Origin of the sequence: Empedobacter sp. GD03739, from assembly GCF_029843245.1 — a bacterium.
Lineage (GTDB): Bacteria > Bacteroidota > Bacteroidia > Flavobacteriales > Weeksellaceae > Empedobacter > Empedobacter falsenii_B.
In genome coordinates, this window is the sequence record NZ_JAOCHX010000003.1 from 57,672 (window position 1) to 115,342 (window position 57,671).

53 protein-coding genes (2 of these 53 cut by a window edge) are annotated in these 57,671 nt (G+C 31.9%); 28 read left to right on the forward strand and 25 right to left on the reverse strand.

Going from position 1 to position 57,671, the window contains the following annotated elements:
* Nucleotides 1–193 carry the 3' end of a prolipoprotein diacylglyceryl transferase gene (lgt, locus tag N5E64_RS01905; RefSeq protein ID WP_219034371.1) on the forward strand. 701 nt of this gene lie to the left of the window's left edge, so 193 of the gene's 894 nt are visible here — the last part of the coding sequence; the start codon falls outside the window, past its left edge; the stop codon is at nucleotides 191–193.
* 34 nt (nucleotides 194–227) lie between these two features.
* Entirely contained in the window at nucleotides 228–611 is a 384-nt protein-coding gene (mscL, locus tag N5E64_RS01910; protein ID WP_125349655.1) for a large conductance mechanosensitive channel protein MscL, read from the forward strand.
* A 74-nt stretch (nucleotides 612–685) separates the two neighbouring features.
* On the opposite strand, the gene N5E64_RS01915 is transcribed toward mscL, so the two are convergent.
* Nucleotides 686–3,214: an outer membrane beta-barrel family protein gene (locus N5E64_RS01915; RefSeq protein WP_280035439.1), complete on the reverse strand. Its 2,529-nt coding sequence runs from the start codon at nucleotides 3,212–3,214 to the stop codon at nucleotides 686–688.
* A gap of 236 nt (nucleotides 3,215–3,450) precedes the next feature.
* Between N5E64_RS01915 and N5E64_RS01920 the strand changes: the two genes are divergently transcribed.
* Complete coding sequence (locus tag N5E64_RS01920) at nucleotides 3,451–3,777, forward strand: Spy/CpxP family protein refolding chaperone (protein ID WP_038332782.1); 327 nt, start codon at nucleotides 3,451–3,453, stop codon at nucleotides 3,775–3,777.
* Nucleotides 3,778–3,810: 33 nt separating this feature from the next.
* Here the strand turns inward: N5E64_RS01920 and proS are convergent, their stop codons facing one another.
* Nucleotides 3,811–5,289: a proline--tRNA ligase gene (gene proS / locus N5E64_RS01925; protein WP_280035440.1), complete on the reverse strand. Its 1,479-nt coding sequence runs from the start codon at nucleotides 5,287–5,289 to the stop codon at nucleotides 3,811–3,813.
* A 103-nt stretch (nucleotides 5,290–5,392) separates the two neighbouring features.
* Here proS and N5E64_RS01930 point away from each other — a divergent pair, with 103 nt between their 5' ends.
* Together N5E64_RS01930 and N5E64_RS01935 are read left to right on the forward strand one after the other, a co-directional pair.
* The gene (locus tag N5E64_RS01930) at nucleotides 5,393–6,586 is read left to right on the forward strand and encodes a hypothetical protein (protein WP_280035442.1); all 1,194 of its coding nucleotides are present in this window, start codon (nucleotides 5,393–5,395) and stop codon (nucleotides 6,584–6,586) included.
* 21 nt (nucleotides 6,587–6,607) lie between these two features.
* A complete protein-coding gene (locus N5E64_RS01935; protein ID WP_280035443.1) occupies nucleotides 6,608–8,002 on the forward strand; it encodes a hypothetical protein in 1,395 nt (464 codons plus the stop codon).
* Nucleotides 8,003–8,093: 91 nt separating this feature from the next.
* Here the strand turns inward: N5E64_RS01935 and N5E64_RS01940 are convergent, their stop codons facing one another.
* Nucleotides 8,094–8,849: a head GIN domain-containing protein gene (locus N5E64_RS01940; RefSeq protein ID WP_125349660.1), complete on the reverse strand. Its 756-nt coding sequence runs from the start codon at nucleotides 8,847–8,849 to the stop codon at nucleotides 8,094–8,096.
* A gap of 113 nt (nucleotides 8,850–8,962) precedes the next feature.
* Between N5E64_RS01940 and N5E64_RS01945 the strand changes: the two genes are divergently transcribed.
* The 3 genes from N5E64_RS01945 (at nucleotide 8,963) to N5E64_RS01955 (ending at nucleotide 10,825) form a co-directional block, all read left to right on the forward strand.
* Nucleotides 8,963–9,727, forward strand: a complete 765-nt coding sequence (locus N5E64_RS01945; protein WP_115001807.1) for an exodeoxyribonuclease III — start codon at nucleotides 8,963–8,965, stop codon at nucleotides 9,725–9,727.
* A 10-nt stretch (nucleotides 9,728–9,737) separates the two neighbouring features.
* A complete protein-coding gene (locus N5E64_RS01950; RefSeq protein WP_280035444.1) occupies nucleotides 9,738–10,271 on the forward strand; it encodes a hypothetical protein in 534 nt (177 codons plus the stop codon).
* Between the two features lie 80 nt (nucleotides 10,272–10,351).
* Nucleotides 10,352–10,825 (forward strand): GNAT family N-acetyltransferase, encoded by a 474-nt coding sequence (locus tag N5E64_RS01955; protein ID WP_125349662.1) that lies wholly within the window; start codon nucleotides 10,352–10,354, stop codon nucleotides 10,823–10,825.
* A gap of 46 nt (nucleotides 10,826–10,871) precedes the next feature.
* On the opposite strand, the gene N5E64_RS01960 is transcribed toward N5E64_RS01955, so the two are convergent.
* The 12 genes from N5E64_RS01960 to kdsB form a co-directional block, all read right to left on the reverse strand.
* Nucleotides 10,872–11,243: a hypothetical protein gene (locus N5E64_RS01960; protein ID WP_280035445.1), complete on the reverse strand. Its 372-nt coding sequence runs from the start codon at nucleotides 11,241–11,243 to the stop codon at nucleotides 10,872–10,874.
* A 31-nt stretch (nucleotides 11,244–11,274) separates the two neighbouring features.
* On the reverse strand, nucleotides 11,275–11,847 hold the full coding sequence (locus N5E64_RS01965) for a DUF6705 family protein (protein WP_280035446.1): 573 nt from the start codon (nucleotides 11,845–11,847) through the stop codon (nucleotides 11,275–11,277).
* A 16-nt stretch (nucleotides 11,848–11,863) separates the two neighbouring features.
* Nucleotides 11,864–13,285 (reverse strand): hypothetical protein, encoded by a 1,422-nt coding sequence (locus N5E64_RS01970; RefSeq protein WP_280035447.1) that lies wholly within the window; start codon nucleotides 13,283–13,285, stop codon nucleotides 11,864–11,866.
* 254 nt (nucleotides 13,286–13,539) lie between these two features.
* A complete protein-coding gene (locus tag N5E64_RS01975) occupies nucleotides 13,540–14,064 on the reverse strand; it encodes a DUF4136 domain-containing protein (RefSeq protein WP_280035448.1) in 525 nt (174 codons plus the stop codon).
* A gap of 88 nt (nucleotides 14,065–14,152) precedes the next feature.
* A complete protein-coding gene (locus N5E64_RS01980) occupies nucleotides 14,153–14,668 on the reverse strand; it encodes an NUDIX domain-containing protein (RefSeq protein WP_280035449.1) in 516 nt (171 codons plus the stop codon).
* Between the two features lie 49 nt (nucleotides 14,669–14,717).
* On the reverse strand, nucleotides 14,718–15,605 hold the full coding sequence (gene xerD / locus N5E64_RS01985; protein WP_038332712.1) for a site-specific tyrosine recombinase XerD: 888 nt from the start codon (nucleotides 15,603–15,605) through the stop codon (nucleotides 14,718–14,720).
* On the reverse strand, nucleotides 15,606–17,189 hold the full coding sequence (locus N5E64_RS01990) for a S41 family peptidase (RefSeq protein ID WP_280035451.1): 1,584 nt from the start codon (nucleotides 17,187–17,189) through the stop codon (nucleotides 15,606–15,608). It abuts the gene before it with no gap.
* A gap of 7 nt (nucleotides 17,190–17,196) precedes the next feature.
* A complete protein-coding gene (locus N5E64_RS01995) occupies nucleotides 17,197–17,640 on the reverse strand; it encodes a dCMP deaminase family protein (protein WP_125349767.1) in 444 nt (147 codons plus the stop codon).
* Between the two features lie 6 nt (nucleotides 17,641–17,646).
* Nucleotides 17,647–19,608, reverse strand: coding sequence for a site-specific recombinase Gcr (locus tag N5E64_RS02000; RefSeq protein ID WP_280035452.1), 1,962 nt, complete (start codon nucleotides 19,606–19,608; stop codon nucleotides 17,647–17,649).
* A 108-nt stretch (nucleotides 19,609–19,716) separates the two neighbouring features.
* Nucleotides 19,717–20,385 (reverse strand): outer membrane lipoprotein-sorting protein, encoded by a 669-nt coding sequence (locus N5E64_RS02005; RefSeq protein ID WP_221627915.1) that lies wholly within the window; start codon nucleotides 20,383–20,385, stop codon nucleotides 19,717–19,719.
* Between the two features lie 79 nt (nucleotides 20,386–20,464).
* Entirely contained in the window at nucleotides 20,465–21,016 is a 552-nt protein-coding gene (locus tag N5E64_RS02010; protein ID WP_038332702.1) for an HNH endonuclease, read from the reverse strand.
* Nucleotides 21,017–21,160: 144 nt separating this feature from the next.
* Nucleotides 21,161–21,904: a 3-deoxy-manno-octulosonate cytidylyltransferase gene (kdsB, locus tag N5E64_RS02015; RefSeq protein WP_125349769.1), complete on the reverse strand. Its 744-nt coding sequence runs from the start codon at nucleotides 21,902–21,904 to the stop codon at nucleotides 21,161–21,163.
* Between the two features lie 200 nt (nucleotides 21,905–22,104).
* On the opposite strand from kdsB, the gene N5E64_RS02020 reads away from it, so the two are divergent.
* The 4 genes from N5E64_RS02020 to N5E64_RS02035 all read left to right on the forward strand — a co-directional run bounded on the left by N5E64_RS02020 (nucleotide 22,105) and on the right by N5E64_RS02035 (nucleotide 26,325).
* On the forward strand, nucleotides 22,105–22,896 hold the full coding sequence (locus tag N5E64_RS02020) for a DUF3822 family protein (protein WP_280035455.1): 792 nt from the start codon (nucleotides 22,105–22,107) through the stop codon (nucleotides 22,894–22,896).
* Nucleotides 22,872–23,414 (forward strand): RsmD family RNA methyltransferase, encoded by a 543-nt coding sequence (locus N5E64_RS02025; RefSeq protein ID WP_219034397.1) that lies wholly within the window; start codon nucleotides 22,872–22,874, stop codon nucleotides 23,412–23,414. The genes N5E64_RS02020 and N5E64_RS02025 overlap by 25 nt, the downstream gene beginning before the upstream one ends.
* A 134-nt stretch (nucleotides 23,415–23,548) precedes the next feature.
* Complete coding sequence (locus N5E64_RS02030) at nucleotides 23,549–25,717, forward strand: TonB-dependent siderophore receptor (protein ID WP_125349772.1); 2,169 nt, start codon at nucleotides 23,549–23,551, stop codon at nucleotides 25,715–25,717.
* Nucleotides 25,718–25,836: 119 nt separating this feature from the next.
* The gene (locus tag N5E64_RS02035; protein ID WP_125349773.1) at nucleotides 25,837–26,325 is read left to right on the forward strand and encodes a thioredoxin fold domain-containing protein; all 489 of its coding nucleotides are present in this window, start codon (nucleotides 25,837–25,839) and stop codon (nucleotides 26,323–26,325) included.
* A gap of 68 nt (nucleotides 26,326–26,393) precedes the next feature.
* Here the strand turns inward: N5E64_RS02035 and N5E64_RS02040 are convergent, their stop codons facing one another.
* From N5E64_RS02040 to dnaX, 3 genes are all read right to left on the reverse strand, one after another.
* On the reverse strand, nucleotides 26,394–27,344 hold the full coding sequence (locus N5E64_RS02040; protein WP_125349774.1) for an FKBP-type peptidyl-prolyl cis-trans isomerase: 951 nt from the start codon (nucleotides 27,342–27,344) through the stop codon (nucleotides 26,394–26,396).
* Between the two features lie 41 nt (nucleotides 27,345–27,385).
* Nucleotides 27,386–27,817 (reverse strand): hypothetical protein, encoded by a 432-nt coding sequence (locus tag N5E64_RS02045; protein ID WP_115001825.1) that lies wholly within the window; start codon nucleotides 27,815–27,817, stop codon nucleotides 27,386–27,388.
* 209 nt (nucleotides 27,818–28,026) lie between these two features.
* Nucleotides 28,027–29,115, reverse strand: coding sequence for a DNA polymerase III subunit gamma/tau (gene dnaX / locus N5E64_RS02050; RefSeq protein WP_280035458.1), 1,089 nt, complete (start codon nucleotides 29,113–29,115; stop codon nucleotides 28,027–28,029).
* Nucleotides 29,116–29,261: 146 nt separating this feature from the next.
* Here dnaX and N5E64_RS02055 point away from each other — a divergent pair, with 146 nt between their 5' ends.
* From N5E64_RS02055 to N5E64_RS02100, 10 genes are all read left to right on the forward strand, one after another.
* The gene (locus N5E64_RS02055; RefSeq protein WP_280035460.1) at nucleotides 29,262–30,119 is read left to right on the forward strand and encodes a helix-turn-helix transcriptional regulator; all 858 of its coding nucleotides are present in this window, start codon (nucleotides 29,262–29,264) and stop codon (nucleotides 30,117–30,119) included.
* An 89-nt stretch (nucleotides 30,120–30,208) separates the two neighbouring features.
* Nucleotides 30,209–31,537, forward strand: coding sequence for an amidohydrolase (locus N5E64_RS02060; RefSeq protein ID WP_280035462.1), 1,329 nt, complete (start codon nucleotides 30,209–30,211; stop codon nucleotides 31,535–31,537).
* A gap of 44 nt (nucleotides 31,538–31,581) precedes the next feature.
* Nucleotides 31,582–32,253 (forward strand): ankyrin repeat domain-containing protein, encoded by a 672-nt coding sequence (locus N5E64_RS02065; protein ID WP_280035464.1) that lies wholly within the window; start codon nucleotides 31,582–31,584, stop codon nucleotides 32,251–32,253.
* A gap of 6 nt (nucleotides 32,254–32,259) precedes the next feature.
* The gene (locus N5E64_RS02070) at nucleotides 32,260–33,504 is read left to right on the forward strand and encodes an amidohydrolase (RefSeq protein ID WP_280035466.1); all 1,245 of its coding nucleotides are present in this window, start codon (nucleotides 32,260–32,262) and stop codon (nucleotides 33,502–33,504) included.
* A 64-nt stretch (nucleotides 33,505–33,568) separates the two neighbouring features.
* On the forward strand, nucleotides 33,569–34,033 hold the full coding sequence (locus N5E64_RS02075; protein WP_280035468.1) for a hypothetical protein: 465 nt from the start codon (nucleotides 33,569–33,571) through the stop codon (nucleotides 34,031–34,033).
* Nucleotides 34,034–34,250: 217 nt separating this feature from the next.
* Entirely contained in the window at nucleotides 34,251–36,815 is a 2,565-nt protein-coding gene (locus tag N5E64_RS02080) for a DNA translocase FtsK (RefSeq protein ID WP_280035470.1), read from the forward strand.
* A 32-nt stretch (nucleotides 36,816–36,847) separates the two neighbouring features.
* Nucleotides 36,848–37,477, forward strand: a complete 630-nt coding sequence (locus N5E64_RS02085) for an outer membrane lipoprotein carrier protein LolA (RefSeq protein WP_280035471.1) — start codon at nucleotides 36,848–36,850, stop codon at nucleotides 37,475–37,477.
* Between the two features lie 3 nt (nucleotides 37,478–37,480).
* Complete coding sequence (locus N5E64_RS02090; protein WP_280035472.1) at nucleotides 37,481–38,941, forward strand: LptF/LptG family permease; 1,461 nt, start codon at nucleotides 37,481–37,483, stop codon at nucleotides 38,939–38,941.
* Between the two features lie 9 nt (nucleotides 38,942–38,950).
* Nucleotides 38,951–40,075 carry a 3,4-dihydroxy-2-butanone-4-phosphate synthase gene (gene ribB, locus N5E64_RS02095; RefSeq protein WP_280035473.1) on the forward strand — a complete coding sequence of 375 codons (1,125 nt, stop codon included), beginning with the start codon at nucleotides 38,951–38,953 and terminating at the stop codon, nucleotides 40,073–40,075.
* A gap of 108 nt (nucleotides 40,076–40,183) precedes the next feature.
* Nucleotides 40,184–41,494, forward strand: coding sequence for an Ig-like domain-containing protein (locus N5E64_RS02100; RefSeq protein ID WP_125349781.1), 1,311 nt, complete (start codon nucleotides 40,184–40,186; stop codon nucleotides 41,492–41,494).
* Nucleotides 41,495–41,553: 59 nt separating this feature from the next.
* Here the strand turns inward: N5E64_RS02100 and N5E64_RS02105 are convergent, their stop codons facing one another.
* From N5E64_RS02105 to rpsA, 3 genes are all read right to left on the reverse strand, one after another.
* Nucleotides 41,554–42,561, reverse strand: a complete 1,008-nt coding sequence (locus N5E64_RS02105; RefSeq protein WP_125349782.1) for an EamA family transporter — start codon at nucleotides 42,559–42,561, stop codon at nucleotides 41,554–41,556.
* Between the two features lie 15 nt (nucleotides 42,562–42,576).
* Complete coding sequence (locus tag N5E64_RS02110; protein ID WP_038332665.1) at nucleotides 42,577–43,053, reverse strand: Lrp/AsnC family transcriptional regulator; 477 nt, start codon at nucleotides 43,051–43,053, stop codon at nucleotides 42,577–42,579.
* A gap of 194 nt (nucleotides 43,054–43,247) precedes the next feature.
* The gene (rpsA, locus tag N5E64_RS02115; RefSeq protein WP_115001847.1) at nucleotides 43,248–45,074 is read right to left on the reverse strand and encodes a 30S ribosomal protein S1; all 1,827 of its coding nucleotides are present in this window, start codon (nucleotides 45,072–45,074) and stop codon (nucleotides 43,248–43,250) included.
* A 241-nt stretch (nucleotides 45,075–45,315) separates the two neighbouring features.
* Here rpsA and N5E64_RS02120 point away from each other — a divergent pair, with 241 nt between their 5' ends.
* A complete protein-coding gene (locus N5E64_RS02120; RefSeq protein ID WP_280035477.1) occupies nucleotides 45,316–46,947 on the forward strand; it encodes an AarF/ABC1/UbiB kinase family protein in 1,632 nt (543 codons plus the stop codon).
* Nucleotides 46,948–47,024: 77 nt separating this feature from the next.
* Here N5E64_RS02120 and N5E64_RS02125 read toward each other — a convergent pair whose 3' ends face one another.
* Both N5E64_RS02125 and smpB read right to left on the reverse strand, forming a co-directional pair.
* Entirely contained in the window at nucleotides 47,025–48,515 is a 1,491-nt protein-coding gene (locus tag N5E64_RS02125; protein WP_125349784.1) for an OmpA family protein, read from the reverse strand.
* Nucleotides 48,516–48,581: 66 nt separating this feature from the next.
* The gene (gene smpB / locus N5E64_RS02130) at nucleotides 48,582–49,034 is read right to left on the reverse strand and encodes an SsrA-binding protein SmpB (RefSeq protein WP_038332657.1); all 453 of its coding nucleotides are present in this window, start codon (nucleotides 49,032–49,034) and stop codon (nucleotides 48,582–48,584) included.
* Nucleotides 49,035–49,100: 66 nt separating this feature from the next.
* Here smpB and N5E64_RS02135 point away from each other — a divergent pair, with 66 nt between their 5' ends.
* From N5E64_RS02135 to N5E64_RS02155, 5 genes are all read left to right on the forward strand, one after another.
* Nucleotides 49,101–50,723, forward strand: a complete 1,623-nt coding sequence (locus N5E64_RS02135) for an ABC-F family ATP-binding cassette domain-containing protein (RefSeq protein ID WP_038332655.1) — start codon at nucleotides 49,101–49,103, stop codon at nucleotides 50,721–50,723.
* A 96-nt stretch (nucleotides 50,724–50,819) separates the two neighbouring features.
* Nucleotides 50,820–51,578, forward strand: a complete 759-nt coding sequence (locus N5E64_RS02140) for a sensor histidine kinase (RefSeq protein WP_038332654.1) — start codon at nucleotides 50,820–50,822, stop codon at nucleotides 51,576–51,578.
* Between the two features lie 31 nt (nucleotides 51,579–51,609).
* On the forward strand, nucleotides 51,610–52,269 hold the full coding sequence (locus N5E64_RS02145; protein ID WP_257468105.1) for a LytTR family DNA-binding domain-containing protein: 660 nt from the start codon (nucleotides 51,610–51,612) through the stop codon (nucleotides 52,267–52,269).
* Nucleotides 52,270–52,427: 158 nt separating this feature from the next.
* Nucleotides 52,428–54,644: a cation:proton antiporter gene (locus N5E64_RS02150; protein WP_115001855.1), complete on the forward strand. Its 2,217-nt coding sequence runs from the start codon at nucleotides 52,428–52,430 to the stop codon at nucleotides 54,642–54,644.
* A gap of 110 nt (nucleotides 54,645–54,754) precedes the next feature.
* Nucleotides 54,755–55,294, forward strand: a complete 540-nt coding sequence (locus tag N5E64_RS02155; RefSeq protein ID WP_280035481.1) for a DUF922 domain-containing protein — start codon at nucleotides 54,755–54,757, stop codon at nucleotides 55,292–55,294.
* A gap of 79 nt (nucleotides 55,295–55,373) precedes the next feature.
* Here N5E64_RS02155 and gyrB read toward each other — a convergent pair whose 3' ends face one another.
* On the reverse strand, nucleotides 55,374–57,317 hold the full coding sequence (gyrB, locus tag N5E64_RS02160; protein ID WP_038332647.1) for a DNA topoisomerase (ATP-hydrolyzing) subunit B: 1,944 nt from the start codon (nucleotides 57,315–57,317) through the stop codon (nucleotides 55,374–55,376).
* A 188-nt stretch (nucleotides 57,318–57,505) separates the two neighbouring features.
* Nucleotides 57,506–57,671, reverse strand: partial view of a 16S rRNA (guanine(527)-N(7))-methyltransferase RsmG gene (gene rsmG, locus N5E64_RS02165; protein ID WP_125349806.1) — the 3' end only. Its footprint extends 461 nt past the window's final position; 166 of the gene's 627 nt are visible here — the last part of the coding sequence; its start codon lies beyond the right edge, outside the window; its stop codon occupies nucleotides 57,506–57,508.

A 57,671-nucleotide genomic window follows, 5' to 3' on the forward strand; every position in this document is an offset into this window, starting at 1 on the left:
CATATTCTTATTTTTATTATTTTTAATACGATTTGTTGTTGAGTTCTATAAAGAAAATCAAGGAGAAGAAGCAGTTGCTCAAATGTTGAATATAGGATTAAACAATGGTCAAATCTTAAGTATTCCTTTTATGTTAATCGGTTTATACTTATTTATCTCTTCTAAAAATAGATTAGATATCAATCAACCTTAGAATTATTATAAACTTAGAAATAAATTATAGACTTATGGGATTTTTTAAAGAATTTAAAGAGTTTGCAGTAAAAGGTAACGTAGTAGATTTAGCTGTCGGTGTAGTTATCGGTGGTGCCTTTGGTAAAATTGTTACTTCTTTAGTTGAAGATATCATTACGCCAGCCATTTTAAATCCAGCCTTGAAAGCTATTGACGCTGAAAATTTAGCTGCATTAGTAATACCAGGGACTGCAATTAAATATGGTAGCTTTTTAGCTGCTGCTATTTCTTTTATAGTTGTTGCATTTGCTTTATTCGTAATGATTAAAGGAATTAACAAATTGAAAAAAGAAGCCCCTGCTGAAGAACCAGCTCCTGCAGGACCAACACAAGAAGAATTATTGGCTGAAATTCGTGATTTGTTAAAAAACAAATAATTCGTTTTCATTCAAAATGATAAAAAAATGGATCGCAATTGCGATCCATTTTTTTATCGATTATTTTCAAACTCTTAAGAAGCTGCTTGCATTTGCATTTCTTCTCCACCTCCCATTTCTTCTCCATCTGGGCGTTGTTGTTTATTCTTTTCTCTTTCGTTTGTTTTCTTAAAACGATATGTAAACGATAAGTTAATTGAACGTTTCATCCAACGCATACTTTCGTAATTAGTGTAATCTGCTCCATAAGTAGTGGATTCTCTTTTTCTTGAGTTGAACACGTCACGAATATTTAAAGATAATGTAGCTTGTTTGTTGAATAAATCTTTTGATAAAGAAAAATCCATTGACAAATTATCTTCAATTTTTTGTTGAGCCGTTTTCATGCTTCCCATGTAATTTCCAGCAACCTGAATTTTGAAATCTGCAGGTAATATAAAGTTAGAAGACAAACGTCCACGAGAACTAAATCCGTCTCCAGAGAAATCTTGCGTATCTACTTTTGTACTTTCTACTCCTGTTACAGGATCTTTTACAACGTTTGTTTCTTCGTAGAAACCTGTTCTATTGTATCCAAATAAATTTACATTGAACATCAAACTCCACCATTTAGCTGGTTTGTAAGTCGCTGTTAAATCTAAACCATAACGATCTTCATCACCAATGTTGATTGGTTTTGTAATAAATACTTCATCTCCGTTATCGTTATAATTTTTACGTTGAAACTGATTAATCATATCAGTTGTTCTTTGGTAAAATAAACTTGGCGTTACCATCAACTTTCCTACAGTTGTGATATAAGCTAACTCGTATGAATTTGTATAAGTAGGATTAAGATCTGGATTACCATTTCTTACATTTCTATCATCTGTTGCAGAAAAGAAAGGCATTAACATGAATCCCATTGGACGACGAACACGACGAGAATAACTTAATTGTAATTCGTTTTTCTCAGTAAACTTATAATTCAACGTTAATGTTGGGAATAAATCTGTATATTTTTTTGAAATATTTTCTCCGCTTGTGTAGTTTTTGATTTTCATATCAGAACTCTCTAAACGTAAACCTGCGAAGTATTGAAATTTTTCTCCAATTGCATTTCCATATTGTGCATAAGCCGCTAATACATTTTGTTGATTATCTACATTTGCAAAAAATCTACTATCAGCTTCGTAATCTCCAGCGTCAGTTAAAAAGAATGTTCTGTTATTAGTTTTCGTATCGCTAAAATCTGCACGAGCACCTAATTCAAATTTTCCTTTTTCTCCAATTGGACGAACATAATCTGCTGTTAAAACTACATTTTTCTGATCTTCTAAATTATCAGTAATACGATTTGTAATTTCATCTACATAGTTACCTGTAGTTTTGTCTAATACTTTTGTTAAACCATTAACAAAACCATCTTCGTCTTCTTTTTGAGACGAAAAACGTCCTGTGAATGCAAATTCATGACCTTTTTTATCAAACTCGTGTTTATAATTAAAATCTAAATCAAAGTTATTTTCAATTTCTTTCTCATTCTGAAGATTATATTCATTCTTCAAGAAAGTCATTGCATTATCAAAGTAATTATAATCAACTAAAGCATTGTTATTTCCATTATTGTAACGATAACCTGCAGATAAACCTATTGTATTTTTATCATCTAAATAATATTCTCCACCCAAACGAATGTTGTAATTTCTACGAATTCTATTATTATCTCGGTTTGTAGATCTATATTGTTTTACAACATCTGTTCCTTCATTATAACTTGTCATAAAAGCAGAACCTTCACCTTCTCTATCCATATAACGAGAACCTAAAGTTGTAAAAATGTTATATTTTTTTGTTTTATAATTCAAGTTTACATTTCCTCCAACCATTTTAGGAATTCCTCCATTCAAGGTTACAGAACCATTAAAACCTGTATTAGAACCTTTTTTCAATACAATATTGATGATCCCCGCAGAACCTGAAGCTTCGTAACGAGCAGAAGGGTTTGTTACCAATTCAATACGTTCTACATTTTCGGCTGGAATATTTTTTAAAGCTTCCGCTACATCAGAAACACCCAACATTCCCGAAGGTTTTCCATCAATCAAGAATTTTACATTATCATTTCCTCTCAACGAAACATTTCCTTCTGCATCAACAGAAACCGATGGTACATTTGCTAAAGCATCAGACAATGTTTGACCTTGCGACATTGGATCATTCGCCATATCATACACTTTTTTGTCCAATTCTACTTTATAAATTGGCTTTTCCGCTGTTACAACTGCTGCTCCTAACGAAACTGTTTGCGTCGTTTTTACAGTAAAAGTACCTAGATCTAATGCAGATTCTAAATTAATCTGTTTTTCTATTACATCGTATCCCAATGGCTCAATCACAAGAACATATTGCCCAGCCTTTGCTTCTACTGTAAATTCTCCTTTTGCATCCGTTGCCGCTTCTGCCACAACTCCATCTTCCGAGCTTTCAAGCGATATTGTAGTGTATTCTACAGGTTTGTTTTCACTTGATAAGACTTTCCCTTTAATTTTTAAAAGCTCTTGCGCATTCAATCCTGCACAAACACAAATAAAAATCAAAGCAAATAAACTTCTTAACCTCATTTGTTTAATTTTTCGTTTTGTAGTTTTATAATTTTACAACTTGTTTGACAATCCTTTTTGGAAAAGGTTTAATCGATTTCAAAAATAATTTAAAAAATATTGGTCGATTATTCATCACAAATGTTACATCTTTTAAAAGATTTCATCATAACCGAAAAATTTTAACATTTATCGTTTTAAACCTTTTTAATTTTTTGAAGTCTTAAGAATAAATAAAACAAAAAAAGTTGATAATTATGAGAACAGCATTTTATAAATATGTAGGATTAGGATTAATTGCTTTCACTTTAACAACTGCTTCAGCGCAAGACAGAAATGAAGGATCGAGAGAGCAGAAATTACAACAATTAAAAAAAGATTTGAACTTGACAGATGCGCAAGTCATCAAAATCAAACAAATTGAGGACAGCTACAAAGACGAAAAAATTGAATTGAAAAAGAAAATGAAAGAAGTTCGTCAAAAGGAGTTTAATGAAATCAATGCTGTTTTTACGCCAGAACAAAAAGCAACATTGAAGGAATTGCACGCCAAAAAACATCAAAATAAAAAAGGAGCTAATTAATAGCTCCTTTTCCTTTTTGATATATTTTAAAATTTAGTACGCTTTTGCATATAAAACTCTGTATTTTGCAGGTTTTCCAGAGAAAACATCTACTCCTTCTGTAGGTGTTTCAAAAGCTTGAGGAATACAACGAATTGTTGCTTTCGTCGCATTTTTCACCGCTTCTTCTGTTTCTTCTGTTCCGTCCCATAAAGCTGAAACAAAACCACCTTTATTCTCGATAATATCTTTGAATTCTTCAAAAGTTGTTGTCTCTGTTGTGTGAGTATCTCTAAAATCTGACGCTTTTTGGAATAAATTAGTTTGAATATCTTCTAACAATTTTTCCACTTCAGTTGACACATCATCCAATGCAATAAATTGCTTTTCTAATGTATCGCGGCGAGCAACCTCAACATGACCTTTTTCTAAATCTTTTGGTCCAATTGCAATACGAACAGGAACACCTTTCAATTCGTATTCAGCAAATTTCCAACCTGGTTTCGTTTTATCATCATCATCAAATTTGATCGAAATTCCTTTCGCTTTCAATTCAGACGAAAATTTATCCACCACTTGACGAATTTCTTCTAATTGTTCTTCTGTTTTATAAATTGGAACAACAACAACCTGAATTGGTGCTAATTTTGGAGGTAATACTAATCCTAAATCGTCAGAATGCGTCATAATTAATGCACCCATCAAACGAGTAGAAACTCCCCAAGAAGTTGCCCAAACATATTCTTGTTTTCCTTCTTTACTTGCGAATTTTACATCAAAAGCTTTTGCGAAGTTTTGCCCTAAAAAGTGAGAAGTTCCCGCTTGTAAAGCTTTACCATCTTGCATCAACGCTTCAATTGTGTACGTATCATCTGCACCTGCAAAACGCTCAGAATCTGACTTTCTTCCTTTTACAACTGGAATTGCCATAAAATTCTCTACAACATCCGCATATACTTCTTGCATTTGTTGCGCTTCCGCAATTGCTTCTTCTTTTGTTTCATGTGCAGTGTGTCCTTCTTGCCATAAAAACTCGGCAGTTCTCAAAAACAAACGCGTACGCATTTCCCAACGCACAACATTTGCCCATTGATTAATCAGAATTGGTAAATCGCGATAAGATTGTATCCAACCTTTGTATGTACTCCAAATAATTGCTTCTGAAGTAGGACGAACAATTAATTCTTCTTCCAATTTTGCTTCTGGATCTACAATTAATTTTCCTTTGTTATCAGGATCATTTTTCAATCGATAATGCGTTACAACCGCACATTCTTTCGCAAAACCTTCTGCGTTTTTTTCTTCGGCTTCGAATAAACTTTTAGGAACAAATAAGGGGAAATAAGCATTTTGATGACCTGTTTCTTTAAATCTTTTGTCTAATTCTGCTTGTAGTTTTTCCCAAATAGCATAGCCATATGGTTTGATCACCATACACCCTCTAACCTTCGAATTCTCAGCTAAATTTGCTTTTACAACAAGCTCATTGTACCACTTAGAATAATCCTCAGCACGAGTTGTTAATTTTGCCATAATCTTTTATATTTGTTGATAAGTTTCGTATCTTTACTTGGCATAAAAATTGCCTTTAAATTTATGCAAATTTAATTATTACAAACGATGTAAATTTATAATTATGAACAAAGTTTATAAAATTTCTGCAACTACATTAATTCTTGTGGCTGCATTAGGAATTTCATCTTGTTCGACTTATCAACCAAGTGGTTACGAAAGCGACGGAGTTTACTATAATCCGAAAACAGATAAAACCTATCAACAAGCTCAACTACAACATGGTAACGAGCAAGGAGAACAAGAAAATAAAGGGGAAATAAAAATTGGTAGTCCATACTTCGATGCAGAAGGAAATGGTGCTGAACAATTTTATTACCAAGATGATGTTGATAGCACAAATGATAATACTCAATCTAAATCAGCAACCAAAGTTAAAATTAACGGATATGGTTTAGGTGGTTACAATTATTTTGGAAACAACGACTATACATTAACTTATAACGGATCGAGTAATTATAACTGGGGACGTAATGATGGTGTAGAAATTAATATCTGGAACAACTATCCTTGGTACAGCTACGGATGGGGAGGTTTCTATAATCCATATCGTTGGGGATATTACAATCCTTACTACGGTGGATATTACGGAGGTTACTACGGATGGAACAATTGGTACGGATATCCTGGTTATTATGGATATTATGGTTGGGGATATTACAATCCTTACTACGGTGGATATTACGGAGGTTACTACGGATGGAACAATTGGTACGGATATCCTGGTTATTATGGATATTATGGTTGGGGTTGGAATAGACCTTACTACGGTGGATATTACGGAGGTTACTACGGATGGAACAATTGGTACGGATATCCTGGTTATTATGGATATGGATATGGATACAATCGTCCAAGAGGAATTTATTCTCAACCAGGTTACAGAAATGGTGGTCGTTTAAATAACACGATTAATTCTACTCGTCCTGTTGGAAGTTTAAATGGTAGAAACAACCAAATCTCTACAGGTTTAAGACCAACTCGTGATAATACAATTAACAATACAACACGTCCAACTCGTGAAGTAAGACCGACACAAACACAACAGCCTACTTACAACACAAGACCGACTCGCGAAGCTCAACAATACCAACAACCAACGAGAAGCTATGAAAGAACAAATAGCATGAACAATTCTCGCCCATCATATTCTACACCTTCTCCAAGTAGAGGTAGTAGTATGAGTAGCGGAAGCATGGGAGGTGGTTCTCGCGGAAGTAGCACAGGAGGAGGCTCTCGTGGTGGAGGAAGAAGATAACTAGATTTAGATCATATAAAAATGAAAAAAATATTATTAAGCCTTTGTACCTTAGCTGGTACATTGGCTTTTGCACAACAGAACAAAGGATACGAAACTCAGTATTCTACAAATGCTATAAATTTATATTCGCAAGATATTAACAGCGGAAATGCTAAATATATTGGTGTTGGTGGAGCTGTTGGTGCATTAGGAAGTGACATTACTTCTGTCGAGCAAAACCCTGCTGGATTAGGAGTAGCAATTAACTCTGATGTCCAAGTAACAGCTGGTGTTTCTACTTTTAGCAACAAAACTAATTTCGGAACAAATATCAAAGAATCTGAAAGCAATTTTGATTTCCAACAATTTGGAGGAACATTTGTTTTTGCAAATGAAGCTTCAAAATGGAATCGTTTTACAGTTGGTGTCGCTTATCTTAATCAGCGTTTAGACAATTATTCATCAATTGGAACAAATGAAGGTATTAAATTTGCTGATCCAGACGGAACTTTCAATGGTTACATCAAAGATATTGATGGATATAAATCTAAATTCTCTGTTAATTTAGGAACAAGTTATGATGACAAAATTTATTTGGGGTTTGGATTAAACTTCCACGAAACTAACTATTCGGGTTACGAACAATATGCAGAGCGTGATGACGAGAATGGAAAAACCTACGTATACAATGCAGATGGAGCTCCATATAGTGAAATTGGGCAAGGATTTTCTTTCTCTTTAGGTGCTATTTACAAAGTGAATCACAATGTACGTTTAGGAGCGGCTTATCATTCTCCTGTTTGGTACAATGTTTCGGAAGATTATTATGCAGCAAACTTCATCAATAACGGAACTGCTGTAGTTTCTTATTATATGTATTCTTCTGATTACGATATGACACGTGGTGGTCGCCTTGTAGGAAGTTTAGGTTTTGTTGTTGGTAAAAATTTATCTCTGGGTGCTGATTATACCTATCACATGAACAATGATACAAAATTAAAACCATCACAATATTTTAATTCTTCTAATAATTTTATCAATGATTTTGTAAAAAATTCAAGTGAAGTTAGAGTTGGTGCAGAATACCGTGTAGATCGTTTCAAAGTAAGAGCGGGTTATAATTATGTAACTTCTCCTTACAAAGATTTTACGATGGATATTGCGAACGAAAACAATGTTGTGACAAATGCAGCTGTTTTATCGAAAGCATTTCAAGGAGATATCAATCGTGCAAGTTTTGGTTTAGGATATGATTTTGGTGGATTCTATATAGATGCAGCTTATCAATATCAAACGCAAAAATATCAACAATTGATTGGTGGAACAGATTATATTAATATTAATAATGAATTTGTTTCTTTACCTAATACTTATGCTCCAAAAGTTAAATTAGACAACAATTTATTCTTATTGACATTAGGTTGGCAATTCTAATAAAGAAAATAGATATAAAAAATCGGATGAAATTCATCCGATTTTTTTGTAGTACTAAATATTAACTTATCATAGTTTTAAACAAAAACTATTAGTTTATTCTTTTGATAGAAGACATTCCAGAAGTGCTCACTTTCGTTTTCAAACTATTTTCGTCTACATAACGAACAGAACTCGCTCCAGAACTATCAGCAGTCAAATTATTCACAGCCCAAACTGTTGTAGAACTTGCTCCTGAACAATCAACAACTACATTCGCAGCTTTCAATTCTTTTCCAACAAATGAAGAAGCTCCCGAAACTGAAATGTTTAAATCCTGTACATTTCCAGAAATTTTCATACTTGATGCACCAGAATTATCAACCGAAATAGAATTAGAAACTACATCTAATTTCAAATTACTTGCTCCTGATAAATCAACCGCCATTTTTTCTACTTTTTGTGTTGGTAAAACGGTTACATTCGTTGCACCAGAAAGATTAAATGAACGTAATTTTTGATGAGGGAATTTAATTTTAATAGAAGAATTTTTCAAGTTTATGGTTCCATTAATTTTCATCACCAAAACACCATTTTTCACTTCAGTCGTGATTCTATTCATAATATTATCTGGCGCTTCAACCGAAATTTGACCATTATAATTACCATCCTCGACTGTAACACTTATTGCGCTACTTACGTCAATTCCTTCAAAAGAAGCAACTTTACGCGTTTCCGTAACTGTATTACTACTCGCTTCTACTCGATCTAAATAATTAGAAGCTGGTGATTTAGAATTTAAATCAACCGAACAACTCGCAAATCCTAACGAACTGAATATTAAAATTGGAAGAAAAATGTATTTCATATAGATGTCTTTTATTATATAGACGCATTAACTTCTAAAAAGTTACAAAAAATATTCACTTTATTTATCATTCTAAATCAATCCGTCATAAATATTTAGTAATTTCGCTAACTATGAAAATCATCAGTTACAATGTAAATGGAATTCGCGCTGCGATGACGAAAGGTTTGGTTGAATGGTTAGAAGCTGCACAACCAGATGTTTTATGTATTCAAGAAACAAAAGCAATGCAAGAACAAGTGGACACAAAACCGTTTGAGGAATTGGGTTATCACATTTATTGGCATGCAGCAGAGAAAAAAGGATACAGCGGAGTGGCTATTTTCTCGAAAATAAAACCAAATCATGTACAAATAGGAACTGGAATAGATTATATTGACAGAGAAGGTCGCGTTTTGCGACTTGATTTTGACAATGTTTCGGTAATTAGTTTGTATTTGCCAAGTGGAACAAATATTGATCGATTAGACTTTAAATTACAATTTTGCGAAGATTTTAAAGATTATATCAAAGAACTTAAAATCTCTCATCCAAACATTGTAATTTGTGGCGATTATAACATTTGTCACGAAGCAATTGATATTCACGATCCTGTTCGTAATGCAAAAGTTTCTGGTTTTTTACCTGTCGAAAGAGAATGGATGACTGCTTTTCTTGATGAATGTAATATGATTGATTCTTTCCGTTATTTTGTAAAAGAACCTCATCATTACTCATGGTGGTCTTATCGTGCAAATGCGCGTAACAATAACAAAGGTTGGAGAATCGATTACAATATGGTGAGTAATACATTAGAAAAAAATATGACGCGTGCAACGATTTTACCAGATGCGAAGCACTCAGATCATTGTCCTGTTTTATTAGAATTAGACGTTTAAGATTATATAAATGAAAAAAATTGTACTTTGTTGTTTAACACTTTTTGCCATTGCAAGTTGCGTTCCTCAGAAACAACACCAAGAATTGGAAGCTAATTATTACAAAGCATTAGACGATCAATCAAATACATCTAAAGATTTGACATTAGCTAATTTGAAAATCGAAACTCTTGAAAAAGATTTAGCAAAAGCTAAAAGCGAATTATACATCAAAGATACAGCTTTGACAAATGCGCAAGCTATGATTAGAATGGCTCAAAAAGAACATGATACTAATTTGCAAGAATTGTATTCTGCATTGAATAGTTCTGGAGAAAAATCAAAACTTTTCTATACTCAATTAAACGAAAAAGAAAAGCAAGTTGCAGAATTAACGCAAAAAGTAAAAGATTTAGATGCTAAGATTGATCAAAAAGATACAGAAATCTTCAATCTAAAAAGACAAATCTTAACACAAGAGATTAACCAAAAGGTTTCGGAAGCAACAGCTACGCCTCCTAAAACAACAACTCCAGCAAAACCAAAAACAACAACAAAAAAGTAAATATAAAAGTCTTATCATAATTGGTAAGACTTTTTTTATTCTTTAAATCGAAGTAACTTTGCAAGAACTAAAAAGTTTTAATGAAAGTTATTTGCGAAACAAAAAGTTTGGTATTACGAGAGTTTTTCGAAATTGATGCATTCGAATTATTTCAATTAAATTCTGACAAAGAATTGATGAAAATTGTCAACGAAAAACCATATAAATCTGAAGACGAAGCGAAGTTTTTTATCGAAAATATGGAGAAACATTACCAAGAACATGGTTTTGGTCTTTGGGGTGTTCACGAGAAAAAAAGCGGACGATTTGTTGGTTGGGGAGGTTTGCGTCAAACAAAATACGGTGCAGTTATCAACATTCGTCTGAAACGCAAATTTCAGAATAAAGGTTACGGAACAGAAGTTTTGAATGCGATTGTAGATTATGCAAAAAATGAATTGAAATTAGATAAAATTGCTGCAAAAGCAAATGCAAATCAACCCGAAACGTTGAAACTTTTACAAAAATCTAAACTTCAACAATCAGAAGAAAACGAATTAATTTATAAGTTATAATACACCTTTTACTTAACATAAAAGGTGTTATAGATGTTAATAATACCTATCTATAGACAGAAATATCTTGAATTATCTTTTCTCCATAAAAATCCTTTTCCTCGTTTGTGAAATAAAAATCATTTTTTTGATAAAGATATTTTACATCACGATAAGGTATAAAATCTTTCCAAGTAATTAATAATGTTATAGCATTTCCAAAACTATATTCCTTACTTGTAAATTTAAAACGAGAGGTTTTAATGATGTTTTTCTCACGAAGTGGTGTAAACCAAACTGTTTTTGGTTTTATTTTTGTCATATCATTTAATAAAACTGAAAATGGTTTACCTATATAGTTTGCTTTATTTATTTCAAATTGTTTCACGTATGATAGAGTATCAGAAACTTGTGCATTTACTATTTGTAATGAAAACATGAATATGATTAGTTTTAGACAATGCATTTACTTACTGTTTAGTTAATATCATTTTTTCTGAAGGTAGCAAAGGAACATATGTTTCATAATTAGGACAGTTTTCTTTAATATTAAATAATATTTCTCTATCTCTACTAAAAAATAATGTCATTTTATTTGGAGATGATTTAGTAATTTCTATAAAAACAACCCCTTCATCATTACATGATGTATTGTTTATAAAATTTAACATATAAACATTTTTTTGAAAATTAATTCCATAAAGTATATTATTGTCAGATATAGTAGAATTCATTGAATTATATAAAATATCCCCTTCATTCGATCTAACCAATAATTTTCCATAAACTTTATCCCAATATATTTCAGACCCTCCATTATTAATTACTTTTTCGAATGTTATTTCATAAATTTTATCTCCATAAGAACCTTTCCATGTTCCTGTAAATTTATCCAATCTGTTGTCAACATCTTTTACGTAGGTAACATCTTCAGGAATACCATCCTCAGATTTTGAATATTGATAAGCCTGATCTAATGAAATTGTTTTTTGTGCCTCACAAAAAACACTATGAATTAATAATAATATTATTATACTTTTCATATTCTTTTTTTTTATATTAATTTAAACAATCAGACGATTGTATTTTTTTATTTGTTCCAAGTATTTTTTGAGTAGATTTACCTTTGTTATCTGTTTTATATAGTGATATACCTTTTATATTCATCTTTTCTTCTAAGAACCTTAAAAATTTACTTTCTAAAGAACCTCTTTCATTAATCATGAATTTTTTATAACTATCTCGCCAATTATTTGTATCAAATCCAGTTTTTATATCAGCAGCAGTTCCTGTAAATTTTATAGTATAAATACCATTACTTGCAACCATAGTACCATAAATTTCAGAATAATCACTATCTACCTGATAACTTGCTATTTTCATCAATGCATTTACATCAGCTGGTGAAAACATCCTAATAGGTTGTTTCAATATTGGTGCGCCATCAGAATTATAATCACCTGTTTCATAATCATTCAAGTGTGAATGCATATAACCTTTCGTATCACTATCAATATTCATACTTAATCCATCTGATGTATCTGTAGAAGGAGAAGGAGTTAAAGAATTGTATTGTCCATTTTTATTCTCAATAAATCCTAATTCATTTTTTTTATTGAAAACTGAACTTTTATTTAATTCATTAATATTTTTTTTAAAATCTTCGTTTCTAAATTTTTCAGATAAAACACTACATGGAGTTTTAAGTAATCCTCCTGTACCACCTCCCCCACCACCTCCCCCACCACTAGGATCATTATATAAACATTCCTCAAATTGAGAACACCCACTGCTTCCTCCGTTTTCAGGAGGTGTAGTATAACAGTTAGAGCACCCTCCTCCTCCAGGATCAGGAGTAATAATAGGACCATCTATGTAACAAATTTCATCACCATAACCACATAAATCATCATTACCACTGGACTTTTTATTAATTGAATTAATAATTTGTTTGTCATACTTTTCTTGAAATAGATTTATATTAACAGTGTACAATTTACTATCTTTCTTAACGTAGCTAAAAAATACATTAGTTCCATTATCAGCGTAACGTGCAATTAATAAACCTTCAACAGAATTATTCTTAATTTTAGGGTACATTACCCAAACGTCTCCATTTTCCTCAAAAATTGTTTGTGAATGTAATCGATTTTCGATGTAAAATTCTTTACTTTCTAAAATAATATTTTGTCGAGAATTCTTTTTATGCTCGATAATGTTTGTTGTGTTTACAAGACCTGATATATTAGTATGATGTATACTGTCATATCTTTGCATTAAGATAGAAAAACCATTTGCGTAATCAATAGTAGATTTATTACTTTTTCCTTGAATGTTTGAAGATTGTGAAAAAATAGCAAACGTTTTTTTCTCTTGTTCTATTTTTTCTGTCTGCATTATATCTTCTTCTGACACACAACTGTATACAAAAAACAAACAAGGAATAAGCATCAGTAGATACTTTAAAGAGTGTTTATTCATAGATTTTTAGTTTTAATTAAAACTAAAATACAATAATTTATAAAAAAACAAAATTTTTCTTACTAAACATAATGATTATTATCTATCTAAATAATTTAGGTTAAATTATTGATATTGTGTAAGTGCCGTTTTGGATAAATGATTTTAGGTTTGAAAAACCTCTGAAAGGCGCATTCTGCCGTTGAAACGGCATATCCAAATCGGACAAAATATAAATCCCTCGTAATTTTAGTTTTCGAGGGATTTTTTAATTATTATTTCTTTTTAGGTGGAAATTTTTGCAACAATTTCGTTACACCTTTCTGAATATTTGCTGCACGAACTTCTGGCGAAGCTTTCAAGGGCATTTGAATTTTCAAGGTTCCTTCCCAAACCAATCTTCCTTCATCCTTCATTGAAATCGTATAATTTTGATTTAATTTTTGAGACATAATCGGAATTCCAACCGAAACTCCACCTCCAAAACCATAACCGCCCGTTCCCATTCCAATTCCTACATTAGAATTTTGTTGTTTTGAAACATATTCTTCTGGTTTCACGTCTAACGTTAAACTTCCATCATTCGATTTCTGAAAACCTCTGTACAACATTCCTTTTTCAATCGACGAATATAATCTGGCAGAATCTAAATCATTCAAACCTAAATTTCCTGTTTGCGTAAAAGAATATGTTCTATTTGTTTCAAAATCAAAATCACGGTCATAATCTACCGCTACATTTTGTGTGCTACATGAAACAATTGTTAAAAATAACGCGCTTAGTAAAAGTATTTTTTTCATTGTTAATATTTTAATGATGAGAACCTGAAACAAGTTCAGGTTGACATACAGGTCATATTGAACTCGTTTCAACATCGCATCACATTAGTTATTTCAAAGAATTAATATAAATTTCCACTACTTTTCTCAACGAATCAAAACCTATTTCATCTAAATTAATTTCGTTGATAGAAACCCACTTTACTTCTGCTATTTCATCTTTTTCAAGCGTAATTTCTTCGTCAGGAAAATCAGCAATAAACGCTAAATCACACGTTTTATATGGAACTTCTTTGTACTCGTATGTATTAGGTTGAGATAAAAAATAGTTGAAATTCTCTAATGGAATTTTAATTCCTAATTCTTCCTCAATCTCTCGTTGACACGTTCTTTCTGCCGATTCATTTGGATCTGTAAAACCTCCAGCTAAATCTAACATTCCCTTTTTTGGTTCTTTATTACGAACAGTAAACAAGATTTTGTCATCTTTTTTAAGAATAACCGCCACCGCAGCAGCTACGTTTTGATAATAGACCAAATCGCAATTGTTGCATGTCATTTTTCTAAAGTCAAAGTGATCAATCGTATGTCCACAATTGGGACAAAACTTGAATGATTTTATCATTTCTTTTCTATTTTAATGTAAAATCTGAAACAGATTCAGGATGATTAAACTATTTATTTCTCGGGTGAAATTTGATAATCGCATCTCGAATAAATTCTTGATCAACATGCGTATAAATTTCAGTCGTCGTAATACTTTCGTGTCCCAACATTAACTGAATTGCACGAAGATCTGCTCCATTTTTCAATAAATGAGTCGCAAAAGAATGACGAAATGTATGCGGACTAATTGTTTTTTTAACTCCAGCAATTATCGATAATTCTTTCACGATTGTAAAAATCATTACTCGTGTAAGGTTTTTACCTCGTCTATTTAAGAACAAAAAATCTTCAAATCCAACTTGTATAGGAAGATGAATACGAATACTTTCTTTGTACAAGTTAATATATTTTATCGTATAATCGCTAATCGGAACAAGTCTTTGTTTGTTTCCTTTCCCAATAACACGAATAAAACCATCATCAAAAAAAAGATCAGAAATTTTAAGATTTATCAATTCCGAAACACGCAAACCACAACCATAAAGCACTTCTATAATCGCACGATTGCGCTGTCCTTCTGGTTTTGATAAATCAATTACTTCAATCATTTTATCAATTTCTTTTTCAGAAAGCACATCAGGAAGTTTCATTCCTATTTTTGGAGTTTCGAGCAAAGAAGTCGGATTATCTTCTCTAAAATCTTCGAGTTGTAAGTAGCCAAAAAAGCTTTTCAAGCCAGAAATCACACGCGCTTGCGAACGCACACTATATTCGCTCGATGCAAAATCGTGTACAAAATCCCTCAAATCATCTTGCGAATAATCTAAAGGTTGTTTATCAGAATAATTAATTAATTTTTGAATATCGCGTAGATAACCTTCAATTGTATTGGCAGAAACTCTTTTTTCTAATTTCAGATACATTTGATAGTCATACAAAGCATCTTTCCACAGCATTTACTTCGTTATTTTTTCAAGTTCAAAAATACGCTTTATCATTTCATCTTCGGGCATCCAAACTTGATAAAATGCACGCGAACCATATAAAGTTCCAGCAATTGTGGCTTTCATGTAGTTATCAACAGTTGTTGAAAAGACAGGGTTAAACTCATTTGAAGGAATTCCTAAAACACCTAAAAACTCATTTCTATACATTCCAGCACTGAAATATTTCAGATAAATTGCTTCGTTATGAAACATGAAAAAATCGTGAATTGAATAAATTTTCTTGAATAAAAAATCATTAAAATAATTTGTATCTTGATTATAATACAACCAATTCGAAACCGAATTTGTATCTAATGCAACAAACTCATCAGGAATAATTCCACCACCGCCGTAGACTTTTTTACCTGAAGGCGCCGTAAACTCTAAATCTTTATTAATTTTAATTGAATCTTTGCTATATAATTCACCCGACTTTAATCGTTTGTATAAATCGTCGCTGTATTTTGCTGTTTTTTTATCAAAAGGTTTTTGAATAGATCGTCCAGAAGGTGTGTAATAATTTGCAACTGTTAAACGAACTTTAGTATCATCGCCCAAATTAATTTCGCGTTGCACCAAACCTTTACCAAACGAACGACGACCAACGATAATTCCACGTCCGTAATCTTGCAAAGCTCCCGCAACAATCTCACTCGAAGAAGCAGAATTTTCGTCCATTAAGACGTAAATTTTTCCTTGCTCGAAAAGACCTTTATTTGTGGCGTAAATATATTTTTTACGTTTTTGTTTGTCTTGAGTGTAAACAATCAATTCGTTTTTCGTCAAAAATTCATCGGCTATTTCTTCTGCAATATGCATGATTCCTCCAGGATTCCCACGTAAATCAAACACCAAAGTTTTCATTCCTTGATCCAATAAATTTTGTAGACCTTCGTGAACTTCATTTGCAGAATTTTCTGAAAAACGAGTCAATTTAAGATAACCAATATCTTTCGTTAGCATGTGTTTTCCAGTAACCGTAGGAATCGGAACAATAGTACGATTTAGCGTAACAGAAATTGGTTTTTGATCGCGAATAACAGATAATTTAACTTCCGATCCTTTCTTACCTTTCAATAAACCTTCTATTGTTTTATTATCTTTTGCAACCAAAGATTGATTATCTGCAGCAACTAATTGATCACCAAATTCTAGTTTGCCATAATTTTTCGTTCCAGGCAACGTACGTTCAACAACAATAGTGTCATTCATTGTTCGAAATTGAATTCCAATTCCAACAAATTCACCTTTCAATTGCTCTTCTGCCTTTTGTACAGAAGCTTTATCGATATATGTACTATGTGGATCTAGCTTGGCAACCATATAATGAATCGCATCATCAACTAAACTATCCGAATTAACATCGTTCACATATTCATTGTCAATCAAAGAAACTAATCGACGAATTTTTTGTTCGTTATCCGAATATTGCAAACCTACAATATCCTTGTTTTCATCGAACGCAAAGTCGTATTTTTTCCCAACCATAAAACCGATTAAGAAAATAATCATCACAACTAATACGATATTAATAACCTTGAAAAAACTTCTCATTGAAATGCTAACTGTATAATTCTTCTTCTGTAATTTGTCGAATTGTAATTCCTGATTTTTCTAAAAACTCTAACCCAGAAAGGTCTTTGTATTGTTGAATGTAAACGATGCGCTTTATACCTGCTTGCAAAATAAGTTTGCTACAATCTGTACAAGGCGAAAGTGTAATATACAATGTCGCTCCTTCTGCAGATTGTGTAGACGTTGCACATTTTAGAATTGCATTTGCTTCGGCGTGCAAAACATGCCATTTTGTATTCCCCTCTTCATCCTCGCATTTATTCTCAAAACCACTTGGCGTACCATTGTAACCATCAGAAATAATCATTCGATTTTTAACAATAATTGCACCAACTTTTTTGCGTTCGCAATAGGATAGATTTGCCCATTCAAAAGCCATTTTAAGATAAGCTTTATCGTAACGTAATTGTTTTTCTAAGTTCGTTTCCATTTCTAACTAAGCTTCTTCTTTGTTTTTTGTCCATAAAGGCGGAATAAAAAATGGTAATGGATTTCGGAAAAATGCTTTTAATGTATGTGAAATCATTGTAAAAATCTTATAAAAAGGAATATTATTAGATCTCATTGCCATTAATAATGATAAGATAAAACTAACTAAGAAGTTGCTCCAACCTACCATAAAAATTGCAATAAAACCAATAATCATTGGTCCAATATCAAAATGATAACCCATTCCTCCAATACCAATCGCGAAGTTTCCTGAAACGAAAGTAATGTGTCGAATATCGAAAGGTTGACCTGTAAAATCGCCAATCAAAAAGGCACATCCCATCATAAAACCGAATGCAACATTACCTACAACTCCACCCATATTTTTCTCAAACCAATTCGAAATTCTTCTTCTTCTACGTTCTGAAAATGATTTCTTCAGAATTGGATGATTATAAATACGTTCTGGAATATTATGAAAACGTTGATTATTAATTGTAATTCCCGAAATTAATCCTGAAAGGAATAAGAAGACTCCAGCAATTGCTCCAAAGTAAAAAATATGCCAATCCATTGTCACCACTTCTTCCCAATAATGATAAGCTTTAGAATATTTTAAAACTTCTAATCCTAAGATTTCGTTCAGTAAATAAAAAATTCCTAATGAAACAACAAAACCAGCAACAACATTTCCTAAAAAAGCAATCATTTGGCTTCTTACTAATTGCGCAAATAAAGTTGTAAAATCTTTCACATTCAGTTCAGAACCTGAAGTCGGTACAAGCGAACGAGCTAAACGAGCCGCTGTCATAGAAGGCTGTTTTGTAGCAAGTGTCATATGTGTCAAATAAATCGTACAGAAACCAACAGCGTAATTAATACTAAAGAAAAACGCTTTAAACAGTGGCGATGTATCATGTATATTTCCAATTCCGGTTTTGATAAAACACAAAAATGAAACGATAAAACCACCTCCACAAGCTGTCCAAAACATTTTGTTGTACTCTTTGGCTGTTTGCGTGATATATTTTTCTCCCGTTTTACCATTATGATAAGTCACTAAGAAAGTGATTAAATAAACCGTAGAACCTAACTGATTACTCATAAAGTTTTTCGGGGCATAAAATTCAACCCATTTCTTTGTTGCAAGACTATAGAAAGAAATTATTCCGTGTAATCTTAGTTCATTATAACTGTTTAAAATTGTTTGTAAACGAACCAATTGTTGTTGCAAACGATTGATTTTTGATGCAACTTTCAATGAAATTCCTTTGTAATCTTTTTGCGTTAAAATATCATTTAACAAATGTTTACATTTCGAAATACTTTCTTTGATTTCTAACATATCAAATCCAGCTTGCGGATTTTCGATAATGTTACTAATCTGCATCGAAAGTTTAGAGAATGGATTGTCAAGATAATTAACCTCGTTACTGTAACGCATCATTTCTTTATCCGAAAATCCTCCTGTAATACGCACCGTCAAAATAGAAATTGCTTGTAAAAGCTGATTCTGAATATTGTTAACGTTTCCTTTAAAATTATCTGGTTCGATATCTTGATACAATACTTCGAAAAATTTTCGCCAACGATCTCTTGGAATAATTCGGATTGCTGATAAGTTTTTCGAATTATAAAAAATCTCATTTACCACAGAAGTTAATTCATTATTATCTTCGATATCTGGTAAAAGAGAATCCATTATTTTCTTTCGAAAAATGGATAATAAATTATCTTCCAGATGAATTCCACTATCTACTAAATAGCTAACGAAATTGATTTTCCCGAATGTATTTTGAAGTTCTTCGCGAAAAATTAATCGATATGTAGGGTTATTTTGAAGTTTAGAAATTAGATCATCTATAAAAGAAATTGAATCTGGATAATCTTTTCTTGCTTTCTCTAATAATCTTAGAAAAAAGCTCTTCTCGTATTTTTTATTTTGATCAAATATAGAGTCTAAAGCCATATTTTAATTTCTTCATTCAGAGTACAAAAGTAAAAAACTTATACTACCTAAGCAGTATAAATCAACAGAAATAAAAAAGTGATTCTTGATGAACCACTTTTTATATATTTAGAATTTAAAATTTTTCTTATCTATTGCTGGGTTGATTTTTATGTCATTAAATTTTATCACATATTCTCCTCCATCAACTGGTTTTCCTACCACTTTTGTGGCAAAAGATAATCCGTTATACGTCTTGAAATTAGAGTAATAAAGTGTTTCGTCTTTATTTTTTTCCATTACAATTTCGTACGAATTTTTATCAAAACAATATATTGTAGAATTTGTATTTTTTGTTAATTCTATTTTGTAACAGCTATTATTTTGATCGTATTTATCTACACCTAAGTATTTTACTTTAAATCCTTTTTGTTTATATTTCAAAATATCCGAATCAAAAGAGTCTGGTTTATAATCTTTTACAGCTACATTTTTCTTAGCAACTTCACTGTATGTCCATCCCATTCTACCATCATATCCTTCGTTCAAGATTTCTTTTCCATTCATCACAAACACTACTTTTTTGTTGTAAGGGCGTTGATGATAAACAATCATTGGGTAAGAATCTCCAACATTTATAATGGCTTCTCCTTTTAGGATAATACTGTTCAAATTATTCCAAGCTGCTTCACCTCCTGTTTTTTGAATATGAGTTTCGATTATTTTCTCTGCATTTTGTGCAAATGTAGTCACAGAAAATAATGAAATCATAAGCGCACTAAACGTCAATTTCGACATAAGAACTTTTTTAATTTTTAACAATCTGTCGAACAAGATATAAAAACTAATTTAAAGTTCTATAAAGAAATATTGTCTTTTAGTCTTTTTTAACTTCTATATGAGCCCAATTTTCACCTCTTAAGATACGGTAAACCTGACCTTGAGAAATATTAAATTGTTTTGCTAGTGTAGAAATTTTTGTTTTTCTATTTGGATCAATTAATTTCTTTTTTAGACGAATAACTTGTGCTTCTGTCAACTTGCTATTTGGAATACTGTCTAAACGAGAACGTCCTTTCATCATTCTAAATAAATCCTTGTTGTGCTCTTTCCATTCGTCCAATGTTGCCCATTTCAAATTATCCATTGCGTTGTTTAATTTGTTATGATCCAAATGCACTACATATTCTTTATTGTCTTTATTTGGTAAAAAAGTTTCGGCAACCATTTTATGTACATATTTAGCTGTACGTTTTCCGTCTGCTTTTGTTACCCAAATCGCACGATAACCATTGTTAATCGCTCCTTCTAAGATTTTGTATTTATCTTGTCCTGTGTATAATTTTTTTACAAGACCATCTTTTGAAACTAAAAAGGATCTTTTTTCAATTAATCCTTCTGCTTCGTATTCTTTCCATGAATCACTCATAATCACTATTTTACTTATTTACTCCATTTTACAACAACATTCATACCGAAATATTTTTTTAAGTATTAATTAACTTAATTATTTCATTTCCACGTCAAGTATAGCTGATTTTAGGGCAAATATAAATCATAAAAAGTTTAAAGATTATTTTTTAACAATAGTGGATAAGTACTTTTTTGCACGCTCTAAATCTTCTGGTGTATCAATTCCTACTCCTATCGATTCGGTTTCAATCACTTTAATCTTCATTCCGTATTCCAAATAACGTAATTGTTCTAATTTTTCTGCACGCTCATTTTGACGCATTTCAAGTGTTGAAAACTTCAACAAAGCTTCTTTTCTAAATGCATAAATCCCTAAATGACGAAAATAATTTGGTGTAAAATTAGTTTCACGTGCAAATGGAATTGCTGAACGAGAAAAATAAAGCGCAAAATCATTGATATCAGTGACCACTTTTACAAAATTAGGATTGTTAATATCTTCTTCTTTTGTAATGGATTCTTTTAAAGTCGCCACATCTACAGTTTTTCCTAATTCTCCATCAAAAGAGGATAAAATATCTGCCAAAGCTTTTTCATTCACAAATGGTTCATCGCCTTGCACATTCAAGATAATATCACATTCTATATCTTGTATAGCTTCTGCAATTCTATCACTTCCTGTTTCGTGATCTTTGATACTCATAATTGCTTTTCCATTGTGCGAAACAATTTCATCAAAAATTAAATCAGAATCTGTCACCACAAAAACATCGTCAAACAAATCAGTTGCAACAACATTTTCGTACGTCATTCTTATCACAGTTTTATCGCCCAATTGTTGCATTAATTTACCTGGAAAACGTGTTGCTGCATAACGAGCTGGAATTACGGCTATTTTTTTCACTATTTTTAATTTCAAATTTCTGTAAATTTAAAATAGATTCGGCTGAAATGCTTCTTTAATCAACAAAATAATTATAGTATCTTTGCTAAAATAAATTTTCTGTATGAAGATTGCTTTCAAAATTTTGTTATTTTTGATTTCATTAGGATTAATATACATCTTAATCAGCGAGTTAAAAATTCAAGGATAAAGAAAAATTTATGTCAAAAACAACTCAACGTTCGTTAGCGATTTTACTATCTCACGATATGCTTAGTTATATTACCAAAACAACCGACGGGGAAACGACTTCGTACTCGGATGTGTATGACTATTCGGTAGATTTTACAAATCTTAACAAAACGGAAATTGAGATTGAACATGAATTGCGTTCTAATTTGACTTTGCTACAAGAATATGATTATGTGCATATTTGTTTTTTGTCGACAACTGTAAATGTTGTTCCAAATCTCTTTGCGCACAAACCTTTCGAGGAATTGTTATCACTTTCTAACTATAGTCCTGTAAAATTAGCAATCGATTGTCCTTTGGAAAATGTAGATGCTTCAATTATCTACAATATTCATTATCCGCTAAAAGATATTTTGCTTTCGTTACCGAATTTGCAAAATGCACGTTTGTATCATTCGGGCAAATTCTTGGTAGATTATGGAATGATTAATTCTAAAAACGATGAAATTTATATCAATTTAATGCATCAAAAATTAGAAGTTTGTGTGTTAAGCAATGGAGAATTTATTTTTTATAATCTATTTGAAACAAAAACGAAAGAAGACTTTTTGTTTTACATTTTGTATACATTAAATCAATTAAATATTAGTCCAAATACCGTTTCGTTATATGCTTTTGGTGATATCTTAAATTCGCCAGATTTTTACGAAACTTTACAAAAATATGTGCGTCATATTTCGTTTAACGAAGCAGACAAACAACTTGGGCAATATTTTACATTATATAAATTATTCGAATGCGAATCATTTCAGGAACATTAAAAGGAAAAAGAATCACAGCACCAACTAACTTGCCGGTGCGCCCAACAACAGACTTCGCGAAAGAAGCTTTATTTAATATCTTAAACAACGAATGGTATTTCGACGAAATTACCGTTTTAGATTTATTCTCTGGAATAGGAAGTATTTCATTAGAGTTTGCTTCGCGTGGAGCAAAAAAAGTAACTTCGGTTGATAATTTCTACGGTTGTGTAAAATTTTTGGACGAAACAGCGAAACAATTAAAATTAGATGATGTTATCTCGACTGTAAAAAGTGATGTCATTAAATATTTGGACAAACAACCTATCAAAAAGTTTGATATTATTTTTGCTGATCCTCCTTACGATTTGGATGTAGAAACTTACAAAAAAATCCCAAATTTGGTTATCGATAATCAATGGTTAGAAGAAGGTGGAAATTTTGTTTTAGAACATCCTTCAAGCATTTCTTTTGAAGAGCATCCAAACTTTGTACAGCACAAAAAATACGGAAACGTACACTTCTCTTTTTTCGAGTAAACATCCATTTTCTTAAAATATTTAACAAAATCGACTGATAGATGATATCTATCAGTCGATTTCTTTTTTTTATTTATACTAAGTCTAATTAAATTTGCAGCATTAATTTTATTTAGAATAAATATACATAACATATGAAAAGGAATAAACTTTTACTAGCTACACTTACTATACTAAGTTTTTCTACTGCGTTCGCACAAGAAACAACGAAAGAAAAAAAAGATTCAATTAGCAATCTACAAGAAGTTGAAATTTTTGGAGATCGTAACAAGAATCAAAGAGGTTTAGAAACAATTACACGTTTTCCTGCAAATCCTCAAGATCAAGTTCAATCTATTTCAATTATTTCTGAAAAGTTAATTGAAGAACAAGGTGCACAAACAATCACGGATGCAACTCGTAATGTACCAGGTGTTACGTTATTTGGAAATTATGGGGGTATTCGCGAATCGATGTCTATTCGTGGATATAGAGGAGTTCCTGTCTTAAAAAATGGTGTTCGTATGGACTCTGATTTCCGTACAGGATCTGCTGTTATTGATATGGCTGGTGTAGAATCTATTCAAGTTATTCGTGGTTCTGCTGCGGTTACACAAGGAATTGGAAATGGATTAGGTTCTGCTGGTGGTGTAATTAACGTTACAACAAAAACGCCACGTTATATTAACCAAGGACATATTTCTGCACAATATGGAAGCTGGAATACTTTCCGTTCTACATATGATATTCAACGAACAGTTACAGAAGATAAAAATTTAGCTTTCCGTTTAACAGGTTCATATAACAATGGAGATAGTTATAGAGATGTTATTAACAGTAATTCTTTCTATGTAAATCCATCTATGGCTTGGAAAATTGATGATAAAACTGAATTTGTTGCTGAGTTTGATTATTACAAAGGAGATAAAACGCCAGATCGTGGAACTATCAATTTAGGAGATAATTTTACTGAAGCTTTATACGATATCGGTGATAAATTTATGGGATATGATATCGATAATACCGAAATCAAAAACTATTCTTACGCTGCTCGTATTACAAGACAGTTAACAAATAATATTAGTGCTAGAGTTGCTTACTTTAGTAACTTCTACAACAGTGACCAATTAGGAGCAACGTTAGCTTTACCAAAAGGAAGTACAGAATATAACATTCGTAATCGTGGATTAGGTCGTTCTTTTAGAGATGATAGAAACTCGACTTTACAAATTGACTTGATTGGTAAAGATATGAGATTTGGTGATTTCAAATGGAATTGGCAAGCTGGATATGATTATACAATCAACCGTTTAGAAACAAGAACTGCAGATGGTATCGGAACTATTGATCAAATTGATGTTTTCAAAGATATTAACCATTCGATCAACTTAACTCCTGAGCAAGAAGCTAAATTAGCTTGGAACAAAGACAAAACAAATCTATCAAGAGGTTATTCTTACGGATTTATGACACAACATCATTTCTCTTATAAAGATTTAATCACATTTGTTGGAGGTTTACGTTATAGCTATTTAATCGATAACCACGATGGTGTTGTAGATCCTGTTGTTGGTTTAGTTGTTTCTCCTTGGAGAAATGTAAATGCTTACATTACTTATGCAACAAACACAAGTTTACGCTCTGCTTTAAACATTATGACTGATGGAAGCAAAGCTGGACCTTCTGTTACAGATCAAGTAGAAGTTGGTGTTAAAACACAATGGTTCAACGACCGTTTACGTGCAAACGTAGTTTACTTCAACATGAACAACGATAACTTAACATTCGAAACATACGAAAATCAAACAGCAACTGGTTTATACGAAAAAGCTGGTAATTTGAGACGTAAAGGTATTGAGTTTGAAGTTGCTGGTCGTCCATTACCAAACTTACAAGTTATGTTAGGATATGCATACTTAGATGCTGGTTACCACGATTCTCCTCAATATGTAGAAGATTCAAGACCATCTAATGCGCCTTACAATACAGCAAATGCTTGGGTTCAATATAAATTTATTGAAAATAATTTCTTGAATGGTTTCACTGTTTCTGCTGGTGTTTACTACGTAGGTTCAAGACCATCTAACGAACAAAGTTTAGATCGTGATGCTCATGGTAATTTCTACGGAGGAAGCAAACCTTTCTTATTGCCAGATTATTATACATTAAATGCGCAAGTTGGATATTCTATGAAAAGATTTGACTTCCGTTTATTCTTTAATAACATTACAGATCAGTTAGGATACAATTCTTACTTCCGTGGAGGTTACATCAACCAAATCGATCCATTTAATATGGCTGCACAAGTAAATTTCAAATTCTAATTTTCTCAGAGTTAAACATATTTTTAGCATTTATTTAATAGGAAAACGACAGTTTTATAAACTGTCGTTTTTATTTTGGATAGAATTGACTAACTTCCGTCAAAATTTTTCTTAAAAACATGAAAACAAAAATTACTGCTTTATTGATATTCTTTTGTTCGATTTTTACATTTGCACAAACAGAAAATACGCTAAAATCTATTCCAGAATTTTCTTTTGTAAAAATGCAATCCGAAGGAATTTTCAGTTCAAAAGATATCAAAAAAGGAAAACAAACGTTAATCGTTTTATATTCGCCAACGTGTATTCACTGCCAATTAACCTTGAATCATTTTAGCAATAATTACGAAGAACATTTAAAAAATACTCAGATTATTTTGGTTTCTGAATACGAAGCAAAAGACGCTATCCCTTTCCTAAAAGAGCACGCATCTAATTTTGTAAACAATAAAAATGTAGAATTATTATATGATTCTAATTACGAATTTGGTCCAATTTTTCAACCAACTTCTATTCCTACATTTTATTTATTCGACAAGGATAAAAATCTTGTTACAATCAAAAAAGGTTCTGTAGAAGCAAATCAAATTTTTAAATATTTGAAATAATTTAAAAATTAATCCATAAAAAAAATCCACTCAATTGAGTGGATTTTTTTGTTATATCTAATCGATGATTATTTACCTTGTTGTGCTTGAGCTTCGAATTGTTTTTGTAATTCTTTAATTTGCTCTTCAGATAAACCTTGTCCTCCTTGCGCACCTGGTTGACCTTGTGGCGCTGGTTGACCTTCTTTAAAGTCTACTAATTCTACTTCGAACTCTAATGCTTGGTTTGGTCCAATTTGTCCTCCAGGAGCTCCCATTTCACCGTAACCTAAGTTAGCTGGAATATAGAATTTGTATTTAGATCCTTTAGACATTAATTGTAAACCTTCTGACCATCCTGGAATAACTTGGTTCAAAGGAAATTCTACACCTCCTTTAGCTTCAGGGTTTTTATCTGTACTGTCAAAAGTTTTACCAGTAGCTAAAATTTTACCAGTATATTTTACTTTAACAATACTATTAATGTTTGGTTTAGCACCTGTTCCTTCTTTTTCTACAACATAAACTAATCCAGAAGCAGTTGTTTTAGCACCAGAAGTTTTTTTCTTCTCGTCTACTAATTTTTTAGACTCGTCTGCATTTTTCTTAACCAAGTTTTGTTGGTGATTTTTTGCATACGTATCTAAAATTCCCATTCCCGCTTCTTGTGTAATCAACAATTTTTTGTGACGTACAACATCCATAATCCCTTGAACAATAATATCCTTGTCCATTTGATCTAATTGTTGTTGGTTAATAACCGTCTCAATTTGCTGACCAACTTGTTGACCAATCGCGTAAGATTCTCTACCTTCTTTACCTGCTTTTAAGTAATCACGGATCCCTTTTTCTAATTGATCGTAGTTGATACTATCAGTTTCAACTAAACGTCCTCCAAGACCTTTGATTTGCTCACCAAGACCAGTTCCGAAAGCATAAGAAGCTTTTTGATCTTCGCTTTCTAATTTGTCTACAGATTTTCCTTTGTTACAAGACACTAACGACGCAACAACAAAAATCCCTAAAAGAACTTTTTTCATTATTTATAAAAATTTATTGCAAGTTTAATAAGAAACTTTCATTAATCATACAAATCTAAACCAAATTCTTCTTTTAATTTTAACAAAATCGGGTTTTTATCTGATAATTTCTCAAATTTCTCTTTGTTTGATAAGATATGATTCGTTGCTTCCTTCTCAGAAAACTTAATTTGAATGCTAAAATAGTGATTCTTAAGGAATGCTCTCAAACTATTTCTGATTCGATCTCGGTATTCCTCAAATTCTTGTTCTGATGAATGAGAAGTAAATTCAAAAATAATTTCATCACCTTCCAAACCAAGCTCTGTTGTCATCAAAGCATTATATGACGGAATATTATGTTCAATTTTTAATCGATCCAAAAATCTTTTCCAACCTTCTTTTACTTGATCCAATGTAAACTTTTCTCGAGGCAAATCATTTCGTAAAATCTCTTCCTGATGTTCTTCAACTTTTGCTCCAGGCAAAGCCATCTTAAGACTAAACGACGAATTACCATTTGTTCTAATTGGTTTTGAAGCACGCGTATATTCTTTGACTTCTTCTGAAACCGAAGTTTTAACGTGTTGTGTATTTACCTGCTGTGGAGTTTGTCCATTTTGAGGAATAGAATTATTTTGCTGAATTTGAGGAACTTCAATTTTAGAAGTTTGTTGTTCAGAAAAATAAAACGTTGGCGGAACTATCCTATACTTTTTTTTTTAAGCCCGTTTTCTTCTGCCGTTAACGAAGCCAATTGCATCAATGCAATTTCAACTGTTAAACGTGGATTTTTACTCGATTTGTAGTTTAAATCTGCCTCATTACAAATTTCAATTGCTCCAAATAAAAACGTTGCTGAACATTTTTGCGCATGCTCCAAATATTTTGCTTTTATACGCTCTCCTACTTCCAATAAACTTACTGTATTAGCTGTTTTCGCCATTAATAAATCACGAAAATGAGCACCCAAACCACAAATAAATAAATGTGCATCAAAACCTTTGTTCAAAATATCATTCAATTGCAACATCGCTTGCGGAATATCATTTTCCAAACACGCGTCTGTCATCTTGAAATAGTAATCGTAATCTAATACATTCAAGTTTTCTGCTACTGAAGAATAGGTCAAATTTTTATTGGTAAAAGTTGACATTCTATCAAAGATTGACAATGAATCGCGTAACGCACCATCTGCTTTTTGAGCAATCAAATGTAATGCATCATCTTCAAAAGTTACTTGTTCTTTTTCAGCAACATTTTTCAAATGCCCTTTGATGTCTTCAACTCCAATTCGTTTGAAATCATAAATCTGACAACGAGAAAGAATAGTAGGAATAATTTTATGTTTTTCTGTAGTTGCCAAAATGAAAATAGCGTGCGCTGGTGGCTCTTCTAAGGTTTTCAGAAACGCATTGAAAGCCGCTGTTGACAACATATGAACCTCATCAATAATGTAGACACGATATTTCCCTATTTGAGGAACAATACGTACTTGATCGATTAAATTTCTGATATCATCAACCGAATTATTAGATGCTGCATCCAACTCAAAAATATTGAAAGCAAAATCTTGATCGCCTTCTATTCCATTTTCTTCGTTGATTTTACGCGCTAAAATTCGAGCACATGTTGTTTTCCCAACACCTCTTGGTCCACAAAACAAAAGAGCTTGTGGCAATTGATTTGACTTTATCGCTTGCTCCAAAGTATTTGTAATAGACGCTTGTCCAACTACATCTTCAAAATTTAGCGGGCGATATTTTCTGGCTGAAACAACAAAATTTTCCATACAAATGCAAATATAATAGTTTTAAGTTTCTAATAAAAATTCTTTCAAACCTCATCAATTAATTCTATTTTTATTTATAAATTACACAAGTCAAAAAAAGTAATATTTCTAACAATTCATTTGATTGTTGAACACATTTTTATTTTATGCAAAATTCAGAAAACCAAGATTCAGTACCTATTATCAGCATACAAAGTTTTCGAAAAGGACAATTGGCTGGTCGCGATGAATTGTTGTTTAATGAATTGCATGGCGAACGACATATAGATAAACCACACAAGCACGATTTTTTTGTGATTATTCTTTTTGACAAAGCTTCTGGAACACACAATATCGACTCGAAAGATTATCCAATCGATGACAAAGAAATTCATATTTTGTTTCCTGGACAGATGCATAAATGGCAAATAAATGACGGAACAATTGGTTATCAATTGATGACTGAACGTTCATTTTTCGAACAATTCGCGCCTTATTTCCGCTTTTCATTTACTAATTATCAAAATCATCCAGTTATAAAATTATCGGACGAAGCTTTCTCTAAATTGATGTATGAATTCAATGCCATAAAAGAAGAATTAAAATCTGAAAATTCATTGGTTCATTTGATTAACGCTCGTGCAGCGGTTATTGCGGCAATTGTGAGTAAAGAAGCAGAACAAATTTTTACAGAATTTAAAGTTTATCAATCCAATCCAAGATTAGCGAAATTTAATATGTTAATTGATGAATTTTACAAGGAAGAAAAATCGGTTGTTTTTTATGCAGAGAAATTACATATTTCGGCTAATTACCTGAATATCTTATGCAAAAAACATCTGAAAGTTTCTGCTACACAACTTATTCAACAACGAATTATTATCGAAGCAAAACGACTTTTAAAATCAGGAGATTTATCCATCAAAGAAATAGCTTTCGAGTTAGGTTTTACTGACCACGCCTATTTTTCGAACTTTTTTAAAGCGCAAACCGATCTTACTCCATCAGAATTTAGAAACCCTTAATGACATATAAATCTTACAAGTTTTAGAAGTTATTATACTAACCATTTGTTTTGATTCATTGTAATTTAGCTACAATAAATTTAAACACAATGAATAATAACATATCTCGTAAAGATTTTCTTAAAAATTCAGCTTTAGGATTAGCAGGATTTTCTTTCTTACCAGGATTTTTACAAGCAGCACCAGATTTTGAAATAGATAAAACGAATGTGACAAAATCAGGAAATTTCACTTTGAAAAACGTTCGTTTAGAAACAGGTTTTGAATATGAACATGATGAAATCATTGGCACAAAAACAGATCTTTTTACTATTGAAATTTCGAATGGAAAAATCAAAAAAATTAGTCCAAATCAACCGAATGCAAAAGCAATCGATGCGAAAGGTTTGTTGATGTTACCGTCTTTCAAAGATATGCACATTCACTTAGACAAAACCTTGTACGCCGATAGATGGCGCGCAGTTCGTCGTTCTGGAGGAATCAAAGGTATGATTGAATTAGAGCAAAAAGTTTTGCCAGAAATGTTGAAAAAATCGACATACAAAGCCGAAAAATTGATTGAATTATTACAATCGTACGGAACTGGTTTCGCGCGTAGTCATGTGAACATAGAACCAACTTCTAAATTAGATTCATTGAAGAATTTAGAAATTGCTTTGGCGAACAAAAAAGATTCGTTTGGAGCTGAATTGGTTGCTTTTCCTCAGCACGGTTTATTCTACACTGATTCGATGCCGTATATGAAAGAAGCTGCTAAAATGAACATCGATTTTATTGGAGGTTTAGATCCAACAAACGTGGACGGATCAATCGAAAAAACAATGGATGCAACAATTCAATTAGCGGTAGATCATAACAAAGGAATCGATATTCACTTGCACGAATCAGGGAAATCTGGTCATGATACAATTAATTATTTAATTAAAAAAGTAAACGAAAATCCTCAATTAAGAGGAAAAACATTCGTCAGTCATTCTTTTGCTTTAGCAACTTTAGACAAATCAAAACAAGAAGCCATTGCTGAACAATTGGGCGCAGCGAAAATTGGAATTGTATCTACTATTCCTTTTGGTAGTTTAGTTATGCCAATTCCAACTTTATTAAAACATAATGTAACCGTACTAACAGGAAACGATAGCATTGTGGATTATTGGAACACATTTGGAACAGGAAGTGTTTTACAGAAAGCAAATCTTGCAGCACAATTATACGGACAAAGTTCTGAATTTGGATTATCAAGAATGTTGAAATTAGCTACAGCAGGACCAATTCCTTTAAATGATAAAGGCGTACAACAATGGCCAAAAATTGGTGATGAGGCGAATATTATCTTGATTGATGCGAGTTGTTCTGCAGAAGCGGTTTCGAGAATGTCGCCAGTTCGTTCATTAATTGTAAAAGGAAATATTGTCTATTAAATTCAAAACTTCGTCATTTCAACTCATTCAAACTATAAATCATTATGAAATCAGTTTTAATTTTAATGTTTATGATGACAACGGTTACAGCATGTCATTCAACTCCAACAGAAGATTCTAATACAGAAATTATGAATGAAAAAGATATTATAAAAGCAGTCAAAAACAACGATATTCAAGCAGTTACAAAAGCGTTAGAAAATGGCGCAGATGTTAATTCGACTGATAATAGTAAACGTTCATTATTATTAATTGCAACTAATAATTCGAATATCGAAATCGCAAAATTATTGGTAAAAAATGGTGCTGATGTGAATCAGCAAGCCGATAATCAAGACAGTGCTTTTTTGTATGCAGGCGCAAGCGGACAAACAGAATTGGTTCAATTATTTTTAGATCATGGTGCTCGTTTTGATATATTTAATCGCTACAATGGTTCTGCATTGATACCTGCTTGTGAGCGCGGACATGTAGAAACGGTACGATTATTAGCCAATACCAAAAATTATCCTGTAGATCATGTGAATCGTTTGGGTTGGACAGGACTAATGGAAGCCATTGTTTTGGGTGACGGAAGCAAAAAATATCAACAAATTGTTCAGATATTAAAAGATGCAGGTGCAAAAATGGATATTCCAGATTCTGATGGAGTAACGCCTTTGCAACATGCGCAACAAAGAGGTTATAAAGAAATTGTAGCCATTATTAAATCATAAATCAGCATGCAAACAAATTATACAGCAATCACAAAAGGAAATTATACCTTAAAAAATGTACGATTAGAAACAGGTTTTATTGAAGATGAATCTGGTATTATCGGAACAAAAACCGATTTATTTTCTGTCGAAATAAAAGATAATAAAATTGCAAAAGTAAGTGCAAATAATCCGCAATTAACAGATGCAATTGACGCAAAAGGATTGTTAATGTTACCAGCTTTCAAGGATATGCACGTGCATTTAGACAAAACTTTGTACGGTTTACCTTGGCAGGCGCTTTCGCCAAAACGCCGAACTGTTGCGGATATGATTGCATATGAGCAAGAAATTATCCCAGAATTGTTAAAAACTTCGGTAGAGCGTGGCGAGCAATTAATCAATTTATTGCAACATTACGGAACTACTTTCGCTCGTACTCATTTCAATATTGATACAACTTCTGGGCTAAAGTCTTTAGAAAATCTAGAAAAAGCCTTAGAAAATAAGAAGGAAACATTCAGTGCCGAGTTGGTTGCTTTTCCTCAACATGGTTTATATTATACAGATTCTGCTCCGTTGATGAAAGAAGCTGCACAATTAAAAAGTGTTGCTTTTGTTGGGGGATTAGATCCTTTTAGCATTGATAAAAACATCGAAAAAGCAATTGATTTTACGGTTCAATTGGCTTTGGATCATAATAAAGGAATCGATATTCATTTGCATGACACAGGAAAAGAAGGAATGCGTACAATTGAATATTTAGCTGAATTAACGATAAAAAATCCTCAATTAAAAGGAAAATCATATGTAAGTCACGCCTTTGCTTTAGCACATTTATCAAAAAATGAGGAACAAGAAATTGCAGAAAAATTAGCCGAAGCAAAAGTTGGAATTGTTTCTTCTGTTCCTTTCCGCAATAAAGTCGCCATGCCAATTCCTACTTTGGTAAAAAATGGTGTTGAAGTTTTAATAGGAAATGATAATGTACAAGATTACTGGAGCACGTTTGGAACGGGAAATATGTTGCAAAAAGCAAATTTGATTTCAGAATTATATGGTTTAGAAACTGAATATGATTTATCGAGAAATTTAGGTTTTGCAACAAAAAACATTACGCCATTAGACAACAAAGGAAGTCAACAATGGCCAAAAACTGGTGATAATGCTGATATCGTTTTGATTGATGCAAGTTGCTCTGCTGAAGCGGTTGCAAGAATGTCGCCTGTTTTAGCTTTAGCGCACAAAGGAAATTTAGTTTGGAAGAATTAATCAGAAAGAAACCATCGTTATATTTTACTATATTAGTACATTGTTTAAAATTAATGCGATTAAGATGAAGTTTACTTTTATAATTTTTATTTTACTACTATCAATAAATAATTACGGACAACAAACTATTTCGAAAAGTGAGGTTATAGATGCTAAGATAGAATTGTATGAAAATAAAATTGATTCTAAGCTAAGAGAACTTGATTTGAAAGAAGATAATTTAGAATTAAGCAAACAAAATGTCGCTGATATTATCAATTTTCATAAAGAAGGAATGGAGGAATTTCATCGAACTTTAAACTATTTATTAGTTGTAATGGGAATTATTGTTTCGGTTGTAATTGCTGCTGCAGGTTATTATTTGGAGCGTTTTAACAAGAGAAAATCATTAGAACTCAAAAAAGATATTGATGCCTTGAAACAATCGATGGAAGAAAGTCTTGAAAAAATTAAGAAAGAATCTGAAATAGAATTAAATCTAATTCGTGCAGAAGCCAAGCGTCAAATGGATCATTTCAAAAATGATTAAGCAAAAAAAACGGACTAAATAATCAAATATTCAAAACTGAGTTAGATACAATATCTAACTCAGTTTTTTATTTTTTATAAATCATTTCTAATAATAATCAATAATAGATAGCAAATTGAGTTAAAATTGATTACGATTTTAGTAAATTTAAATACTTTTCGTTAGATTCGTCTGTCAAAGATTTATTATTTTTGCTTCAATTATACTCAACCTTAAAATGGCTATAAAAAACACGCAGGAAGCACCAAAAACTCCTAAAAAACAAATCGTCAAAACAATTGTAGGTATACTGTTTTTAGTAATCGGTTTATTACTATTAGCTTCGTTTATCTCTTATTTTTTTAATGGTTTTATGGATCAGAGCCAAATCTCTGATTTATTAGACAAAAGTCAAACCGCAGAAAATATTTTCGGGAAGTTTGGCGCATTATTAGGCGAAACATTCATTTTGCAAGGAATCGGAATCGTTTCATTTTTTGTCCCAGTTTTCTTTATCCTTTTAGGAGTCAAAGTAGCTACAAATTGGAAAAAAATTAAACCTTTCACAACGCTTTATCAAAGCATTTTCTTCATGATTTGGTTGCCAATATTTTTTGGTTGCATTTTACCAACTCAACACATGCTTTCTGGCGTAATGGGATTTGAAATTAATGATTTCCTAAATAGCTTTATTGGTAAATGGGGTGTAATTTTATTGCTTTTCGTTAGTTTATTGATTTATTGTGTGATTCATTTCCGAATGACGTATCAATCTATCCAAGAAAAAATGGAAGAACGTGCGAAACAAAAGGAAATTGAGCGCATAGAAAAAGAGCAAGAAAAAATCAAGAGAGAACAGCTTGAATTAAGAAAACGTAAGGAAAAAGAAGAACAAGAAAAGATAAATAAATTCAATCAAGATGCTGAAAAACAACAAGAAGATAGTTTATCGCAAGAATTAGAATTGATAGAACAACAAGAGAAAGAAGCAATTCAATCTCATAAGGTAAATCCAAACGAAGCATTTCATCAAGAATTTAAAATTAATCAACCAAAAGAGGAAGAAACAATCGAAGAAACTCCACTTAATATTACAGAATTAGTGGTTGAAGATTTGGCAGATGATGAGGAAGAAAATAATCAAGTAGATTTTTTATCAATTAATGATGAAGAAAATTTCGAAACAGAAATTCAACCAACTCAAAATTCTTCTGAAAATGGATTAGAATTAAAAGTTCAACACGTTGATGAGGAAGAAGAATTTGAAGCGACTTCTGCTCGATTGGTACAAGAACAAGGTGAGTACAATCAACGTTTAGATTTACCAAATTATCAATTTCCTCCTATTTCATTGTTAAAAAAATATGACAACGGAAATACGTTAATTGATCAAAAAGAATTAGAAACGAACAAAAATAGAATTGTCGAAACCTTAGGAAACTATGGAATCGGAATCGATGAAATTTCAGCAACAATCGGTCCTACAGTTACATTGTACGAAATTGTACCAAAAGCTGGTGTTCGTATTTCTAAAATCAAAAATCTTGAGGACGATATTGCCTTAAGTTTGGCTGCGCTTGGTATTCGTATTATTGCGCCGATTCCTGGAAAAGGAACAATTGGTATTGAGGTTCCAAATTCTAATCCTTCGATGGTTTCCATGCATTCGGTAATTGCTTCGCAAAAGTTCCAAAATGCTGATATGGAATTACCAATTGCTTTCGGGAAAACAATTACGAACGAAACCTTTGTTGCCGATTTAGCAAAAATGCCTCACTTGTTGATGGCTGGTGCAACGGGACAAGGTAAATCGGTTGGTTTGAATGCAATTATTGCTTCGTTAATCTATAAAAAACATCCATCTGAATTAAAATTTGTGATGGTCGATCCTAAGAAAGTTGAGCTTACTTTATATTCTAAAATAGAGCGTCACTATTTAGCAAAATTACCAGATTCGGAAGAAGCAATTATCACAGATAATACAAAAGTAATTAACACATTAAATTCACTTTGTATTGAAATGGATGATCGTTATGAATTATTGAAAAATGCTTTCGTTCGAAACATTAAAGAATATAACGCGAAATTTAAACAACGTAAATTAAATCCAGAAGCTGGTCACAGATTCTTACCATATATTGTATTAATTGTTGATGAGTTTGCAGATTTGATTATGACAGCAGGCAAAGAAGTTGAATTACCGATTGCTCGTTTAGCTCAGTTGGCTCGTGCCGTTGGTATTCACTTGATTGTTGCAACTCAACGTCCGTCTGTAAATGTGATTACAGGAACAATTAAAGCCAATTTCCCAGGACGTGTCGCTTTCCGTGTAACGTCAAAAATCGATTCGAGAACGATTTTAGATTCGCAAGGAGCCGATCAATTAATTGGTAAAGGTGATATGTTATACACAACTGGAAACGAATTAGTACGTTTACAATGTGCATTTGTGGACACACCAGAAGTGGATAAAATTACCGAATTTATTGGTGAACAACGTGGTTATCCAGACGCAATGCATTTACCAGAATATGTTGGTGAAGAAGGTGGTTCTAATTTAGATATTGATTTATCTGATCGTGATGTACTTTTTGAGGATGCTGCAAGATTAATTGTAATGAATCAACAAGGTTCCGCGTCTTTATTACAACGAAAATTAAAATTAGGATACAACCGAGCTGGACGATTGATTGATCAATTGGAAGCTGCCGGAATTGTTGGTCCTTTCGAAGGAAGTAAAGCAAGACAAGTGTTGATACAAGATGACATGAGTTTGGAACAGTTGTTGAATAATTTGAACTAAAATTTATTAAAAACAGATAGAAATTAAATTGTATGAAAAAGATAATCTATTCTTTCATACTCTTATTAGTAGGGGTTGGAACATTAAACGCTCAATCAGCAAAACAAATATTAGACAAAGTTTACGCTAAATATACCAACGCAAACTCGTATTACATCAAATTTGATTTTAGCCATAACGCAAATGGAAAATCAACAAGTCGTTCGGGAGAAGTTTTTGCAATGAAACAAAAATTTAACTTGAATGTAGGCGATATCAACCAAATTTTCACAGGAACTAAATTATATACAATTGCAAAAGATGATAAAGAAGTCACTATTTCTGATGCATCTAACACAGATGATTTCTTAACACCAACTAAAGTTTTGAACACGTATCGTACTGATTTCAGCTACGCCTTAACAGATAAAAAAACGGTTGGAGGAAAAACAATTCAGTATATAAAATTAACGCCAACTAAAACTTCTACAATCAACTATTCGGTTTTAGGAGTGAATACAGCGAATAATGAAATCTACGATTACAAGGAATATGGTAAAAATGGCGATACAACATCAATCGTTGTAAAAGATTACGTTCAAAATTTACTTATTCACAAAAGTTACTTTAACTTTGACCAAAAGAAATATAAGTCGCAAGGCTATATGATTACTCAATTATAATCAATGTTAAAAAAACTTGACTGGTATATAATCAAGACCTTTTTAGGTCCATTTTTTTTCATATTTAGTGTTCTATTTTTCATCTTTATCGTGCAATTTGCATGGCAACAAATGGAAAAATTTGTTGGAAAAGGTTTAGAATGGTACACTATTACCGAATTACTTTTTTGGTTAGGAATTAACGTTATTCAGCTTGTATTACCGCTTACAATCCTTTTGGGTTCTATTATGACCATGGGAGGTTTTGGAGAACGATACGAATTAGCTGCAATGAAAGCATCTGGAATTTCACTTACTAGAATCCTTGCTCCATTGTTTACGTTAGTCGCTTTAATGTCTGTCGGATTGTATTTTTTCGGAGACAAAGTGATGCCATATTCCCAACAAAAAGCACGAACAATGTACTTCAACATCTTACAAACCAAGCCGACAGTAAGTATGAAGGAAGGTGTTTTTATCGAAACCGTTCCAGGATTTCAAATGAAAATTAATAAAGTTTCGGGCGAAAATTCAGAAAAATTAGAAGACGTTTTTGTGCATCAAAATGCACCTTTTGGTGAAAATACGATGACAATTATTGCGAAAAAGGGAAATCTTGCACCAGACAAAAATGATAATCATTATCTAAAAATGGAACTTTTTGATGGAATTGCTTATACCGATAACATCAAAAATAAAAACTTTGATCAACGCAAACGTCAAGAAAATCAATATACGAAATTTGATACATTAAACTATTATATTGACATTTCAGATATTCTAAATTCTGGTAAAGACGAAGACCCAGGAAACTCTTACAAATACTTGGACGGAAAAGGTTTAAGACATCTTATCGATTCATTAAACACAGATTATAAGAAGTATTACAAAGATTTAAAAACAAATATGTTTAATCAGAATTATTACTATTTCCACAAAATGAAAGAAATAGATTCTGTTAAAACAAATATGATTTTTGACTTGAAAGAGCGAAATCGTCAAGAACAAGATCAAGTGCTTAATCAAGCTGTACAAATGGTAAATCGTGATCAAGAAAATATGACGTTTTCTGAACAAGAAATTGTAAACAGAGAAAAGTTATATTCAAAAGTAAATATTCATTACCAACGAAATTTCTCGTATGCGGTAACTTGTATTATTTTCTTTTTGATTGGATCATCTTTAGGTGCAATCGTAAAAAAAGGAGGAATTGGAATGCCAGTTGTTATCTCAATTATCATTTTCGTTATTTATTTTATCCTTAATTTCTCGGCAGAAAATATGGCGAAAAACGGAAAATTAGATCCAACTTTTGCCGCTTGGGCAGCGAATATTATTGCGCTTCCATTCTCTATTTTGTTTAGTTACAAAGCCAATCAAGATTCTGGATTATTTGACATCAGTATTTACGTTGATCCAATTGTAAAATACTTTAATAAGTTTAAAAAAACAAACAAAAACGAGGAGCATTCTCGTTATCAATAACATAAAACAATGGAAAATAGATCATCTCAATTAAACACAATTGAAGAAGCTTTAGAAGATTTAAAACAAGGAAAAGTTATCATTGTAGTTGACGATGAAGATCGTGAAAATGAAGGAGATTTCCTATGTATCGCCGAATTTGCAACGCCAGAAGTCATCAACTTTATGGTTACGCACGGACGCGGATTGGTTTGTACGCCACTTACACAACAAAGATGTAAAGCATTAGGTTTGGACCTTATGGTTGGGCACAATACTGCAATTTACGAAACTAATTTTACGGTTTCTGTGGATCTACAAGGTCACGGATGTACGACAGGAATTTCGGCTTCTGATCGTTCTAAAACTATTCAAGCTTTAATTGACGAAAATACAAATCCAGATGATTTAGGAAAACCAGGACATATTTTCCCTCTTATAGCAAAAGATGGTGGAGTTTTGGTTCGCATGGGACATACAGAAGCTGCTGTTGACTTAGCTCGCATGGCGGGACATTATCCTGCTGGATGTATTGTCGAAATCTTGAAAGAAGATGGAGAAATGGCTCGTTTGCCAGAATTGTTAGAGATTGCGAAGAAATTTGATCTTAAAATTGTTTCGATTGAAGATTTGATTGCTTACCGATTAGAAAATGAATCCTTGGTAAAACGTATCGAGCAATTTCCTGCAAAAACAAGATTCGGAGAATATGAATTAATCGCTTATCAACAAACAACAAATAATCAAGTTCACTTCGCTTTGAAAAAAGGAAAATGGACAAAAGATGATGTAGTTCCAGTTCGTGTAAAATCGACAAATAGCTACTATGATTTGTTTAGCGCTTTACAAAACGGCGAAACACCATTGTTAGAAAAAACAATGAACATTATCAACGAAGAAGAAAGAGGTGTTGTAATTTTTATTAATAACATTCAAAGTTCTGAATTGATTGAACAAAAATTAGAGATTTTCAAAAGTTTTTCTGAAGGAAAATCTAAATCAGGTGTTTTACCAGCCGATGAAAAAGATCACGGAATTGGCTCTCAAATCATCAAAGATTTAGGCATCCAAAAAATGAATTTGATTACACGCACTTTAGAAGAACCACATACGACGCAATACGGTTTGGAAATTGTAAAATGTACTAAATTGTAAGAAATAATTCATCACAATATACAAAAGCAGTTCTGAGAAGAGCTGCTTTTTTTTTTGAATCATTTTGTAACTTTTTGATTAAATTGACATCTCATATAAAAACACAATATGCAAAATAAAACTTTAGCTTTAATATTTTTTATTCTTACGAGTATTTCATTTGGACAAAATTCAATAGCTAATAAAATTTACACTTCTGATATAGATAATTTCTGGATAGCTTTTGATAGTATTCAAACTACAAATAATTATTCACAAAAAATAAAATTCATTAATACTTTATACATTGATAAAGGGACAAAAGGTTTAAAATCCTTTATGAAAGTAAGAGATTATAATGATACTCTTTATATTAAACTTATTGATAATTATCCTAAGTTTTGGAATTCTATTAGACCTAATACACTTACCATAAAAAATAAAACAAAAGAATTAACTAAAGCTGTAAAAAAACTAAAAAAACTATATCCTGAGCTAAAAGAAGGAGAAATGTATTTTACAATTGGTGGCTTGCGTTCAGGTGGAACTTTATATGAAAATATGGTTTTAGTTGGTTCTGAAATCGCTACAGGAATTCCAAAAACAGATGTTTCAGAATTTGAAAATGATTGGCTAAAAAATGTTTTTGCGAAGCAATCACTTGATAATATTATTTCACTAAATATTCATGAATATGTACACACACAACAAAAACCAAATGAAAACAACTCATTATTACACCATACCCTAAAAGAAGGTTCGTGCGATTTTATTACAGAGCTTGTTTTAGGAGAACCAATTGAAAAACAATATATTTTTTATGGAAAACAGCACTTCGATGATTTGAAAAAACAATTTAAAGAAGAGATGTTTATAGATGATTTTTCAAATTGGTTATACAATGGAGGACAAAAGGGTGAAGCTGCTGATCTGGGATATTTTATTGGATATGAAATATGTAAATCATATTACAATCAAGCTAAAAATAAAAAACAAGCGATAAAAGATATTATTGAACTGAATTATCAAGATGAAAAAGAAGTTGAAAATTTTCTAAGAAAATCTGGTTTTTACGAAGAAGGTTTTGATAAAGATCAATTAATAAAAGAATACGAAAAAAAACAACCTTATATCATAAAAATTGAGCCTTTCGAAAATGGTTCAACAAATATAGATTCATCTATCAAAGAATTTAAAATTATATTTTCTAAACCAATGAATCCAAAAGAATATTCAATAAGATTCTCAAAAAAAGGAAAAGAGTATAGTCCTAAGTTTACAAAAATCAATTTCTCTAATGATAACACTACATTCGTAATAACTATGGAATTAACTCCAACTAAAGAATATGAATTTGTAATTTCAAATGGTTTCAAATCAGAAGATGGCTACCCATTAAAATTAGACAACAATGAATTAATTATTAATTTTAAAACTTAATAATACAAAAAAAGCTTCTCGAAATCGAGAAGCTTTCTTATTAATAATCATCATAATATTTAATGCGCATAATGTTTACGAGAAACAAAATGCAGAATTTTTTGAACTAATTTCGTGTTTTTGTATAAATTCCAATTCATTAATAAAACACTGAACAAAATTACTGCCAAACCATAAATCTGCAAATGAGTTACGACATCATCTGTAAAAAAATAACTCAATGCAACCGCTACAATCGGATTAACATAGGCATATGTAGAAACTTCTACAGCTGGACGATATTGTAACAACCAAACGTAAGAACCAAAAGCAAGAATAGAGCCAAAAGTTGTTAAATAAGCCATTGCCATCCAATCTTCTGTCGCTACATTCGCAAAATTAAAATTAGCATATTCTCCATTGAAGATTGCAACTGTATTAAACAAAACTCCAGCAGTAATCATTTGCCAAGCCGTTTTGACCATGATGTTCAAATCTTCTTTTGGTTTCGTAACTTCTTTTTTCTGCTTTTCTGTTACATATTTTGAATACAAAGAACCTAACGTCCAAGCAATCGAACAAAAGATAAGAACAATCAACCCAATCATATTTAAGAATTGTTGATCTGCATCTGCATGCACAGTGGTTGTTTGTTCATAGAACAACATCAAAACGCCAACAAAACCTAACAGAACACCTAAAATAGTAGGAATACTTGAAAAATTTTGTTTCCATTTCGGTTTATCTAACACAATAAACCAAATTGCTGCCGATGCTGCCATAATTGCAACAATTCCACTTGGTAAAAATTGTTCGGACCAAATAATCCCAGCCATATCAATAAACAACAACATAAACCCTGTAAACATACATTGTTTCACAATTTGTTTATCCCACAGCTTGTAACCTTTCAGTTTACAATATCCCATCAACATTGAGCTCGCCACAATAAAGCGAAACGAACCCAAAATAAACGGACTAAAACCATGCAAAGCCTTATCTATAAAAAAATAAGTTGATCCCCAAACTACATAAACCACGAAATACGCTGCAATAATCAGCCACTTACTTGGTTGATTCCCTTTCATTCAATCTATATTTTTTTAAATCGTTGGTATAACGATATTTTGTTCTTCTTTTATTGTTTGTAAAACTATAGTTGTACGCGTAGAAGTGATTCCGCCAATTTTACTCAAATGTTTGCGCATCAATTCCACCAAACCTTCGTTATCAGAAGTTCTCACTTTGATTAGATAACCATCTTCTCCAGCAATATCATGAACCTCTAAAACTTCTGGAATTTCGGCAAGTTGTCTTCCTACTGTTTCATCGCCGATAATATCTACGGTCTTGATAAACATATACGAAAGTAATTTTTGTCCAACTGCCACTGGATTTATTTTTGCGTGATAAGCCAAAATAACTTGCTTATTTTCAAGCTTTTTCACACGTTCTAATATTCCAGAAGGTGCCATTCCCAATTCTCTAGCGATATCCGCATTGTTAATACGTGCATTATCTTGCATTAATCGCATGATTTTCAAATCAGTAGCATCTAAATTAAATTCTATCTTTTCCATTTCGACTGCAAAATTAAGACTATTTTGAATAATATTCAAAAAATATATCAAAAATTGTATGTTATTCTTGATATGATTTTAAACTATAAATTAAATTCATTTTAATTCTATAAAACAACATCATTATTCAAAAGAAAAGGCTACTCAAAAAATGAGTAGCCTTTCTATTATTTTAAAAAATTTTGGTTAGAGAATTAGTTTCCTCCTTCTTCCATTTTCTTTTTCAATTCTGCTAATGAATCGATATCTCCTAAAGTAGAAGTTTCGATTGTGTTAGATGAATTGTTGTTATTATTGTTAGATGATCTCTCAGCTTTAACTTCTTCCTCACGGAAAGTAGCTGTGTGAGAAACTACTACACGACGGAATTCTTTGTTGAACTCGATAACTTTGAAAGATGTTTCTTCACCTTTTTTGATACGAGATCCGTCTTCTTTCTCTAATGTACGAGCTGGAGCGAAAGCTTCAACGTCAGCATCTTCGAATTGTACTGTAGCACCTTTGTCAAATACGTCAACTGCTTTACCTGTGTGAACTGTACCTACTGCATATTTAGCTTCGTACTGATCCCATGGGTTTTCAGTTAATTGTTTGTGACCTAAAGATAAACGACGAGCTTCTACGTCTAATTCTAACACTACTACGTCTAAAATATCATCAACTGCACAGAATTCTGATGGGTGTTTGATTTTCTTAGTCCAAGATAAGTCAGAAATGTAGATTAATCCGTCAACACCTTCTTCTAATTCTACGAATACACCGAAGTTAGTGAAATTACGAACTTTACCTTTGTGAGTAGAACCTACTGGGTATTTAGTTGTAATATCTGTCCAAGGATCTGGAGTTAATTGTTTGATACCTAAAGACATTTTTCTTTCTTCTCTATCTAAAGTTAAAACTACTGCTTCAACCTCATCACCTACTTTTACGAAATCTTGAGCAGAACGTAAGTGAGTAGACCATGACATTTCAGAAACGTGGATTAAACCTTCTACACCTGGAGCAACCTCAACGAATGCACCGTAGTCAGCTAAAACAACTACTTTTCCTTTAACTTTATCACCAACTTTGATATCAGCATCTAAAGCATCCCATGGATGAGCTTCTAATTGTTTAATACCTAATTGGATACGAGATTTATCTTCGTCGAAATCTAAGATTACAACGTTGATTTTTTGTCCATCTTCTAAGATTTCAGATGGGTGGTTGATACGAGACCAAGATAAGTCAGTAATGTGGATTAAACCGTCAACACCTCCTAAGTCTACGAATACACCGTAAGATGTGATGTTTTTAACTTCACCTTCTAATACTTGTCCTTTCTCTAATTGAGCAACGATTTCTTTTTTCTGAACCTCGATATCAGCCTCGATTAACGCTTTGTGAGAAACTACTACGTTTTTGAATTCTGGGTTGATTTTAACAACTTTGAACTCCATAGTTTTTCCTACGAATTGTTCGTAATCACGGATTGGTTTAACATCGATTTGAGAACCTGGTAAGAAAGCTTCAATTCCGAATACGTCAACGATCATACCACCTTTAGTACGAGCTTTGATGTAACCGTTAACGATTTCTTGAGAATCGTGTGCTTTATTAACAGCATCCCATGCATTTAATGTACGAGCTTTTTTGTGAGATAAAATTAATTGACCATTTTTATCTTCACGTTGATCAACCATTACTTCAACGATATCCCCAACTTTCAAGTCTGAGTTGTAACGGAATTCGTTTAATGAAATAACACCTTCTGATTTGAAGTTGATGTCAACGATAGCTTCTTTATCTGTAATACGTACAACTTGTCCTTTGAATACTTCATTCTCATGTAAGTCTTCTAAAGTTGTATCGTACATTTGCTCTAATTCAGCTTTTTCTTTACGATCTTCTTCGTTTAATCCTGATTCGAAAGATTCCCAATCAAATGATTCTGGCGCTACGTTTGCATTAGCAGACGCATCTAATACTGGAGTGTTTAATACAACTTCTTGTACCTCCTCTTGTTTTGTTTCTTTAGACATAATTCTAAAAATTTGTATCTCAATCTATTTTATTTCGGAATCTTCAAATGCAAATAAATGACCGAGAGATGTTTAACTTAATAATTAATCGCTTGATTCCTAAACCATTTTAGCGAGTGCAAAGATAAACAATTATATTTTAATATTTGGAATAATTTTAGATTCAACTCAAAGAAATTTAAGATTTTATAAAGAAATTACACACTTGTTTATTCGTAACTTGTAATCGAATCTCAACTTTATGGATAGTCTAAAGAAAATAAAACGATTTTCTAAAATCGTAAAAGTCGTTTCTAAATATGGTTTTGAAGAAATTCTTTCTCGCGGAAATGATTTGTTTCATTCTGATCACAATACCGAATTTTTCAACCAATCATTCAATCAACGTTTCCGAATGGCTTTGGAAGAACTTGGTCCGACCTATATAAAATTTGGACAATTATTGAGTAATCGTAAAGATTTGGTTCCTGAATCTTTGGTTGAAGAACTAAAAAAATTACAAGATAATGTTCCGCCAGAAGAAATTGACATCAAACAAAAAATTAGAGATGAATTTGGAATAGAACCAGACGAACATTTTCTTTTTATAGAAGAACAACCTTTTGCTGCTGCAAGTATTTCGCAAGTTTATCGTGCCACTTTGTTGAATGGAGAAAAAGTTGTTTTCAAAGTAAAACGATCTAATATTCAGAAAATAATTGAATCAGATTTAGCCCTGATTCGAGACATTGTTCATTTTTTGGAAAAAAAATATGAGAAACTTCAAAAATTATTCATTTCTGAAATCGAAAAATCATTTGAAAATTCAATTCTGAAAGAACTTTCATTAACCAATGAATTTCAGAACATCGAACGTTTCAGAAAAAATTTCGAGAATAGTAAAGATGTTTATGTTCCGAAAACATATGAAGATTATTCGAACAACAATTTTCTTTGCATGGAATTCATAGTAGGTTTCAAGGTAAATGATGTTGAACAGTTAGAAGCTTTAGGAGTTGACCCGAAAAAAATCGTACAGAAAGGTTTTGATATTTATTTGAAACAATTACTTGATGATGGATTTTTTCATGCTGATCCACATCCCGGAAATATTTTTATTTTAAAAGATGGACGACTTGCTTTTATAGATTTTGGTTCGATGGGAATTTTAGCCATCAACGAAAAAGAGGCTTTAGAAAATGTTGTAATTGATTTTGGATTAAAAAATCCGAAACGAATTGTTCGTTCACTCAAAAAAATGGCGATTAAACATTATATCGAGAACGAAAAACAATTGGAACGTGACATTGCAGATATTTTTGATTATTTAGAATACAATACTGTCGATACAATAGAAGTTCAAATCATCATTAAGAAATTCAACAATATTCTACAGCGAAATCATGTTTTATTACCCGAATATGTTTATATTTTACTACGCGGAATTGCGCTTATAGAAGGAATTGGACAACAATTACACGCTGATCTTAATGTCCAACGCTCGATGCGTCCTTATGCCGTAAAATTGGCTCGACAAAAATTTCATCCAAAATATTTGAGTAAAAAAGCAATTGATAATTTTAAAGATATTCAGGATTTAATCAACGATTTACCAGAAGACACCTTGAAATTAATTGAAAAAGTAAACAATGATAAATTGGCTTTAAACTTTAAGATTGATCAAATAGATAATATTCAGAAATTAATAAAAGACAGTATTAATAAACTGGTTTTAGCCATTCTTACTTTAGCTTTCGGAATTGGAGCAAGTATGTTAGCTAATACAACTGTTCGTCCTGTGATTCTAGACATGCCACTACTTTCTTGGATTGGTTATTTATTATCTATCTTTACAGCTGGATGTATTATTATATTAGTTTTTAGAAAGAAATAATAAAATTAAAATTAATAAAAATAAAATAGCCACCTCAATGAGGTGGCTATTTCTATTGTAAGCTATTCAAAGAATTATTATTTCTTTTTTGTAGCTGTTTTTTTGATAACTTTTGTTTCAGTTACTACAGCTGTTCTAGGTAATACCTCAACACGTCTGTTTCTTTGGTAACACTCTTCAGTGTTTTCAGTACATAACAATTGAGATTTTCCTAATCCACGAGCAGTTAAACGAGACTTATCCACTCCACCTCTTTCAACTAAAATATTAACTAATGCTTGAGCACGTTTTAAAGATAATGTTTTGTTGTAAGCATCTTTACCTCTTTGGTCAGCATGTCCGTCAATGTAGAAGCTTTTCTCTTTTAAATCATCAGAATTTAAAATTTGAGCAGCTACACGTACATCTTCGTAAGAAGAAGGAACAATTTTATCAGAGTTGTATTCGAATAAAATATTAGATAAACGTTTTGCTACGTGAACTTCAGTCCATGGACATCCGTTATTTTCTTTTGGTCCTGGTACAGTTGGACAAGCATCATCTGGATCTGGAATACCATCACCATCTGTATCTGGACAACCTTGGAATTGAGGTAAACCTGGTACATCTGGACAAGCATCATCTTTATCAGGAATACCGTCACCATCTCTATCTGGCCAAGGACAACCATTATTTTCTACTGGTCCTGCAACTTCTGGACATTCGTCTAAGTTATCTGGAATACCATCACCGTCTGTATCTGGACAACCTTGGAATTCAGCTAAACCTGGTACAGTTGGACAAGCATCGTCTGGATCTGGAATACCATCACCGTCTGTATCTGGACATCCGTTAAATTCTGCTAAACCTGGTACATCTGGACAAGCATCTACGTCATCTGGAATACCATCTTTATCTCTATCTGGTCTTCCGAAACGGAAAGTAACACCTACTGTGTGTTGGAAGAAATCGAAATAATTGTTTCCTCCGTAAGCTGGTAACCAGTTATAATCAGAAGCAACGTTTAAACCGAAGTTTTTAGTAAACCATAAGTTAAATCCAGCACCTAAAGAAGCTACAAAGTGATTTTTCTCTAAATCTTCAACTTCTGTTAATTGGTAAGTTTCATTTCCATCACCATTACCATAGTAAGCTGTTAATGGAAATTGTAATCCTGTGTAGTCGTATCTGTTGTAACCAGCACCTACACGGATATATGGATCAAACCAAGAATCTTCTTTTAAGATATAACCATTAGCTAACTTATAACGTAAACCTAAACCAGCATTGATGAATAATTCATCTTTGATACGTAATCTGTTGTTATCAACTTCACCTACTGAAGCAGTTAAATCAACATCAAAAGATCTGTTTAAGTTACGGATGATAGATAATTTAGATAAAGGAGGAACGATATCCCAATTATCTGTTTTGAAATACTGGTTGAATGGTCCAGTCACTGAGTTGTGATCAACTGCGTGAGCACCAACTGTAATTGCCCAAGGATTCTTTGAATTCTGAGCATCTACAAAAGAATTACCCGCTAGGAATAATACTACTGCAGATAATAATAGATTAAACTTTTTCATTATCAAATATTTAGCGTTTTAAATATATTAAATTTTACTTAATTTTTATACAATTATAAGACAAATTTAAGAATTCTTTATCATTCTATCCAAATCTCTTTTCAAATCTTTTCCTTTTATTGTGTTTCTTTTGTCAAAAAGTTTCTTCCCTTTTGCCAAATATATCTTCAATTTTGCCAACCCTTTATTGTTTATAAACAGCGTGGTTGCTACAATTGTCAATCCTGTCTCTTTCGTTTTGCGTTCTAATTTTCGCAACTCAGATTTTTGTAATAAAAGTTTTCTGTCTCGTCTCGTTTTATGATTAAAGTATGTTCCCCAATCATATTCGTCAATAAACATATTAACAATATAGAGTTCTCCATCCTTCATTTGACAAAAACTTTCAGTAATCGAAGCTTTTCCCATTCGGATAGATTTTATTTCAGTCCCAAATAATTGGATGCCGGCTTCGTAAGAATCTAATAATTCATACTCAAACCTTGCACGTTTATTCTTAATCGTAACTTCTTTCTGCACTTTATTTTATTCCAATTAAAATTTGTAACTTTGCCGGAAGGTCAAACAAACATCATACCAAAAATTATGTTAAATGTTTCTAATTTATCGCTTCAATTCGGCAAGCGTGTACTTTTCGACGAAGTTAATATAAAATTTACAAATGGCAACTGTTACGGGATAATTGGTGCCAATGGAGCAGGAAAATCTACTTTCTTAAAAATATTATCAGGTGAAATCGATCCAACTTCAGGACAAGTTAGTCTTGAAAAAGGAAAACGTATGTCTGTCTTAGAACAGAATCACTTCAAATATGACGAATATACAGTATTGGATACTGTTTTACGTGGAAATAAAGTATTATACGATATTAAAGAACGTATGGATGCTTTATATGCTAAACCAGATTTTTCTGAAGAAGATGGTATCAAGGCAGGAGAATTAGGTGTCGTTTATGAAGAAATGAACGGATGGAATGCAGAATCTGATGCTGCTACATTATTATCGAATGTAGGAATTGATTCGGATATGCATTATACATTAATGGGAGATTTAGATAATAAAGCGAAAGTTCGTATTTTGATTGCTCAAGCTTTATTTGGAAATCCTGACGTGTTAATCTTAGATGAGCCTACCAACGAATTGGACGTTAATACAATTCAATGGTTAGAGGATTTCTTAGGTAATTTCGAGAATACTGTAATCGTTGTATCGCACGACCGTCACTTCTTAGACGCAGTTTGTACGCATATTTGTGATTTAGATTTCTCTAAATTAAACCTATATTCTGGTAACTATACATTCTGGTACGAGTCTTCTCAGTTAGCTGCAAAACAACGTGCGCAACAAAACAAAAAAGCTGAAGAAAAGAAAAAGGAATTACAAGATTTCATTGCTCGTTTCTCTTCTAACGTTGCTAAGGCAAAACAAACGACTTCTCGTAAAAAAATGATCGAGAAATTAAATATCGAAGATATCAAACCTTCTTCTCGTCGATATCCAGCACTTATCTGGGAACAATCGCGTGAGGCTGGTGATCAAATCTTAGAAGTAAACAATTTATCTGCTTCTGTAGATGGAGAAGTTTTATTTAAAGATGCGAACATCAACTTGAAAAAAGGTGATAAAATTGGTATTTTCTCTCGCAACTCGAAAGCGGTTTCTCAATTTTTTGAAATTCTTTCAGGAAAAGCTCAGCCAGATTCTGGAGATTTTACTTGGGGAATTACAACAACACAAGCGTATTTACCTTTAGATAATACAGATTTCTTCAAAGAAGATATCAACTTGGTTGATTGGTTACGTCAATATACAGAATCAGACGATGAACGTCACGAAGAATTTATGCGTGGTTTCTTAGGGAAAATGTTATTCTCTGGAGACGAAGCTCTTAAAAAATCTTCTGTTTTATCAGGAGGTGAAAAAATGCGTTGTATGTTCTCTCGCATGATGTTATTACGTGCAAACGTATTATTGTTAGACGAGCCAACAGGTCACTTAGACTTAGAATCGATTACAGCATTGAATAATTCTTTGGTTAATTTCAAAGGAACAATTTTAATGGGTTCTCATGACCACGAATTGATTCAAACAACTTGTAACCGTATTATCGAGTTAACTCCAAACGGAATCATCGATCGTTATATGACGTATGATGAATTCTTAGATGATCCAAAAGTAAAAGAATTAAAAGCAAAATATTACGCTTAATAATTTCTTTCACCATATTTCTAAAAATCCAGAAGGTTCTACTTTCTGGATTTTTTTATTCATAAATTATTCTATCTTTGAGTTAGAATTTTTCGCATGATTCAACTTCCTACCATATTACTTTATCTCATTATTGCATTGATTATTTTTCTAATCATTATGATTACATATTTAATCCATTCATTAAAATCTGAGAAAAAAATAAGTCATGAGCAAACGCAACGTTTAGACAATTTATCTACAAAAGTTGATGAGTTAAAATTGGAGTCATACGAAGCTAAACTGAATCCTCATTTATTCAAAAACATACTTAATTCTATTCAGTCAAATGCTTATCAAACCTATTATACGATTGATAAATTGGCAAATGTGTTGGATTATATTTTGTACGAAAGCAAAGACAATTTTGTGACGATAAAAGATGAAATAGATTTCACTAAAAACTTTATTGAAATTAATAAAGTAAAAGTTTCGCCTTTGTTTGATTTTCAAGTTAAAACGAAAATTGATGAAACTTCACCTTATTATCAAGAAAAAATTATTTTACCTTTATTAAGTATTGATTTTATTGAAAATGCTTTTAAACATACCGACTTTCAACAAGCCAATTCATTTATAAAAATTTTGCTTGAACTGAATAATAAATCATTTCAAATTCAGGTAATGAATAAAATTTCACCAAAAAATAGTTTGAAAAAAGAAACTGGCGGACATGGAAGTCAATCATTAGAACACCGCTTGAAAATGGTTTACGACGACGATTTCTCACTTTCTAAAACAATTGAACAAGATATTTTTGTAGCCAACTTAAAAATAAATCTACATGAGTTTTACACTAAAATGCATACTAATTGACGACGAAATTCTTGGGTTAAAGTACCTGAAAATGTTGTGTGAACAAATGGAAGACATCGAAGTTGTGAAAGCTTATGTTGATCCTGAATTATTCATTAACGAAATCGAAAATCTTGATTTTGACTTTTGTATTTTAGATATCGAAATGCCTAAAATTAATGGTTTACAAATCGCTAATTTATTAAAAGAAAAACCGTTTATTTTTTCCACTGCTTATAAGGAATATGCTGTTGATGCTTTTGATTTAGATGCGACAGATTATATTCAAAAACCAATCAAAAAAGAGCGTTTACAACAAGCCGTTGACAAAGTAAAAAAACGTTTACAAAATAATTTTTCGACACCAAATAATTTTGTACAATTAAATTCGGATAAAGGAAAAATTTTGTTGCAGTTTAATCAAATTTTGTACATTACAACTTCTAGTGTTGACAGCCGTGATAAAGTGGTTTATTATCAAGATTTATCGTTCTTGATTTTGAAAAACATTACACTTGATTCATTGTCAGAAATGTTACCCGAAAAAGATTTTGTTCGCATCAATAAACGAGAAATAATTAGCTTACATCATATTAAATATTTTCACTCAGACAATGTTACTTTAGATGTTTTATCAAAAGAAAATAAAGAAATTAATTTGGTGTTAAGTGAAGTTTACAAAGCTAATTTTATTGCTCAAATTTCAATTTGATTACAAAAAAAATCCATTTCATTACATTTTACTCAAGTTTAAAAAATATTGATATTTTTCTGTAAATTAATTTCTGACTTTTGTTGAAAATTAACGCCATGAAAAAATCGACAAGAAATTCTATTTTTTATATAATAACCATTCTACTTTGTTCAATCATGATGTATTTTATTGTGATTAAAGCAGAAGAAATGGAAGCTGGAAAACATGTTGTTCATGCTGCAAATGGAAGCAATTACTTCAATGATTTCATCAACAGTATTACACACAATATTGGACACCCTCTTGCTATTTTATTAGCACAAATTGTGACCATTATATTTACCGCAAGAGTTTTTGGATGGATATTTAATAAAATTGGACAACCAACTGTAATTGGAGAAATTATTGCAGGTATTTTCCTTGGTCCTTCTTTCATTGGAATGCATTTCCCAGAATTTTTCGGAGATCTTTTCCCAAAAGAATCATTAGGAAACTTAGAATTTATCAGTCAAATCGGTTTGATTCTATTCATGTATGTCATCGGAATGGAGTTAGACCTTAAAGTGCTAAAGAAAAATGCACAAGACGCCATAGTTATTAGTCACGCGAGTATCATTATTCCATTTACACTTGGTTTAGCTCTAGCTGGATTAATTTATATGGAATTTGCTCCAGAAGGAATTAACTTTCTATCATTTGCCCTTTTTATCGGAATTTCGATGAGTATTACAGCCTTTCCCGTTCTGGCTCGTATTGTACAAGAACGCGGGATTAGCAAAACTCGTTTAGGTTCTATTGTAATTACTTGCGCTGCAGCCGACGATATCACGGCTTGGTGTTTATTAGCCGCGGTTATCGCCATTGTAAAAGCTGGCTCATTCATCAGTTCATTGTATGTTATTTTACTCGCAATTGTTTACGTTATCGCGATGGTTCGTTTCGTTCGTCCTTTCCTAAAGAGAATTGCAGACGTACATTCGAGCAAAACAACGCTTACAAAACCTATCATTGGAATCTTTTTCTTGGTCTTAATTATTTCTTCATACTTAAGTGAAATCATAGGAATTCATGCATTATTTGGAGCTTTTTTAGCTGGAACAATTATGCCTGAAAATGTGAAATTTAGAAATTTATTCATCGAAAAAATAGAAGATGTTTCATTGGTTTTATTACTTCCGCTGTTCTTTGTTTTTACAGGTTTAAGAACACAAATTGGATTATTAGATAGTCCACATTTATGGCAAACTGCGGGAATGATTATTTTGGTAGCTGTAACAGGAAAATTTGTTGGAAGTGCAGTAGCCGCTAAATTTGTTGGACAAAACTGGAGAGACAGTTTGACCATTGGTGCCTTAATGAATACACGAGGTTTGATGGAATTAGTCGTGCTAAACATTGGATATGATTTAGGAGTTTTAACACCAGAAGTTTTCGCTATGATGGTGATAATGGCTTTGGTCACAACTTTTATGACAGGTCCAGCTTTGGATTTAATCAATTGGATTTTCCGCAAACAAAAAACAGAAAATGAACTTTCTGAAATTAGTCAAAGTCAGAAATATAAAATTTTAATTGATTTTCAAACACCTGAAAAAGGTGCTGAATTGTTACGAATAGCTAATAGCTTTATCAAAAAACAAGACGAAAACTCACTTGTTTCGGCAATTCATGTGATGAAAAGTAGCGAAGTGCAACATTTCAATCTTGAAGATAGAGAAGCAGAAATTTTCGAACCGATTATTGAGGTTTCCAAAGAATTACATCAAGATGTAACGACAATGTTCAAAGTTTCTACAGATATGGTTTTTGAGACAATTGATATTGCACAAAAAGGTGATTACGATTTAATGTTGATGGGTGTTAGAAATTCTATTTATTCGGGTTCGTTATTAGGAAATATTTTAGGATTTACGACAAAAATTATCGATCCAGATATTTTGATTGGTCAAGTTACTGGAAAAGAAAACATGTTTGATCATTCAATTTTCAACGAAAGAACGAAACAATTATTGAACAAATCAACAGTTCCTGTTGGAATTGTTTTGGACAAAAATTTTACTAAAGCAGAAAAAGTTTTTCTTCCTCTTTTTGGAAATAAAGATGCCGATTTACTGAAATATGCACAACGTTTAATATCAAATAGCGAATCTCAAATTATTATTGTAGACGTAAGCGGTTACACGAAACGTCATTCAGAAGTAAAAGAAATTATTCGTAGTATCGAAAATATTGCTCCAAATCATATTAGTCTTTCGTACAAACAACAATTGGATAAAGAGTTTTTGGATGAAATGGATTTGATGATGATTAGTATGGAAAGCTGGAAAAACCTTATCGAAACGAAAAGCATTTGGATTTCCAATGTACCAACCACTTTGATTATTTCTGAGTAGAGGAAAATTAATTATATTAGTGGTTTTTAATGATAGATTTAGATTAAATATTTTTTTTAATTTTAGTTGTACAAAAAAATAAAATCTACAATTTAATAAACCTAAAAAAAATGTATAAAATTTTATTACTTAAACTTACTTTAATTATTTCAACAATCTGTTTTGGTCAAAAAATAATTGTTAATAACCAAGAGTATACAGGAAGATTGACTTGGGATGATTTCAAAGGGAAAATTGACAATAACTCTTCTTTTACAGCTTACACTTCTTATAAGTTTCGTACAAAAATAGAAAGTGTAAAAACTGAAGGGGATTCAATTACCATCAATGGTTTTGAAATTATCTTAGAATTAGATCAAACTAAATCGTGGGCAAAAATGAATAAAGTCACAGACAATCTATTGATTCATGAGCAAGGACATTTTGACATAGGAATTTTAACTATTAAAGAAATATTAAAAAAGTATAAAACAACAAAATTTACTACGAGTAATTTCAATATAACTCTTCAAAATTTAATTAAAGAAGTTTCAAAAAAATATAATGATATGGCAATTAAATATGATAAAGAAACAAACCATTCTGCAAATGTAGTTCAGCAACAAAAATGGAACATTTTCTTTTCTAAACAGTTATCTATATACGATTAATCTTTAATAAGAGTTTAAACAAAAAAAATCCGTTCAATAGTTTTGAACGGATTTTTTTTATCTTAATTAGAATAAACTCTTAAACATCAATTTTTGCATAGTGTGCATTTTTCTCGATAAACTCACGACGAGGCGGTACATCATCACCCATCAACATAGAGAACACGCGATCTGCTTCTGTCGCATTATCAATTGTTACTTTACGCAACGTTCTGTGCTCTGGATTAAGTGTTGTATCCCATAATTGCTCTGCGTTCATTTCCCCAAGACCTTTGTATCGTTGAATTGTAACTCCTTTACCAGAACCATCTGTAGAGAATTCGGCAGTTAAACGCTCACGATCTTTTTCGTCCCAAGCATATTCTGCTTTCGCTCCTTTTTTAATTAAATATAAAGGTGGCGTTGCAATATAAATATGTCCTTGCTCAATCAATTCTTTCATGTAACGGAAGAAGAATGTCAAAATTAATGTCGCGATGTGAGAACCGTCGACATCAGCATCGGTCATAATTACAACCTTGTGGTAACGTAATTTTGAGATATTAAGTGCTTTCGAATCTTCTTCAGTTCCAATTGTTACACCTAAAGCTGTATATATATTTTTAATCTCTTCGTTATCCAAAACTTTGTGCGCCATCGCTTTTTCAACATTTAAGATTTTACCACGTAATGGTAAAATTGCTTGAAAATGACGATCACGACCTTGTTTTGCCGTTCCTCCGGCAGAATCTCCCTCGACTAAGAATAACTCAGACTCTTCTGGTTTACGAGAAGAACAATCCGCTAATTTTCCTGGCAATCCACTTCCTCCCATTGGGTTTTTGCGTTGTACCATTTCACGAGCTTTCTTCGCTGCCTGACGAGCTTTTGCTGCTAAAATTACTTTATCAACAATTTGTTTTGCTTCTGTTGGATTTTCTTCTAAGAAATTCGTTAACATTTCTGCTACGATTTTATCAACCGCAGGAGAAACTTCAGAGTTTCCTAATTTCGTTTTCGTTTGTCCTTCAAATTGAGGCTCCATTACTTTTACCGAAATTACCGCTGTTAATCCTTCACGGAAATCATCACCAACGATTTCAACTTTTTCTTTTGCAAGATTAAAGTTTTCTTCTGCATATTTTTTCAATGTACGTGTCAACGCACGACGGAAACCAGATAAATGTGTTCCACCTTCATGTGTATTGATATTATTTACATACGAATGTACATTTTCGTTATACGATGTATTGTATCGCATTGCAACCTCAACTGGAATTCCATCACGTTCTCCTTCCATAAAGATTACTTTGTCCATGATAGATTCGCGGCTACCATCAATAAACTCAACAAATTCTTTTAATCCTTCTTCAGAATGAAAAGTTTCTGTAACAGGATTTCCTTCAGCATCTTTTTCGCGTTCATCAACCAATACAATATTGATTCCTTTGTTCAAGAAAGCTAACTCACGCAAACGATTTGCTAAAGTAGAATAGTTATATGTTTGTACTTCTTGGAAAATTGTATCATCTGGCGTAAAAGTTACTGTTGTACCACTTTTATCAGTCGTTCCAACTTCTTTTACATCGTACAAAGGTTTCCCTTTCGAATATTCCTGAATATATTGTTTTCCGTTCTTGAAAACTTCTGCCGATAAATGGTTAGAAAGTGCATTAACACACGAAACTCCAACACCGTGCAAACCTCCAGAAACTTTGTACGTATCTTTATCAAACTTACCACCTGCACCAATTTTCGTCATTACAACTTCTAATGCAGATTTTCCTTCTTTTTTATGTAAGTCGACAGGAATACCACGTCCGTTATCTTCGACACGAATCGAGTTTCCTTCTAAAATTGTTACCTTGATTGTATCACAGTATCCTGCTAAAGCTTCATCAATAGAGTTATCAACAACCTCGTAAACTAAATGGTGTAATCCTCTAACTCCGACGTCTCCAATGTACATCGATGGACGAAGACGTACGTGCTCCATTCCTTCTAACGCTTGGATATTATCCGCCGTATATGTGTTATTACTCATAATATGTCTCTAACTTTTTAAAACAAACAAATATAGTCAATTTTGACGAGAAAACCTCTTAAAAAGAACTTAAAGTATTGGATAAAATAACGTTTTAAAGATTCATTTTTTGGATTAATTCAATAATTGTTAAAATAAAAAACCGAAATCGAATTGACTTCGGTTTTCAAGTATATAATTTCTATAAATTAAATATCTTTCTTTTCTAAATAAACGACTTTTTTCGTTTCGAAAAAATCTTCGTCAAAAAAGTTTTGAATATCAAATAAAACTGCATTCGGAAAACCTGCTAATTCTTCTGTCAAATCGCCTCCTTTTAGGTACAACAAACCATTTGGAAAAGGATTAATTGCT

Coding starts and splice junctions, on each gene's coding strand:
- N5E64_RS02040 (WP_125349774.1), bottom strand. CDS start 27,344: ATGAAAAAAGTTCTTTTAGGGATTTTTGTTGTTGCGTCGTTAGTGTCT.
- N5E64_RS02000 (WP_280035452.1), bottom strand. CDS start 19,608: ATGGCTTTAGACTCTATATTTGATCAAAATAAAAAATACGAGAAGAGC.
- N5E64_RS01975 (WP_280035448.1), bottom strand. CDS start 14,064: ATGAAAAAAATACTTTTACTAAGCGCGTTATTTTTAACAATTGTTTCA.
- gyrB (WP_038332647.1), bottom strand. CDS start 57,317: ATGAGTAATAACACATATACGGCGGATAATATCCAAGCGTTAGAAGGA.
- N5E64_RS02035 (WP_125349773.1), top strand. CDS start 25,837: ATGAAAACAAAAATTACTGCTTTATTGATATTCTTTTGTTCGATTTTT.
- N5E64_RS02140 (WP_038332654.1), top strand. CDS start 50,820: ATGATTCAACTTCCTACCATATTACTTTATCTCATTATTGCATTGATT.
- N5E64_RS02080 (WP_280035470.1), top strand. CDS start 34,251: ATGGCTATAAAAAACACGCAGGAAGCACCAAAAACTCCTAAAAAACAA.
- N5E64_RS01980 (WP_280035449.1), bottom strand. CDS start 14,668: ATGATAAAATCATTCAAGTTTTGTCCCAATTGTGGACATACGATTGAT.
- N5E64_RS01995 (WP_125349767.1), bottom strand. CDS start 17,640: ATGGAAACGAACTTAGAAAAACAATTACGTTACGATAAAGCTTATCTT.
- N5E64_RS02155 (WP_280035481.1), top strand. CDS start 54,755: ATGTATAAAATTTTATTACTTAAACTTACTTTAATTATTTCAACAATC.
- N5E64_RS02075 (WP_280035468.1), top strand. CDS start 33,569: ATGAAGTTTACTTTTATAATTTTTATTTTACTACTATCAATAAATAAT.
- N5E64_RS01930 (WP_280035442.1), top strand. CDS start 5,393: ATGAACAAAGTTTATAAAATTTCTGCAACTACATTAATTCTTGTGGCT.
- N5E64_RS02055 (WP_280035460.1), top strand. CDS start 29,262: ATGCAAAATTCAGAAAACCAAGATTCAGTACCTATTATCAGCATACAA.
- N5E64_RS01990 (WP_280035451.1), bottom strand. CDS start 17,189: ATGAGAAGTTTTTTCAAGGTTATTAATATCGTATTAGTTGTGATGATT.
- N5E64_RS02005 (WP_221627915.1), bottom strand. CDS start 20,385: ATGTCGAAATTGACGTTTAGTGCGCTTATGATTTCATTATTTTCTGTG.
- N5E64_RS01945 (WP_115001807.1), top strand. CDS start 8,963: ATGAAAATCATCAGTTACAATGTAAATGGAATTCGCGCTGCGATGACG.
- N5E64_RS01950 (WP_280035444.1), top strand. CDS start 9,738: ATGAAAAAAATTGTACTTTGTTGTTTAACACTTTTTGCCATTGCAAGT.
- N5E64_RS01955 (WP_125349662.1), top strand. CDS start 10,352: ATGAAAGTTATTTGCGAAACAAAAAGTTTGGTATTACGAGAGTTTTTC.
- N5E64_RS02145 (WP_257468105.1), top strand. CDS start 51,610: ATGTTGTGTGAACAAATGGAAGACATCGAAGTTGTGAAAGCTTATGTT.
- N5E64_RS02110 (WP_038332665.1), bottom strand. CDS start 43,053: ATGGAAAAGATAGAATTTAATTTAGATGCTACTGATTTGAAAATCATG.
- dnaX (WP_280035458.1), bottom strand. CDS start 29,115: ATGGAAAATTTTGTTGTTTCAGCCAGAAAATATCGCCCGCTAAATTTT.
- mscL (WP_125349655.1), top strand. CDS start 228: ATGGGATTTTTTAAAGAATTTAAAGAGTTTGCAGTAAAAGGTAACGTA.
- N5E64_RS01920 (WP_038332782.1), top strand. CDS start 3,451: ATGAGAACAGCATTTTATAAATATGTAGGATTAGGATTAATTGCTTTC.
- N5E64_RS01965 (WP_280035446.1), bottom strand. CDS start 11,847: ATGAAAAGTATAATAATATTATTATTAATTCATAGTGTTTTTTGTGAG.
- N5E64_RS02120 (WP_280035477.1), top strand. CDS start 45,316: ATGGATAGTCTAAAGAAAATAAAACGATTTTCTAAAATCGTAAAAGTC.
- N5E64_RS02010 (WP_038332702.1), bottom strand. CDS start 21,016: ATGAGTGATTCATGGAAAGAATACGAAGCAGAAGGATTAATTGAAAAA.
- N5E64_RS02135 (WP_038332655.1), top strand. CDS start 49,101: ATGTTAAATGTTTCTAATTTATCGCTTCAATTCGGCAAGCGTGTACTT.
- N5E64_RS01915 (WP_280035439.1), bottom strand. CDS start 3,214: ATGAGGTTAAGAAGTTTATTTGCTTTGATTTTTATTTGTGTTTGTGCA.
- N5E64_RS02060 (WP_280035462.1), top strand. CDS start 30,209: ATGAATAATAACATATCTCGTAAAGATTTTCTTAAAAATTCAGCTTTA.
- N5E64_RS02045 (WP_115001825.1), bottom strand. CDS start 27,817: ATGGCTTTGCCTGGAGCAAAAGTTGAAGAACATCAGGAAGAGATTTTA.
- N5E64_RS02105 (WP_125349782.1), bottom strand. CDS start 42,561: ATGAAAGGGAATCAACCAAGTAAGTGGCTGATTATTGCAGCGTATTTC.
- N5E64_RS02025 (WP_219034397.1), top strand. CDS start 22,872: ATGCGAATCATTTCAGGAACATTAAAAGGAAAAAGAATCACAGCACCA.
- N5E64_RS02020 (WP_280035455.1), top strand. CDS start 22,105: ATGTCAAAAACAACTCAACGTTCGTTAGCGATTTTACTATCTCACGAT.
- N5E64_RS02065 (WP_280035464.1), top strand. CDS start 31,582: ATGAAATCAGTTTTAATTTTAATGTTTATGATGACAACGGTTACAGCA.
- N5E64_RS02100 (WP_125349781.1), top strand. CDS start 40,184: ATGCAAAATAAAACTTTAGCTTTAATATTTTTTATTCTTACGAGTATT.
- proS (WP_280035440.1), bottom strand. CDS start 5,289: ATGGCAAAATTAACAACTCGTGCTGAGGATTATTCTAAGTGGTACAAT.
- N5E64_RS02090 (WP_280035472.1), top strand. CDS start 37,481: ATGTTAAAAAAACTTGACTGGTATATAATCAAGACCTTTTTAGGTCCA.
- ribB (WP_280035473.1), top strand. CDS start 38,951: ATGGAAAATAGATCATCTCAATTAAACACAATTGAAGAAGCTTTAGAA.
- xerD (WP_038332712.1), bottom strand. CDS start 15,605: ATGCTGTGGAAAGATGCTTTGTATGACTATCAAATGTATCTGAAATTA.
- N5E64_RS02125 (WP_125349784.1), bottom strand. CDS start 48,515: ATGAAAAAGTTTAATCTATTATTATCTGCAGTAGTATTATTCCTAGCG.
- N5E64_RS01935 (WP_280035443.1), top strand. CDS start 6,608: ATGAAAAAAATATTATTAAGCCTTTGTACCTTAGCTGGTACATTGGCT.
- N5E64_RS02085 (WP_280035471.1), top strand. CDS start 36,848: ATGAAAAAGATAATCTATTCTTTCATACTCTTATTAGTAGGGGTTGGA.
- N5E64_RS02030 (WP_125349772.1), top strand. CDS start 23,549: ATGAAAAGGAATAAACTTTTACTAGCTACACTTACTATACTAAGTTTT.
- N5E64_RS02070 (WP_280035466.1), top strand. CDS start 32,260: ATGCAAACAAATTATACAGCAATCACAAAAGGAAATTATACCTTAAAA.
- N5E64_RS01940 (WP_125349660.1), bottom strand. CDS start 8,849: ATGAAATACATTTTTCTTCCAATTTTAATATTCAGTTCGTTAGGATTT.
- N5E64_RS01970 (WP_280035447.1), bottom strand. CDS start 13,285: ATGAATAAACACTCTTTAAAGTATCTACTGATGCTTATTCCTTGTTTG.
- N5E64_RS02150 (WP_115001855.1), top strand. CDS start 52,428: ATGATGTATTTTATTGTGATTAAAGCAGAAGAAATGGAAGCTGGAAAA.
- N5E64_RS01960 (WP_280035445.1), bottom strand. CDS start 11,243: ATGTTTTCATTACAAATAGTAAATGCACAAGTTTCTGATACTCTATCA.
- rpsA (WP_115001847.1), bottom strand. CDS start 45,074: ATGTCTAAAGAAACAAAACAAGAGGAGGTACAAGAAGTTGTATTAAAC.